This is a genomic window from Kineococcus sp. AC630, from assembly GCF_979255925.1.
Genome location: NZ_CEEDMJ010000025.1, coordinates 1 through 57,671, shown reverse-complemented (window position 1 = coordinate 57,671; position 57,671 = coordinate 1). Strand labels below are relative to the sequence as shown.

At 72.8% G+C, this 57,671-nt stretch carries 57 protein-coding genes (1 of these 57 running past the window's edge); 5 read left to right on the top strand and 52 right to left on the bottom strand.

Features of this window, described 5'->3' with window-relative positions; all coding sequences use genetic code 11:
* The 17 genes from tyrS to infC all read right to left on the bottom strand — a co-directional run.
* Positions 1-221, bottom strand: partial view of a tyrosine--tRNA ligase gene (gene tyrS, locus AC0I8G_RS21895; RefSeq protein WP_471731815.1) — the beginning only. Its footprint begins 1,048 nt before the window's first position; 221 of the gene's 1,269 nt are visible here — the first part of the coding sequence; the start codon lies at positions 219-221; the stop codon falls past the left edge of the window.
* Between the two features lie 14 nt (positions 222-235).
* The gene (locus AC0I8G_RS21890; RefSeq protein WP_471731814.1) at positions 236-883 is read right to left on the bottom strand and encodes a DNA-3-methyladenine glycosylase; all 648 of its coding nucleotides are present in this window, start codon (positions 881-883) and stop codon (positions 236-238) included.
* Positions 868-2,310, bottom strand: coding sequence for an argininosuccinate lyase (gene argH / locus AC0I8G_RS21885; protein WP_471731813.1), 1,443 nt, complete (start codon positions 2,308-2,310; stop codon positions 868-870). Before argH ends, AC0I8G_RS21890 begins: the two co-directional genes overlap by 16 nt.
* The gene (locus AC0I8G_RS21880; RefSeq protein ID WP_471731812.1) at positions 2,310-2,864 is read right to left on the bottom strand and encodes an arginine repressor; all 555 of its coding nucleotides are present in this window, start codon (positions 2,862-2,864) and stop codon (positions 2,310-2,312) included. The genes argH and AC0I8G_RS21880 overlap by 1 nt, the downstream gene beginning before the upstream one ends.
* Positions 2,861-3,781: an ornithine carbamoyltransferase gene (gene argF / locus AC0I8G_RS21875; RefSeq protein WP_471731811.1), complete on the bottom strand. Its 921-nt coding sequence runs from the start codon at positions 3,779-3,781 to the stop codon at positions 2,861-2,863. The genes AC0I8G_RS21880 and argF overlap by 4 nt, the downstream gene beginning before the upstream one ends.
* On the bottom strand, positions 3,778-5,028 hold the full coding sequence (locus AC0I8G_RS21870) for an acetylornithine transaminase (RefSeq protein WP_471731810.1): 1,251 nt from the start codon (positions 5,026-5,028) through the stop codon (positions 3,778-3,780). Before AC0I8G_RS21870 ends, argF begins: the two co-directional genes overlap by 4 nt.
* A gap of 17 nt (positions 5,029-5,045) precedes the next feature.
* Positions 5,046-5,957, bottom strand: a complete 912-nt coding sequence (gene argB / locus AC0I8G_RS21865) for an acetylglutamate kinase (protein ID WP_471731809.1) — start codon at positions 5,955-5,957, stop codon at positions 5,046-5,048.
* Complete coding sequence (gene argJ / locus AC0I8G_RS21860; RefSeq protein WP_471731808.1) at positions 5,954-7,120, bottom strand: bifunctional glutamate N-acetyltransferase/amino-acid acetyltransferase ArgJ; 1,167 nt, start codon at positions 7,118-7,120, stop codon at positions 5,954-5,956. Before argJ ends, argB begins: the two co-directional genes overlap by 4 nt.
* On the bottom strand, positions 7,117-8,175 hold the full coding sequence (gene argC, locus AC0I8G_RS21855) for an N-acetyl-gamma-glutamyl-phosphate reductase (protein ID WP_471731807.1): 1,059 nt from the start codon (positions 8,173-8,175) through the stop codon (positions 7,117-7,119). The genes argJ and argC overlap by 4 nt, the downstream gene beginning before the upstream one ends.
* 48 nt (positions 8,176-8,223) lie before the next feature.
* A complete protein-coding gene (locus AC0I8G_RS21850; protein WP_471731806.1) occupies positions 8,224-9,033 on the bottom strand; it encodes an SDR family NAD(P)-dependent oxidoreductase in 810 nt (269 codons plus the stop codon).
* A complete protein-coding gene (gene pheT / locus AC0I8G_RS21845; RefSeq protein WP_471731805.1) occupies positions 9,026-11,599 on the bottom strand; it encodes a phenylalanine--tRNA ligase subunit beta in 2,574 nt (857 codons plus the stop codon). Before pheT ends, AC0I8G_RS21850 begins: the two co-directional genes overlap by 8 nt.
* The gene (gene pheS / locus AC0I8G_RS21840; protein ID WP_471731804.1) at positions 11,599-12,771 is read right to left on the bottom strand and encodes a phenylalanine--tRNA ligase subunit alpha; all 1,173 of its coding nucleotides are present in this window, start codon (positions 12,769-12,771) and stop codon (positions 11,599-11,601) included. Before pheS ends, pheT begins: the two co-directional genes overlap by 1 nt.
* A gap of 99 nt (positions 12,772-12,870) precedes the next feature.
* Positions 12,871-14,010 (bottom strand): ATP-binding protein, encoded by a 1,140-nt coding sequence (locus AC0I8G_RS21835; protein ID WP_380260014.1) that lies wholly within the window; start codon positions 14,008-14,010, stop codon positions 12,871-12,873.
* Positions 14,011-14,065: 55 nt separating this feature from the next.
* On the bottom strand, positions 14,066-14,911 hold the full coding sequence (locus tag AC0I8G_RS21830) for a TrmH family RNA methyltransferase (RefSeq protein WP_471731820.1): 846 nt from the start codon (positions 14,909-14,911) through the stop codon (positions 14,066-14,068).
* A gap of 55 nt (positions 14,912-14,966) precedes the next feature.
* Positions 14,967-15,356, bottom strand: a complete 390-nt coding sequence (rplT, locus tag AC0I8G_RS21825; RefSeq protein ID WP_328295726.1) for a 50S ribosomal protein L20 — start codon at positions 15,354-15,356, stop codon at positions 14,967-14,969.
* 134 nt (positions 15,357-15,490) lie between these two features.
* A complete protein-coding gene (gene rpmI / locus AC0I8G_RS21820; protein ID WP_328295725.1) occupies positions 15,491-15,685 on the bottom strand; it encodes a 50S ribosomal protein L35 in 195 nt (64 codons plus the stop codon).
* A gap of 84 nt (positions 15,686-15,769) precedes the next feature.
* Positions 15,770-16,495 carry a translation initiation factor IF-3 gene (gene infC, locus AC0I8G_RS21815; RefSeq protein ID WP_380260015.1) on the bottom strand — a complete coding sequence of 242 codons (726 nt, stop codon included), beginning with the start codon at positions 16,493-16,495 and terminating at the stop codon, positions 15,770-15,772.
* A gap of 308 nt (positions 16,496-16,803) precedes the next feature.
* On the opposite strand from infC, the gene AC0I8G_RS21810 reads away from it, so the two are divergent.
* Entirely contained in the window at positions 16,804-17,175 is a 372-nt protein-coding gene (locus tag AC0I8G_RS21810) for a DUF1844 domain-containing protein (protein ID WP_380260016.1), read from the top strand.
* On the opposite strand, the gene AC0I8G_RS21805 is transcribed toward AC0I8G_RS21810, so the two are convergent.
* Positions 17,156-18,388 carry an MFS transporter gene (locus tag AC0I8G_RS21805; RefSeq protein WP_471731803.1) on the bottom strand — a complete coding sequence of 411 codons (1,233 nt, stop codon included), beginning with the start codon at positions 18,386-18,388 and terminating at the stop codon, positions 17,156-17,158. The genes AC0I8G_RS21810 and AC0I8G_RS21805 overlap by 20 nt on opposite strands.
* 127 nt (positions 18,389-18,515) lie before the next feature.
* Here AC0I8G_RS21805 and AC0I8G_RS21800 point away from each other — a divergent pair, with 127 nt between their 5' ends.
* On the top strand, positions 18,516-19,079 hold the full coding sequence (locus AC0I8G_RS21800; protein ID WP_471731802.1) for a DoxX family protein: 564 nt from the start codon (positions 18,516-18,518) through the stop codon (positions 19,077-19,079).
* 51 nt (positions 19,080-19,130) lie between these two features.
* On the opposite strand, the gene AC0I8G_RS21795 is transcribed toward AC0I8G_RS21800, so the two are convergent.
* The 9 genes from AC0I8G_RS21795 to AC0I8G_RS21755 form a co-directional block, all read right to left on the bottom strand.
* The gene (locus AC0I8G_RS21795) at positions 19,131-19,826 is read right to left on the bottom strand and encodes an SseB family protein (protein ID WP_471731801.1); all 696 of its coding nucleotides are present in this window, start codon (positions 19,824-19,826) and stop codon (positions 19,131-19,133) included.
* Between the two features lie 59 nt (positions 19,827-19,885).
* Positions 19,886-20,641, bottom strand: coding sequence for a bifunctional 1-(5-phosphoribosyl)-5-((5-phosphoribosylamino)methylideneamino)imidazole-4-carboxamide isomerase/phosphoribosylanthranilate isomerase PriA (gene priA, locus AC0I8G_RS21790; RefSeq protein ID WP_471731800.1), 756 nt, complete (start codon positions 20,639-20,641; stop codon positions 19,886-19,888).
* 11 nt (positions 20,642-20,652) lie between these two features.
* Positions 20,653-21,201, bottom strand: coding sequence for a hypothetical protein (locus AC0I8G_RS21785; protein WP_471731799.1), 549 nt, complete (start codon positions 21,199-21,201; stop codon positions 20,653-20,655).
* Positions 21,202-21,228: 27 nt separating this feature from the next.
* Entirely contained in the window at positions 21,229-21,870 is a 642-nt protein-coding gene (gene hisH / locus AC0I8G_RS21780) for an imidazole glycerol phosphate synthase subunit HisH (RefSeq protein ID WP_471731798.1), read from the bottom strand.
* Entirely contained in the window at positions 21,867-22,466 is a 600-nt protein-coding gene (gene hisB, locus AC0I8G_RS21775) for an imidazoleglycerol-phosphate dehydratase HisB (protein ID WP_328295717.1), read from the bottom strand. The genes hisH and hisB overlap by 4 nt, the downstream gene beginning before the upstream one ends.
* On the bottom strand, positions 22,463-23,599 hold the full coding sequence (locus tag AC0I8G_RS21770; RefSeq protein ID WP_471731797.1) for a histidinol-phosphate transaminase: 1,137 nt from the start codon (positions 23,597-23,599) through the stop codon (positions 22,463-22,465). The genes hisB and AC0I8G_RS21770 overlap by 4 nt, the downstream gene beginning before the upstream one ends.
* 114 nt (positions 23,600-23,713) lie before the next feature.
* Positions 23,714-24,715, bottom strand: a complete 1,002-nt coding sequence (locus AC0I8G_RS21765; protein WP_471731796.1) for a Gfo/Idh/MocA family protein — start codon at positions 24,713-24,715, stop codon at positions 23,714-23,716.
* Positions 24,712-25,692 (bottom strand): Gfo/Idh/MocA family protein, encoded by a 981-nt coding sequence (locus AC0I8G_RS21760; protein ID WP_471731819.1) that lies wholly within the window; start codon positions 25,690-25,692, stop codon positions 24,712-24,714. The genes AC0I8G_RS21765 and AC0I8G_RS21760 overlap by 4 nt, the downstream gene beginning before the upstream one ends.
* A 136-nt stretch (positions 25,693-25,828) precedes the next feature.
* Positions 25,829-26,392, bottom strand: coding sequence for a TetR-like C-terminal domain-containing protein (locus tag AC0I8G_RS21755; protein ID WP_471731795.1), 564 nt, complete (start codon positions 26,390-26,392; stop codon positions 25,829-25,831).
* Positions 26,393-26,440: 48 nt separating this feature from the next.
* Here AC0I8G_RS21755 and poxB point away from each other — a divergent pair, with 48 nt between their 5' ends.
* On the top strand, positions 26,441-28,159 hold the full coding sequence (poxB, locus tag AC0I8G_RS21750; protein ID WP_471731794.1) for a ubiquinone-dependent pyruvate dehydrogenase: 1,719 nt from the start codon (positions 26,441-26,443) through the stop codon (positions 28,157-28,159).
* A gap of 13 nt (positions 28,160-28,172) precedes the next feature.
* On the opposite strand, the gene AC0I8G_RS21745 is transcribed toward poxB, so the two are convergent.
* Positions 28,173-28,688, bottom strand: coding sequence for a hypothetical protein (locus AC0I8G_RS21745; protein WP_471731793.1), 516 nt, complete (start codon positions 28,686-28,688; stop codon positions 28,173-28,175).
* Positions 28,685-30,004, bottom strand: a complete 1,320-nt coding sequence (hisD, locus tag AC0I8G_RS21740; RefSeq protein ID WP_471731818.1) for a histidinol dehydrogenase — start codon at positions 30,002-30,004, stop codon at positions 28,685-28,687. Before hisD ends, AC0I8G_RS21745 begins: the two co-directional genes overlap by 4 nt.
* Before the next feature lie 52 nt (positions 30,005-30,056).
* Here hisD and AC0I8G_RS21735 point away from each other — a divergent pair, with 52 nt between their 5' ends.
* A complete protein-coding gene (locus AC0I8G_RS21735; RefSeq protein ID WP_328295709.1) occupies positions 30,057-30,737 on the top strand; it encodes an LON peptidase substrate-binding domain-containing protein in 681 nt (226 codons plus the stop codon).
* A gap of 10 nt (positions 30,738-30,747) precedes the next feature.
* Entirely contained in the window at positions 30,748-31,248 is a 501-nt protein-coding gene (gene ybaK, locus AC0I8G_RS21730; protein ID WP_471731792.1) for a Cys-tRNA(Pro) deacylase, read from the top strand.
* 68 nt (positions 31,249-31,316) lie between these two features.
* Here ybaK and AC0I8G_RS21725 read toward each other — a convergent pair whose 3' ends face one another.
* The 23 genes from AC0I8G_RS21725 to mraZ form a co-directional block, all read right to left on the bottom strand.
* Positions 31,317-31,796, bottom strand: a complete 480-nt coding sequence (locus tag AC0I8G_RS21725; RefSeq protein ID WP_471731791.1) for a hypothetical protein — start codon at positions 31,794-31,796, stop codon at positions 31,317-31,319.
* Entirely contained in the window at positions 31,793-35,344 is a 3,552-nt protein-coding gene (gene dnaE, locus AC0I8G_RS21720; RefSeq protein ID WP_471731790.1) for a DNA polymerase III subunit alpha, read from the bottom strand. The genes AC0I8G_RS21725 and dnaE overlap by 4 nt, the downstream gene beginning before the upstream one ends.
* 107 nt (positions 35,345-35,451) lie before the next feature.
* On the bottom strand, positions 35,452-36,375 hold the full coding sequence (locus AC0I8G_RS21715; RefSeq protein ID WP_471731789.1) for an RluA family pseudouridine synthase: 924 nt from the start codon (positions 36,373-36,375) through the stop codon (positions 35,452-35,454).
* Entirely contained in the window at positions 36,368-36,931 is a 564-nt protein-coding gene (gene lspA, locus AC0I8G_RS21710; protein ID WP_471731788.1) for a signal peptidase II, read from the bottom strand. Before lspA ends, AC0I8G_RS21715 begins: the two co-directional genes overlap by 8 nt.
* Positions 36,932-37,015: 84 nt before the next feature.
* Positions 37,016-37,489 carry a TraR/DksA family transcriptional regulator gene (locus tag AC0I8G_RS21705; RefSeq protein ID WP_471731787.1) on the bottom strand — a complete coding sequence of 158 codons (474 nt, stop codon included), beginning with the start codon at positions 37,487-37,489 and terminating at the stop codon, positions 37,016-37,018.
* Between the two features lie 227 nt (positions 37,490-37,716).
* The gene (locus AC0I8G_RS21700) at positions 37,717-38,391 is read right to left on the bottom strand and encodes a DivIVA domain-containing protein (RefSeq protein WP_471731786.1); all 675 of its coding nucleotides are present in this window, start codon (positions 38,389-38,391) and stop codon (positions 37,717-37,719) included.
* A gap of 134 nt (positions 38,392-38,525) precedes the next feature.
* Complete coding sequence (locus AC0I8G_RS21695; RefSeq protein ID WP_328295701.1) at positions 38,526-38,831, bottom strand: YggT family protein; 306 nt, start codon at positions 38,829-38,831, stop codon at positions 38,526-38,528.
* A 41-nt stretch (positions 38,832-38,872) separates the two neighbouring features.
* Positions 38,873-39,448, bottom strand: coding sequence for a cell division protein SepF (locus tag AC0I8G_RS21690; protein WP_328295700.1), 576 nt, complete (start codon positions 39,446-39,448; stop codon positions 38,873-38,875).
* A 73-nt stretch (positions 39,449-39,521) separates the two neighbouring features.
* Positions 39,522-40,238 carry a YggS family pyridoxal phosphate-dependent enzyme gene (locus tag AC0I8G_RS21685; RefSeq protein WP_471731785.1) on the bottom strand — a complete coding sequence of 239 codons (717 nt, stop codon included), beginning with the start codon at positions 40,236-40,238 and terminating at the stop codon, positions 39,522-39,524.
* Entirely contained in the window at positions 40,235-40,963 is a 729-nt protein-coding gene (pgeF, locus tag AC0I8G_RS21680) for a peptidoglycan editing factor PgeF (protein ID WP_471731784.1), read from the bottom strand. The genes AC0I8G_RS21685 and pgeF overlap by 4 nt, the downstream gene beginning before the upstream one ends.
* A 15-nt stretch (positions 40,964-40,978) precedes the next feature.
* A complete protein-coding gene (gene ftsZ, locus AC0I8G_RS21675) occupies positions 40,979-42,418 on the bottom strand; it encodes a cell division protein FtsZ (protein ID WP_471731783.1) in 1,440 nt (479 codons plus the stop codon).
* Positions 42,419-42,668: 250 nt separating this feature from the next.
* Positions 42,669-43,622 carry a cell division protein FtsQ/DivIB gene (locus tag AC0I8G_RS21670; protein ID WP_471731782.1) on the bottom strand — a complete coding sequence of 318 codons (954 nt, stop codon included), beginning with the start codon at positions 43,620-43,622 and terminating at the stop codon, positions 42,669-42,671.
* A complete protein-coding gene (gene murC / locus AC0I8G_RS21665; protein WP_471731817.1) occupies positions 43,622-44,956 on the bottom strand; it encodes a UDP-N-acetylmuramate--L-alanine ligase in 1,335 nt (444 codons plus the stop codon). The genes AC0I8G_RS21670 and murC overlap by 1 nt, the downstream gene beginning before the upstream one ends.
* A 53-nt stretch (positions 44,957-45,009) precedes the next feature.
* On the bottom strand, positions 45,010-46,098 hold the full coding sequence (gene murG / locus AC0I8G_RS21660) for an undecaprenyldiphospho-muramoylpentapeptide beta-N-acetylglucosaminyltransferase (protein ID WP_471731781.1): 1,089 nt from the start codon (positions 46,096-46,098) through the stop codon (positions 45,010-45,012).
* Positions 46,099-47,424, bottom strand: a complete 1,326-nt coding sequence (ftsW, locus tag AC0I8G_RS21655) for a putative lipid II flippase FtsW (RefSeq protein WP_471731780.1) — start codon at positions 47,422-47,424, stop codon at positions 46,099-46,101.
* Position 47,425: 1 nt separating this feature from the next.
* The gene (murD, locus tag AC0I8G_RS21650; protein WP_471731779.1) at positions 47,426-48,994 is read right to left on the bottom strand and encodes a UDP-N-acetylmuramoyl-L-alanine--D-glutamate ligase; all 1,569 of its coding nucleotides are present in this window, start codon (positions 48,992-48,994) and stop codon (positions 47,426-47,428) included.
* Positions 48,991-50,082 (bottom strand): phospho-N-acetylmuramoyl-pentapeptide-transferase, encoded by a 1,092-nt coding sequence (gene mraY / locus AC0I8G_RS21645; RefSeq protein WP_380260044.1) that lies wholly within the window; start codon positions 50,080-50,082, stop codon positions 48,991-48,993. Before mraY ends, murD begins: the two co-directional genes overlap by 4 nt.
* Positions 50,079-51,566, bottom strand: coding sequence for a UDP-N-acetylmuramoyl-tripeptide--D-alanyl-D-alanine ligase (locus tag AC0I8G_RS21640; RefSeq protein WP_471731778.1), 1,488 nt, complete (start codon positions 51,564-51,566; stop codon positions 50,079-50,081). The genes mraY and AC0I8G_RS21640 overlap by 4 nt, the downstream gene beginning before the upstream one ends.
* A complete protein-coding gene (locus AC0I8G_RS21635) occupies positions 51,563-53,131 on the bottom strand; it encodes a UDP-N-acetylmuramoyl-L-alanyl-D-glutamate--2,6-diaminopimelate ligase (protein ID WP_471731777.1) in 1,569 nt (522 codons plus the stop codon). The genes AC0I8G_RS21640 and AC0I8G_RS21635 overlap by 4 nt, the downstream gene beginning before the upstream one ends.
* Before the next feature lie 82 nt (positions 53,132-53,213).
* The gene (locus AC0I8G_RS21630; protein ID WP_471731776.1) at positions 53,214-55,121 is read right to left on the bottom strand and encodes a peptidoglycan D,D-transpeptidase FtsI family protein; all 1,908 of its coding nucleotides are present in this window, start codon (positions 55,119-55,121) and stop codon (positions 53,214-53,216) included.
* 55 nt (positions 55,122-55,176) lie between these two features.
* Entirely contained in the window at positions 55,177-55,623 is a 447-nt protein-coding gene (gene ftsL / locus AC0I8G_RS21625; RefSeq protein WP_471731775.1) for a cell division protein FtsL, read from the bottom strand.
* Entirely contained in the window at positions 55,623-56,780 is a 1,158-nt protein-coding gene (gene rsmH, locus AC0I8G_RS21620; RefSeq protein ID WP_471731816.1) for a 16S rRNA (cytosine(1402)-N(4))-methyltransferase RsmH, read from the bottom strand. Before rsmH ends, ftsL begins: the two co-directional genes overlap by 1 nt.
* Before the next feature lie 196 nt (positions 56,781-56,976).
* Positions 56,977-57,408 (bottom strand): division/cell wall cluster transcriptional repressor MraZ, encoded by a 432-nt coding sequence (gene mraZ, locus AC0I8G_RS21615; protein WP_328295686.1) that lies wholly within the window; start codon positions 57,406-57,408, stop codon positions 56,977-56,979.
* Between the last annotated feature and the right edge of the window lie 263 nt (positions 57,409-57,671).

Sequence of the window (57,671 nt, the reverse complement as noted above, 5' to 3'; positions counted from 1 at the left end):
GTGGCCCCGCCCACCAGGATCAGCGGGTGGTGCCCCGCCTGCTGCAGACGCCTCGCCGTCAGCACCTGCACGAGGTGGCCGACGTGCAGGCTCGCCGCCGTCGGGTCGAAGCCCACGTAGTAGGTGAGCGGTCCCGTCCGCAGCGCTTCCTGCAGCGCGGCCTCGTCGGTGGACTGCGCCACCAGGCCCCGCCACTGCAGTTCGTCCCAGACGTCGCTCACGACTCGTCGGCTCCTCAGGTCCTGCGCCCCGACTTCCGGGGCCCGGGCGACCGTCGCCCGCCGACACGGTAGTCGGAGACGGTGCGGTCGTTCGAGAGAGAAACGCGCCAGGGGGTCGGGGCCCCCGCACCGGCCACCCCGACGCGGGGTCCCCACACGACGTCGGCGTCGTCGACCGCAGCGCCGCGGAGGACCTCCAGCTCCCCCGCACCGCAGACGTCGAGGCCGTTCTGGGCGCGGTCCACACCGAGCGCCTGGGTGAGCCGGGCCGGTCCGCGGGCCAGGTCGACGTCGCGCTTGGCGCTCACCCGGCGCGAGCGGGCCAGCTCCAGACCCGCTACGACCTCGCCGCCCCGCAGCAGCACCGCGGACGCCGTGCCCTCCCCCGCGCAGACCAGGTTCATGCACCAGTGCATGCCGTAGGAGAAGTAGACGTAGGCGTGCCCGGGCGGCCCGAACATGACCTCCGTGCGGGGGGTGCGACCGCGGAAGGCGTGCGATCCGGGGTCGGACTCCCCCGCGTAGGCCTCGACCTCCGACAACCGGACACCGACGACGCCGGCGGGCGTCGAATGGCGCACGACGCAGCCCAGCAGGTCGCGCGCGACCTCGGTGACGGCACGGTCGTAGAACTCCCGCGGGAGCCTCAGGGACGCGCCCACGCCAGGTGTCCCGCGAGTGCGTCCTGCGCGGCCTCGAGCTGCTCCGCGACGCGGATCGGCGCCGTGCCACCGATCCCGTCCCGGGAGGACAAGGACCCCTCCGTCGAGAGGACGTCCTTGACCTCGGGGGTCAGGTGGGCGGAGATCGCCGCGAGGTCCTCCACCGAGAGGTCCCAGAGCTCGACGCTGCGACCGAGTTCCGCGGACAGCTCCTCGCAGCGGCGCACGCACGCCCCCGAGATCTGGTGCGCGTCGCGGAAGGGCACCCCCTGGCGGACCAGCCACTCGGCGATGTCCGTCGCGAGCGCGAATCCCTGCGGCGCCAGCGACGCCATCCGCTCGGTGTGGAAGTGCAGGGTGGCGATCATCCCGGCGACGGCGGGCAGCAGGACCTCGAGGGTGTCGACCGCGTCGAAGACGGGTTCCTTGTCCTCCTGCAGGTCCCGGTTGTAGGCCAGCGGCAGCCCCTTGAGGGTTGCCATCAGACCCGTCAGGTCACCGATGAGCCGCCCCGCCTTGCCGCGGGCGAGCTCGGCGACGTCGGGGTTCTTCTTCTGCGGCATGATGCTCGACCCCGTCGACCACGCGTCGTCGAGGGTGACGAAGGAGAACTCCTTGGTCGCCCACGCGATGACCTCCTCGGAGATCCGCGAGAGGTCCACGCCGATCATGGCGGCGACGAAGGCGAACTCGGCCGCGACGTCGCGCGAGGCGGTGCCGTCGATGGAGTTCTCCACGCTGCGGGTGAAGCCGAGCTCTCGGGCCACGGCCACCGGGTCCAGCCCGAGGGAGGAACCCGCGAGGGCGCCGGAACCGTAGGGCGAGACCGCGGCGCGGGCGTCCCAGTCGCGCAAGCGCTCGACGTCGCGCAACAACGGCCACGCGTGGGCCATGAGGTGGTGCCCCAGCAGGACCGGCTGCGCGTGCTGCAGGTGCGTGCGACCCGGCATCGCGGCCCCCGGGTGCGCCGCGGCCTGGGTGAGCAACGCCTCGACCACGTCGAGCACCAGACCCGCGATGAGCTTCGCGTGGTCGCGCAGGAACATGCGCAGCAACGTGGCGATCTGGTCGTTGCGGGACCGTCCCGCACGCAGTCGGCCACCGACGTCGCCACCGACCCGTTCCACGAGGGCGCGTTCCAGGGCGGAGTGCACGTCCTCGTCCTCCTCGGCGGGGACGAACGCGCCGGAGACGACGTCGGCCTCCAACGCGTCGAGCCCCGCGAGCAACGCCGTGAGGACGTCGTCGTCGAGGAGGCCTGCCGTGTGCAGGACGCGGGCGTGGGCCCGCGACCCCGCGAGGTCGTAGCGGGCCAGGCGGAAGTCGAAGTGGGTGGACTTCGACAGCGCCGCCATCGCCGCGGCGGGACCGCTGGCGAAGCGAGCGCCCCACAGACCCTTCTCGCCCTGCTGGTTCTCGTCCGACATCACACGTCCACTTCGCTCTCGGGGTCTTCGGGGGTGGAACTGTCCCGGCGGGCCAGCGCCAGGAAGCGGGCGGCGACGGCGTCGCCCCCGAGCGGGTCACGGGAGATGACCAGCACCGTGTCGTCCCCGGCGATCGTGCCCAGCACGGTCGGCATCACCGAGTGGTCGATCGCACTCGCCAGGAACTGCGCGGCCCCCGGCGGGGTCCGTAGGACGACGAGGTTCGCGGAGGCCTCCGCGCTCACCAGGAGTTCCTCGCACCAGCGGGCGAGCCGGGCGTCCAGGACCTCCTGGCCGATGCCGCTGCGGGGGGTCCGGTCACCGCCCTCGGCGGGCAGGGCGTAGACGAGTCCGCGGTCACCGTCGCGCACCTTGACCGCACCGAGTTCGACGAGGTCGCGGGACAGGGTGGCCTGGGTGACGGCCACCCCCTCCTCGGCGAGGTGGGTCGCCAGCTCGGTCTGGGAGCGCACGGGCAGCCGACCGAGCAGGGAGGCGATCCGGTCGTGCCGAAAGGCCTTCGTCCCCGCGCCGGCGCCGGTGGGAGAGGTCATCGGGAGTTCGCGAGCAGCCAGACGAGCAGTGCCTTCTGGGCGTGGAGGCGGTTCTCGGCCTCGTCCCAGACGACCGACTGCGGACCGTCGATGACCGCGGCGTCGATCTCCTTCCCGCGGTAGGCGGGCAGGCAGTGCAGCACGATCGCGTCGTCCTGCGCCCCGCTCAGCAGGTCCGAGGTCAGGGAGAAGGGCCGGAACCGTTCGAACTCCTGCCCCTCCTGACCCATCGAGATCCAGGTGTCGGTGGCGACGACGTCGGCGGCGGCGACGGCCTCCTCGGCCGAGGTCGTCACGGTGACGGAGCCGCCCGTGGTCGCGGCGACGGCCTGGGCCCGGGCGATGATCTCGGGGTTCGGCAGGTCCGAGCCGGGCGTACCGATCCGGACGTGCATCCCGGCGGTGGCCCCACCCAGGGCGTAGGAGTGAGCCATGTTGTTGGCCCCGTCCCCCACGTAGGCCAGGGTCAGCCCCGCGAGGGCGCCCTTGTGCTCGATCACCGTTTGTAGGTCGGCCAGGATCTGGCAGGGGTGGTAGTCGTCGGTGAGGGAGTTCACGACCGGTACCCCGGAGTGCGCGGCCATCTCCTCGAGGTCCGCCTGCGAGAACGTCCGCCACACGATCGCGGCGACCTGGCGTTCCAGGACCCTGGCCGTGTCCGCGACCGGTTCACCGCGACCGAGCTGCGACCCCGCGGCGTCGACGACGAGCGGGACGCCGCCGAGGTCGGCGACGCCGACGCTGAAGGAGACGCGCGTCCGGGTCGAGGGCTTGTCGAAGAGCAACGCGACGGTCTGCGGGCCCGCGAGGGGCTTCTCCGCGAACCGGTCGGCCTTCAGCCGGGCGGCGAGGGCCAGGACCTCGGCCTGTTCGGCGGGACTGAGGTCGTCGTCGGCGAGGAAGTGCCGCACGCTCACGAGGAGGCTCCGTTCTGGACTGCGGTGTCGAGGATCTCGGGCAGGGCGGCCACGAACGTGTCGGCCTGCGCCGTGGTGAGGACGAGCGGGGGTGCGAGGCGGATCGTGTCCGGTCGGGCGGAGTTCACGATGAACCCGCGGGCCAGCGCGGCCTCCACGACGTGGGCACCGAGGGGTTGCGTCAGGGCGATGCCCAGCAGCAGGCCCTCACCGCGCACTCCCTCGACCAGGGGATGACCGAGGGCGGTGACGGCCTCCCGCAGGTGGCGACCGACGGCGTCGGCGTTCTCGAGCAGCCCGTCGCGTTCGACGGCGTGCAGGACGGCGAGACCGGCGGCCGAGGCGACCGGGTTCCCGCCGAACGTCGAACCGTGCTGGCCGGCGCCGAGGAGTGCGGCGTTCGCCGGGCCGAACGCGACGACGGCCCCGATCGGGATCCCACCGCCGAGTCCCTTGGCCAGCGTCATGACGTCGGGGACGACGCCCTCGTGGCGGGGGTTCTGGTGCGCGAACCAGCGACCGGTGCGGGCGATGCCCGTCTGCACCTCGTCGAGGACGAGGAGGGCCCCGTGCTCGGCGGTGATGCGCCGCGCAGCCGCCAGGTACCCGTCCGGCGCGGGGACGACACCGTTCTCGCCTTGCAGGGGTTCGAGGAACACCGCGGCCGTGGCGCCGTCGACGGCGCGACCGAGCGCGCCGACGTCGCCGTAGGGGACGAACTCGACGCCGCCGGGCAGCGGTTCGAAGGGCGCCCGGTAGGACTCCTTGGCGGTGAGGGCCAACGCGCCCATGGTGCGGCCGTGGAACGCACCCAGGGTCGAGACGATCTTCGTGCGGCCGGTGCGGCGGGCCATCTTGAAGGCGGCCTCGTTGGCCTCGGTCCCCGAGTTCGCGAAGAACACCGCGGAACCCTGCGGGGCCCGTGAGACCTCCAGGAGGCGTTCGGCCAGGACCACCTGCGGTGCGCTGGCGAAGAAGTTCGAGACGTGCCCCAGCGTGGTCAGCTGCGCCGTGACCGCCGCGACCAGCAGCGGGTGCGCGTGTCCGAGGACGTTCGTCGCGATGCCCCCGAGGAGGTCGAGGTACTTGTTCCCGTCGGCGTCCCAGACGTGGCAGCCCTCGCCGCGGACGAGGACGCGCTGCGGGGTGCCGAACGTCTGCATGACCGACGTCGAGTAGCGCTGCAGCCACGCGTCGCCGGTGCCTTCGGTGACCGGCAGGGCTTCCGCCGCCGTCGCGAGATCCACGTCAACTCCCTGGGGGTTCACGGCACGACCATCGTGCCGTTGCCGGAGGTCGTGAAGACCTCCAGCAGGACCGAGTGCGCCGTCCGGCCGTCGATGACCGTGGCGCGGGGGACCCCGCCGCGCACCGCGCGCAGACAGGCCTCCATCTTGGGGACCATCCCCGACTCCAGGGACGGCAGCAGTTCTGCGAGTTCCGCCGCCGCGATCTCGCGGACGAGCGAGTTCCGGTCGGGCCAGTCCCGGTACAGCCCGGCCACGTCGGTCATGACGACGAACTTCTGCGCGCCCAGCGCGACGGCGATGGCGGAGGCGGCGGTGTCGGCGTTCACGTTGAGGACCTGTCCGTGCAGCAGGTTCCCCTCGTCGTCGACCTCGGGGGCGATCGTCGAGATGACCGGGATGCGACCGGCGTCGAGCAGGTCGACGACCGCGCGCGGGTCGACCCCGACGACGTCGCCGACGAGGCCGACGTCGACGGGTTCACCGTCGACGATCGCGTGCCGCCGCTTCGCGCGCAGCAGCCCCGCGTCCTCCCCGGACAACCCGACGGCCAGCGGACCGTGGGAGTTCAGCAGACCGACGAGTTCCCGCCCGACCTGACCCGTGAGGACCATCCGGACGACGTCCATCGCCTCGGGCGTGGTGACCCGCAGGCCGCCGCGGAACTCGCTGTGGATCTGCAACCGGTCGAGCATGGTCGAGATCTGCGGGCCACCGCCGTGCACGACGACGGGACGCAAGCCGGCCGTGCGCAGGAACACCACGTCCTCGGCGAAGGCGCGTTTGAGGTCGTCGTCCACCATGGCGTTGCCGCCGTACTTCAGGACGACGAGGGCGCCGTGCCACTTCTGCAGCCACGGCAGGGCTTCGACGAGGACGCTCGCCTTGTCGGAGGCGGTGAGGTCGTCGAGGTCGACGGGCTCGCTCACGAGCTGTACGCGCTGTTCTCGTGGACGTAGGCGTAGGTGAGGTCGTTCGTCCACACCGTCGCCGTCTCGGAACCCGCGTGCAGGTCGATGACGACCCGGACCTCGCGGGGTTCGAGGTCGACCGTCGCCGGGTCGGCGTGCGGGGTCCCCCCGACGCAGACCGCGACCCCGTTGAGGCTCACGTCCAGGGCCTGGGGGTCGAACTGCGCCGACGTCGTCCCGACGGCCGCCATGACGCGGCCCCAGTTCGGGTCCTTGCCGAACACCGCGGCCTTGAACAGGTTGTTCCGGGCGACGGAACGGGCGACCTCGACGGCCTCGGCCTCGGTGGCCGCGCCGACGACCTCGATGGCGATGTCGTGGTCGGCGCCCTCGGCGTCGCCGACGAGCATGCGGGCCAGGTCCGCGCAGACCCGGCGGACGACCTCGTCGAACTCCGCGGGTTCGGGGGTGACGCCGCCGGCGCCGCTGGCGAGCAGCACGACGGTGTCGTTGGTGGACATGCACCCGTCGGAGTCGACGCGGTCGAACGTCGTGCGGGTCGCCGCCCGCAGCGCCCGGTCCAGGTCGGCGGGTTCCACGGCGGCGTCGGTGGTCAGGACCACGAGCATGGTCGCCAACCCGGGGGCGAGCATGCCCGCCCCCTTGGCCATGCCGCCGACGACGAAGGAGCCGCCCTGCGGTCCGACGCCGGTCTCGATGGCCTGCTTGGACACCGTGTCCGTCGTCATGATGGCCGTCGCGGCCGCCGTCCCGCCCTCGGTGGAGAGGTCCGCGAACGCGGTGCGGACACCGTCGAGGACCTTCTCCCGCGGCAGTGCCACGCCGATCAGACCGGTCGAGCAGACGACGACGTCGCCGGCGCCGGACCCGACGAGTTCACCCACGAGTTCCGCGGTGGCGTGCGTGGTCTGGAAACCGTCCGGGCCGGTGAAGCAGTTCGCACCGCCGGAGTTGAGGACCACCGCCTTGAGGTGGCCGTCGGCGCTGGCGCGTTCGCTCCAGAGCACCGGGTGAGCCTTGCACCGGTTGGAGGTGTAGACGGCGGCACCCGCGTCGAGCGGGCCGTCGTTGACGACGAGGGCGAGGTCGGGACGGCCCGAGGTCTTCAAACCGGCGGTGACCCCGGCCGCCCGGAAACCTGCTGCGGCGGTGACGCTCACGGGGCGACTCCCACGGTGGTGAGCCCGGCGTGCTCGGGCAGGCCCAGGGCGATGTTCACCGATTGCACGGCTCCTCCGGCGGTTCCCTTGACGAGGTTGTCGATGGCCGCGACGACGAGCACACGACCCGCGTGCTCGTCGACGGCGAGTTGCAGGGCGCACGCGTTGCCCCCCAGGACCATGGCCGTGGACGGCCACCGCCCCTCGGGGAGCAGGTGCACGAAGAATTCTGCGGCGTAGGCCGCCTCCCACGCGGCACGGACGTCGGCCGCGGCGACGCCGGGGGCCAGGCGTGCGGTGCAGGTGGCCAGGATGCCCCGCGACATCGGCGCCAGCGTCGGGGTGAAGGAGACCTGCACCGCGCCACCGCCGGCGAGGCCGAGGTTCTGCTCGATCTCGGGGGTGTGGCGGTGACCGCCGCCGACGCCGTAGGGACTCATGGACCCCATGACCTCGGAGCCGAGCAGGTGGGGTTTGAGGCTCTTGCCCGCCCCCGAGGTCCCCGACGCCGCGACGACGACGACGTCGGCGGGGTCGAGCAGACCGGCGGCGAAACCCGGGGCGAGGGCCAGGGTGACCGCGGTCGGGTAGCAACCGGGCACCGCGATGCGCGTGACCCCGACCAGGTTCTCCCGCTGCCGACCACCGCCCGCGAGGGGGAGCTCCGGGAGGCCGTAGGGCCAGCTGCCGGCGTGGGTCCCACCGTAGAAGCGCTCCCACTGCGTGGCGTCGAGGAGGCGGTGGTCGGCCCCCAGGTCCACCACGACCACGTCGTCACCGAGGTCGGCGGCGACGGCGGCGGAGGTGCCGTGGGGCAGGCCGAGGAAGACGACGTCGTGGCCGGCGAGGACCTCGGGGGTCGTCGGCTGCAGGACGCGGTCGGCGAGGGGCAGCAGGTGCGGCTGCAGCTCCCCCAGTCGCGTCCCGGCGTTCGAGGCGCCGGTGAGCGCGCCGATCTCGACGTTCGGGTGGTTCAGCAGCACGCGCAGGACCTCGCCACCGGCGTAGCCGCTGGCCCCTGCGACGGCGACCGACAGTCGTTTCCCCGGTTCCATGTGCATGACCATACACCGCCTCGGGTAGGCATGCATTGCCGGACAGGCTCAGGCGAGGGGATCGTCCGGGCCGTAGGGCGCGACGGTCAGCCGACGTGCGTTCGGGGTCCGGGTCGCCTGGGCCGCCAACAACGACCCCGGGGTGTCGACACCGACGCGGAGGAAGCGTCCTGTCCACGCGTCGAGCTCGCCCCGGGCGATCGCCAGGACCATGGCGACGACGTCGGCGGGGTCGGTCCACTCCGTCCGTTCGGCGTGCTGGGCCATGCCCGTTGACATCGCGGTGCGCACCACCCCGGGCGAGAGCTCGAACGCCCGCAGCCCGTGCACCGCACCCGCCGCGGCGAGCGCTCCGCCGAGCCGGAACAGGGCGGCCTTGCTGGCCCCGTAGGCGGCGTGGGTCCCGCCGTCCTTGGAGGCCGAGCCCGAGTTCAGGTCCACGACGCGACCGCTGCGCCGCGCGACCATCCCCGGGACGACGGCCCGCACGACGTGGAAGGCGCCGAGGACGTTGGTCTCCAGGACCGCGCGGACCTGGGCGAGGTCGGCCTCCCAGGGCGGGACCTCGTCCTGCTCGATGCGGCCGTGGGACTGCACGAGCAGGTCGAACCCGCCGAGTTCGTGCTCGAGGGCGCGGACGCCGTGCGCGACCGCCGCGGCATCGCTCACGTCGAAGGCCGTCGCGACGGCCCAGCCCCCGGCCGCGGTGATCTCCTCGACCAGTTCGTCGAGCAACCGGGCGGTGCGCCCGGTCACCCCCACGACGAACCCGGCCCCGGCCAAGCCCAGGGCGATCTCGCGGCCGATGCCCTGGGTGGCACCGGTCACGAGGGCCCGGACGGGCTGGACGTCAGACACGCTGCGTCGCCCCCGTGCGGGCGGCGGCCTCCGCGACGGCGGTGTCCCGCGCGGCGCTGGCCTCCTCGGCGGTCAGCGTCCGGTCCGGGGCGCGGAACCGCAGGGCGAAGGCGAGGGACTTGCGACCCTCACCGACCTGGGCACCCGTGTAGACGTCGAAGAGGTGGACGTCCTCGAGCAGCGGACCCGCACCGGCGCGCAACGCCGCCTGCACGGCCCCGGCGGGTACCGCGGAGTCCACGACGAGGGCGACGTCCTGCGTGGCGGCCGGGTAGCCGGACAGGGACTCGACCTGCAGGCTCGCGCCGACCTGGTCGAGCAGCACGTCGAGGTCCAGTTCGAACGCGGCCACCCGGGCCGGCAGTTCCAGCGCGGCGACGACCTTCGGGTGCAACTCCCCCGCGTGGCCGACGGTGTGACCCTGCGCCGTGACGATCCGCGCGCAACGACCCGGGTGCCAGGGGGCGTGCTCGGCCGCCTCGACGCTCACGACGACCCCGATGGAGGCCGCGACGGTGCGTGCCGCGTCGACCGCGTCGGCCCACCCGGCCGGTTCCGCGGTGCGGGCGAAGCCGTCGCCCACCGCGCCGGGCCGACGACGCGACCCGGTGAGGATCCCGGCCACGTGGAGCGGTTGCGGCGGGACGGCCCGCTGGACGCGGGCCAGTTCCTCGTCGGTGGGACGTCGCTCGACCCCGAGGACCTCGGCCCGACCGGCGCCGGGTAGCGGGTGGGTGACCGAGCCGACCTCGAACAGCGCCAGGTCGCGCAGCCCACGGGACACGTTGCGGCGCACGGTCTCCGGCAGCGAGTCGAGGAGGCTCGTCCGCATCAGCGGCTGCTGCTCGGAGAGCGGGTTCGCCAGCCGGAGCGCGAGGCGGCGCGGGTCGTCGGCCGGGAGGTGCTGGGCGTCGTGGACGCCCGCCGCGACGAACGGGTACGTCAGCACCTCGACGAAGCCGTCGTCCGCGAGCGCCCGGGCCAGGGACCGCCGGGCCCGTTGGGTCGACGTCAGCCCCGTTCCGGCGGGAGCCGCGGGCAGGACGGAGGGGATGGCGTCGTAGCCGCCGAGGCGGGCGACCTCCTCGACGAGGTGGACCCGGCCGACGAGGTCGGGACGCCACGGCGGCGGCAGCACCGTCAGCGTGGAGCCGTCGACGGTGACGTCGCAGCCGATCTCGGTGAGGTGACCCACGACCTCGTCGGGGGTGTAGTGGACCCCGACGATGCGCTCGGGGAAGCCGGCGTCCATCGTGATCGGTCGCGGCGCAGCGGGTGCGCCGACGTCGGTGACGGCGACGTCCGCCGTGCCGCCGCCGTGCTCGACGAGGAGGCGGACGGCGAGCTCGGCGGCCCGGGCGCAGATCGTCGGGTCGGTCCCCCGCTCGTTGCGCTTGGCGGCCTCGGAGGGCACCCGGTGGCGGCGGGCGCTGCGCGCGATGCTGACCGCCGCGAAGTGGGCCGCCTCGAGGAGCACGTTCACGGTCTTGCCGGAGACCTCGGTGGAGGCTCCGCCCATGACGCCGGCGATGCTCAGCACGCGTGACGTCGAGGGGTCCCCGACCACCTCGTCGGTGATGAGCAGGTCCTCGGGGTCGAGGGTGCGCTCGACGTCGTCGAGGGTGGTGAGCTTCTCGCCCGCGCGGGCCCGGCGGACGACGATCTGACCCTGCAGGGCGTCGAGGTCGTAGGCGTGCAGGGGCTGACCGGTCGCGAGCATCACGTAGTTCGTGACGTCGACGGCCAGGGAGATGGGGCGCATCCCGGCCTGGCGCAGCCGGTCGCTCACGAACCGCGGTGACGGGGCGCTCGGATCGACCCCCCGGACGGTGCGGGCCACGAACCGGTCGCAGCCCTGCGCACCCCGCAGCGGGGCGTCGTCGGCCAGGCGGACGGGGTACCCGTCGGCGGTGGGGGCCGGGACCGCCACGACATCGGGGTCGACGGGGTCGCGCAGGACCTTCCCGACCGGTCGGCGGGTGCCGTGGGCGTACTCCCGGGCGATGCCGCGGATGCTGAAGCAGTACCCGCGGTCGGGCGTGACGTTGACCTCGACGGTCTCCTCGCCGAGGCCGAGCAGGGCGAGGGCGTCCTGACCGGGCGTCATCTCGACCCCGGGCAGGAGGTCCGTGAGCACGATGATGCCGTCGTGGTCGGTCCCGAGGCCGAGTTCCTTCGAGGAGCAGATCATCCCGTCGGAGACGTGGCCGTAGGTCTTGCGCGCAGCGATGGCGAAGTCGCCGGGCAGGACGGCCCCCGGCAGCGCGGCGACCACGAGGTCACCCTCGACGAAGTTGTGCGCACCGCAGACGATCCCGCGGTTGCCCTCGGGCCCGTTGTGCTCCGGGCCCACGTCGAGGTGGCACCAGTTGATCGTCTTGCCGTTCTTCTGCGGCTCCCCGACGAGGTCCAGGACGCGGCCGACGACGAGGGGACCGGTGATGCCGGCGGTGTGCAGCCCCTCCTCCTCCAACCCGACCCTGACCAGGGAGGCGGCGACGTCGACGCCCCGTGCCCCGGGTTCGAGGTCCACGTGCTCGGCGAGCCAGCTCAGCGGGATCCGCATCAGAGGTTCTCCTCCCCCGTCGCGGTGCCCGGGTCGGTGCCCCCGCCGAGGACGGAGGCCACCCCCGAGACGGACAGGTCCTCCACACCGAACGCCCGGCTGAACCGCACGTCACCCTCCACCATGTCGCGCATGTCCGTCGCTCCGCTGCGGAACATCAACGTCCTTTCGATGCCCATCCCGAAGGCGAAACCCTGGTAGCGGTCGGGGTCGATCCCCGCGGCCCGCAGCACGTTCGGGTTGACCATGCCGCAGCCGCCCCACTCGATCCAGCCCCGTTCGGCGTCGCGGCCGAGGGAGAAGCGCAGGTCCAGTTCGGCGCTGGGTTCGGTGAACGGGAAGAACGCCGGCCGCCAGCGGGTCTCCACGGCGTCACCGAACATCGCGCGGGCGAAGGTGTCGAGGGTGCCCTTGAGGTTGGCCATGGTCAGGCCCTCGTCGATGGCGATGCCCTCGAGCTGGTGGAACACCGGGGTGTGGGTCGCGTCGAGCTCGTCGGTGCGGAACACCTTGCCCGGGCAGACGACGTAGAGCGGGACACCGCGGGTCAGCAGCGAGCGCGCCTGCACCGGTGAGGTGTGGGTGCGCAGGACGAGTCCCGACTCGGCGCCCCCCTGCTCGTCGGCGACGAAGAAGGTGTCCTGCATCTGGCGGGCGGGGTGGTCGGAGTCGAAGTTCAGGGCGTCGAAGTTGAACCACTCCGCCTCGATCTCGGGGCCTTCGGCGACCTCCCAGCCCATGGCCGTGAAGACGTCGGCGACGCGGTCCATCAGCAGGGGCAGCGGGTGACGGGCCCCACCGTCGGGACGCGGCGAGGGCAGCGTGACGTCGACGACCTCCTCGCGCAGGACGCGTTCGGTGTGCTCGGCCTCGAGCACCTCCGCCCGCGCCGCGAGGGCCTTGTTCAGCTGCCCGCGCGCCTGACCGACGCGCTTGCCGGCCGCGGCCTTCTCGGGGCCGGGCAGGACACCGATCTCGCGGTTGGCCAGGGCCAGCGGACTGCGGTCGCCCGCGTGGGCGAGCCTCGCGGCCTTCAGCTCGTCGAGGTCGGCGGCCGCGGCCACGGCGGCCAGGGCGGCGTGGAGCGCGGTCTGCACCGCCGCCTCGGACACCGGCGACGGCTCGCCGGGCTGGGAGTCGGGGTGCTGGTCGGGCGACTCGTGCTGCGCCATCGTGGAGCGTTCCTCACTCGGGTCGTGCGGTGCGTCGGGCGGGGCTGCCTCGCGGGGTGGCCCGCGCGCCCCGATCCTCCCAGATGCGCCCGCGACCGGTCACACCGTGGGCGGCTCCCCCGCGGGGAGGCGGACGGTGAAGCGCGCACCGCCGGTGGGGGCGGAGGAGACGTCGATGTCGCCGCCGTGCGCCTCGACGAGGCCCCGGGTGACGTAGAGGCCCAACCCGGTGCCGCTGCGCCCACCGCCGTGCCAGAACTTCGAGAACACGTAGGGGCGGTTCTCCACCGGGATGCCCTCGCCCGCGTCGTCGACGACGAGCACGAGGGCCTCACCCAGACCGTCGCCGGCCGCGGCGGCCTGCGCCGCGGTGAGGACCGAGACGTCGACCACGACCGTGCCGGCGCCGTGGCGGACCGCGTTGTCGACGAGGTTCGTCACGACCTGGGCCATCCGGTCGGGGTCGGCCCACAGTTCGGGCAGGTCAGCGGCCACGGTCAGGACGAACCGTTCGTCGTCGTAGCCGGCCATCCGCAACCGGTCGACGTGCTCGCGCACGAGCGTCGCGAGGTCCATCGGGCGGCGGTGCACCGTGAGGCGGCCGGCGTCGACGCGGGCGACGTCGAGGAGGTCCCCCACCAGGCGGCTGACGCGCTCGGCGTCGGCCTGGACCGTCTGCAGCATCAGCCGCTTCTGCTCGTCGCTGAAGCGGTCCCAGCGACGCAGCAGGCTGGCGGTGAACTGCTTCACCGAGGTGAGGGGCGAGCGGAGCTCGTGCGCGACGGTCGCGATGAGGCTGGTGGTGTCCGTCTCCGCGCGCCGGCGTTCGTCCGGGGTCCGCAGGGCGAGGACCGCGCGGTCGAGGGAACCGTCCTCGGCGCGGTGGAAGCGGGCCGTGACCAGCAGCTCGGTACCGCCCGGCAGCAGCAGGAGGCGTTCCCCGTGCCCACCGGCGGTGACGCCCCCAGGGAGGTCACCGCCGCGCAGGACGTCCCACCAGCGACGGCCCGAGGTGTCCTGCAGGGGCAGCGCCCGGCGCAGCGGTGTCCCGACGAGCTCGGCCCGGGAACGGCCGAGGAGCCGTTCGGCGGCGGTGTTCAGGTCGGCCGTCGCGCCGTCACCGTCGATGATCACGATGGCGTCGGGGAGGTCGTCCAGCGTCAGCGGCGGACGGTCCACGGGCAGGGTGAGGAGCGGGGCCGACTGCGCGGCCTCGGCGCTCCCCCTCGCCTCGGGCACGGTGCGACACTAGGGCATGCGGGAGCAGGCACCAGCCCAGCGCCGTCGGACCGCCTCAGCCCGGGCGGTTCGCGCCGTCGCGCCGCTGGGCCCGTGCGCTCGCGTAGAGGCAGACGACGGCGGCCGTCGCGAGGTTGAGGCTCTCGGCGCGCCCGTGCAACGGCACCCGGACGACGGCGTCGGCGAGGGCCCGCCCGGCGTCGTCGAGGCCGGCCGCCTCGTTGCCGAAGACCCACGCCGTCCGGCGCCGCAGGTCGACCGCCCCGGTGCTGCCCGTGGCCGCGGCGTCGGCCAGGTCGTCGAGGTCCGCCTCGCCCCCGCCGTCGGCGGCGAGCACGGTGGACCCGTTGCGCTGCAGAGCCGTCACGACGTCGGCGAGCGGTACGCCGACGACCACGGGGAGGTGGAAGAGGCTGCCGGCCGTCGAGCGGACGCACTTGGGGTTGAACGGGTCGACGCTGCCCTGGGTGAGGACGACGGCGTCGGCGCCGGCCGCGTCGGCGGCCCGCAGGACGGTGCCCGCGTTGCCCGGGTCCTGGACCCGGTCGAGGACGGCGACGAGCCGCGGCTGGGTCGCGAGGACCTCGTCCAGGGTGGTGGCGGTGGTGGGGCAGACGGCCACGAGGCCCTGCGGGGTGACCGTGTCGGTCATCGCGGCCAGGACCTCGTCGGTCACGAGCCAGGTCCGCGACGGGGCTCCGGCGAGGATCTCCGGGTAGCGCCGGGCGGCGTCGTCGCTGGCGTAGAGCTCGAGGGCGGCGCCTGCGGCGACGGCCTCCCGGACGGACTGCGGACCCTCGGCGAGGAACCGGCCGTGCCGTTGACGCGCCGAACGCCCGGTCAGTGCGCGCACGGCCTTCACCCGCTCCGCTCGAGGGTTCGAGAGGAGGGGGAGGTCCAGGTGCGCCACGGCCGGGCGTCCGGTGTCGTTCAGGGTGCTCAGTCGTTCGGCGTGCTCAGGCCGCGGTGCCCTCGGCGGCCACGGGGGCGACCGGGAGCGCAGCCTTGGCGGTCGTCACCAGCGCGCTGAAGGCGGCCGGGTCGGAGACGGCGAGCTCGGCCAGCATGCGACGGTCGACCTCGATCTCAGCGGCCTTGAGGCCCTGGATGAAGCGGTTGTACGTCATGCCGTCGGCGCGCGCCGCAGCGTTGATGCGCTGGATCCAGAGACGACGGAAGTCGCCCTTGCGCGCCTTGCGGTCGCGGTAGGCGTAGACGAGGGAGTGGGTGACCTGCTCCTTCGCCTTGCGGTACAGCCGCGAGCGCTGGCCGCGGTAGCCGCTGGCCTGCTCGAGGACGGTACGACGCTTCTTCTGGGCGTTGACTGCGCGCTTCACGCGTGCCACGGGGTACTCCTAGCTGGTCGGGTCGCGGGCGGCGGCGGGACCTGGTCACGTCGTGTGCTCAGGTCGCGCGCCCGCGGTGGTCGGGGTCGTCGCGGTGCCGGTCGGTGGACCGGCCTCGCGTCAGGTCTGCAGGCTCAGCGGCCGAGGAGCTTCTTGATCTTCTTCACGTCCGCGGGCGAGACGACCTGGTCGACCGAGAGGCGACGGGTCCGCTTGCTCGACTTGACCTCGAGCAGGTGGCGCTTGTTGGCCTGCTCGCGCATGACCTTCCCGGTGCCGGTGATGCGGAAACGCTTCTTGGCGCCGGAGTGGGTCTTGTTCTTGGGCACGTCTTCTCCTGTGTTCGTGCCGGGGTGTCCCCCGGCGTGTCTGGCGGGTGCCCGCGGAACCTCACGGTCCCGCGGGCCTCGACGTCAGGACGCGGTCGCGGCCGTCTCGTCCGGTGCGACCTCGGCCACCGTCTCCGGCTGCGTGGCGGTCTCCGGCTCGGCGGCGGGCTGCGACTGCTCCGTGGGAGCCTCCTCGGCGACCGCGGCGTCCTCGGAGTCCTTGCGGCGCTTCTCCTCCGCCTTGGCTTCCGCCTTGGCCTCGGCCTTCTTCTTGTGCGGCCCGATGACCATCACCATGTTGCGGCCGTCCTGGCGCGGCGAGCTCTCGACCCCGCCCAGTTCGGCGACGTCCTCCGCGAGGCGCTGCAGCAGCCGGAAGCCCATCTCGGGGCGGGACTGCTCACGTCCGCGGAACATGATCATGACCTTGACCTTGTCCCCGGCCTTGAGGAACCGCTCGACGTGCCCCTTCTTGGTGGCGTAGTCGTGCGGGTCGATCTTGAGCCGGAAACGGATCTCCTTGAGGATCGTGTTCGACTGGTTCTTGCGGGCTTCGCGGGCCTTCATGTCGGACTCGTACTTGAACTTGCCGAAGTCCATGAGCTTGCAGACCGGCGGTCGCGCCGTGGGAGCGACCTCGACCAGGTCGAGGCCTGCTTCGTCCGCCAGCCGCAGCGCGTCCTCGACGCGCACGATGCCGACCTGTTCACCGTTGGGGCCCACGAGCCGCACCTCGGGAACACGGATGCGGTCGTTGATGCGGGGCTCGCTGATGTGCTGCTCCTTCGTCGTCGTGGGGCCGCCGGACACGAGGAAGGCCCCCGTGCTCGGACGTGAGACGGAGGCCTTGCCGGTTCCGACGACACCTGGACGTCCACGGCGTGCCCACGAGGACACGACGACGACGGGCGTCGCTGCGCTCCTCCGGGGAGGAGCACGGCGCCCCTCCGGGGAGGAGCGCGGACCGGGACCCTCGGCGCGGTGAGCACCGGGGGTGGGAGGAGGCCTCCGCTTCACGTGCCGGCCCTGCGAGACCGGTCCGCAGCCTGGGAGCGTCGAAGCCCCGCAGGTCGTGGACCGGTGACGTGTGCCGGTCGGTCGCCTGTCAGGGTATCAGCATGCAAGCTGACACGACTCCAGGTGACGATCTCGGTGGTACCGGCGCGGTGGCCGCCCGCGACATCGCCGACGTCCCCGCCGCCGAGATCATCACGACCGCCGCCGTGCACCTCATGAGCGCCGCCGCCGTGAAGTGCGGACTGGCCGAGGGGCAGGACGCGGAGGACCACCTCGACCTCGCCGAGGCCCGCATCCTCATCACCGCCCTCGCCGGGCTCGTCATCACGTCCGCCCCGGACGTCGGCGGCCAGCACGCGCGGTCCCTGCGCGACGGGCTGCGCTCGTTGCAGCTCGCCTTCCGGGAGGCCTCCGCGGTCCCCGACGAGCCCGGCAAGGGCCCCGGCGAGCGGCTCACGGGAAGCGTGGTCTGAGCTGCACGCGGGCGGCGACCACGGCGGTCGCCGCCCCCGCGCAGACCCCCAGGACACCGACGACGAGGAACGGGGTGCCCGGACCGGCGGCGTCGCTGACGGTGCCCGCGAACGGGGCCCCGACCGCCGCCCCGACCGTGGTGGCCGCGGCGTGCCACCCCATCGCCCGACCGCGGACCGACTCGTGGACCCCGTGCACGACGAGGTCGACCGTCGCGCTGATCACCGGGGCGCAGAACAACCCGGCGACGAAGGTCCCGACCGCCAGGCCGACCGGCCCGTGCACGAGGACGAGCGGGGCCGTCGCCGCGCCGAGGCAGGCCACCAGCAGCCACGGAGGCACCGAGCGCGGCAGCGCCCCGTGGACCAGTCCACCCACCACCGAGCCCGCGGCCCAGACCGCCAGCACCAGTCCGGTCCAGCGGACCGCGCCCTCCTCCCGCAACTGGGCGACGACGGCGAGGTCGGTGGCCGAGAGCACCAGGTCGGCGGCGAAGGCGCAGGCCATCGCGAGCAGCAGGGCGGAGGTCCAGACCCGCCCCGACGCGGCCGTGGCTGCGCCCTCTGCCTCGACGTCGCCCCCGGGGCTGCGCAGCGGCGGGTTCAGCGCGAACATCGCCGACGCCGAGACCACCTGCGCCGCACCGATGCAGAGCATCGCCGCCGTCGTGGAGGAGGTCAGCGCGATGGCCGTGCCGGCGGCGGGGCCGACCATGAAGGAGAACTCCACCAGCACCGCGTCGAGGGAGAAGGCCGTGCGGCGGCGCTCCGGCGCCACGAGCACGGCGAGGGACTGGCGGACCACGGTGAACACCGGCGGTCCCAGCGCGCCCGAGACGAAGGCGGCCACCAGCAGCCCCTGGTAGGGCAGGAACGGCGCCACCGACCAGCAGGCGGCCTGGGCCACGACCGTCGGCAGCAGGGCCCGCCGCAGGCCGTAGCGGTCCACCACCCAGCCCCGCCACGGCGAGCTGACGGCCGTGCCGATGGTCGCTGTCGCCCCCACCAGCCCGGCCGGGCCGTAGCCGAGGCCCAGGGTCTGCACGACGTGCAGGACGCAGACGATCCCCGCCGCGAGCGCCGGGACCCGACCGAGGGACCCGACGAGTTCGAGCGGGAGGACACCGCGGGTCCGCAGGACCTCGCCGTAGGGCGAGAACGCGCGGAGCAGCGCCGGGACGCGGGATGAGCCGGTGGGTGGAGCGGAGGACACGTCCTGCACTGTGCCAGCCGGTCACGACCCGGTCCCGACGGTTCCACCGCACCCGCCGTCGCCCGTCCGACCCGGCGGTGGTCGAATGGCCACGACCTTGAACCGGCAAGAACCTGGAGGATCCCTCGTGGCATCGAACGACCTCGGCCTGCTGGCCCTGCGACTCGGAATCGGCGGCACGCTGGTCGCCCACGGCGCCCAGAAGCTGTTCGGCGCGTTCGGCGGCGGCGGCATCGAAGGCACCGCGGGCGCCATGCACGCCATGGGCTTCCGCCCCGGCAAGCGCAACGCCGTCCTGGCCGGCGCGTCCGAAGCCGGTGGCGGAGCGCTGCTCGCGCTCGGCCTGGCCACCCCCGTCGGCGGCGCCGCCGCGGCGGCCGCGATGGCCGCAGCGGTCTTCGTGCACAAGCCCAACGGGTTCTTCGCCACCTCCGGCGGCTTCGAGTACCCGGCGGTGCTCGGGCTGGCCTCCGTCGCGCTGGCCGTGGGCGGGCCCGGCCGGTTCAGCGTCGACGGGGCCTCGGGTCACGTCTTCAACAAGGGGTGGACGACCGTCCTGGCCCTGGGGGCGGCCGGTGTCGGCGCCTACAGCACGATCAAGGCGCGCCAGGCCACCGTCGCCGCGGACGCCCAGGCGCAGGAGGCGGCCGACGCCCCCGCTGACGGCCCCGGGACGCCCGTCGCCTCCTGAACCCCCGCGGTGGTCCCGTCGCGGGCGACGGGACCACCGCTTCGGGCTGCCTCACGCAGGCAGGACCTGGAACTCCACGGACTCCGCGCGGTCGGCGACGACGCCGGTCGCGAGCCGCTCCCCCACGATGTGCAGGAGCTCGTCGAGAGCGTCCCGGCCGAGCCCGGGCCGGACCCCGAGGACCACCCGCAGCTCCGCGCCGGCACCGGGTTCGCAGCGGGTCGCGCGGATCGCGTCCAGACCCTGCGCCGCGTCGGCGACCGCCGCCCCGACCTCGGGGTCCAACGGCGCCGGAACCCACGCCGACCCCCGGGCCAGCGCCCAGAACGCGCTGCGGCGCACCACGAAGCGGACCGGACCCGCCGGGTCGAGGACGAGCACGTCACACTCCTCCTGGACCCCCGACAACGCGGCCTGCTCGGCGGGCACCGGCACCGGACGCGCGTCGGCACGCCAGGTCGTCAGGGCCGTGAGGTCGGTGAACAGCGGCAGCCCGCGGCGGCCGTCGGGCTGGGTCAGCAACGCCAGCGCCATGTCCGCGCTCTTGTCCCCACCGTGGGCGTCGAGTTCCCCGAGCTGGGCGACGACGGGGGCGAAGACCCGGCTGCCGGACAGCGCGGCGACCACGTCGCGTTCGGCGCGCACCCGGGCCGACGGGTCCTCGCCCAGCGCGGACCAGGCCGCCAGCGCGGCAGCCAGGTCCGGGGCACGACTGCCGTCGTCGGCGGCGAAGGCGTTGGGTAGCAACGTCCGTCCCGCCCACGGGACTCCCGCGGAGTCCGTGGCGCCGGGGTCGGGCGATGTGCTCAGGGTCGACCCGCCACGTCGAGCGCCTCGGGCAGGGTGAAGTTCCCGGCGTAGAGCGCCTTGCCGACGATGGCCCCCTCGACGCCGAGGCCGACGAGGTCGCGCAGCACCCGCAGGTCCTCGAGGCTCGAGACGCCCCCGGAGGCCACGACGGGGGCCTGGGTCCGGCCGCAGAACTCGCGCAGGAGCTCGACGTTCGGGCCGCGCAACGTCCCGTCCTTGGTGACGTCGGTGAGCACGTAGCGGGCGCACCCGTCGGCGTCCAGGCGGGCCAGGACCTCCCAGAGGTCGCCGCCCTCGCGGGTCCAGCCCCGGGCGGCGAGCGTCGTGCCCCGGACGTCGAGGCCGACGGCGATCCGGTCGCCGTGGCGGGCGATGGCGCCGCGGGTCCAGTCGGGGTTCTCCAGCGCCGCGGTGCCGAGGTTCACCCGCCGGCAGCCGGTGGCCAGCGCGGCCTCGAGGGAGGCGTCGTCGCGGATGCCCCCGGAGAGTTCGACGGCGACGTCGAGACGGCCGACGACCTCGGCGAGGAGTTCCCGGTTCGAACCGCGCCCGAAGGCGGCGTCCAGGTCGACCAGGTGGACCCACTCGGCGCCGGCCTGCTGCCACGCGAGCGCGGCGTCGAGCGGTGCGCCGTAGAAGGTCTCGCTGCCCGCCTCCCCCTGCACGAGGCGGACGGCCTGACCGTCGGCGACGTCGACGGCGGGCAGGAGTTCCAGCCGGGCGCTGGAGGGGAGGGTGTTCTCGCTGGTCACGGGGGGCGAGTCTACGAGGCGCTCGGGGTGCGGGGAGCGCGGACGGCCGTGGCCGCGTCCACCGGGGCCCCCTTGGCCAGCCGGCCCGCCACGACGTCACGCCGGCGCAGCGCGGCCCGCCACCCGAGCACGGTGGTGACGACGGCCCGCTCGCCGCCGGGGTGCCCCGCGACGATCTCCCAGGGTCGACGCAGGACGACCCGGGCCAGCACCCCCGCGATCAGGAGCGCCACGACCACGACGACATCCACCACGAGCAGCAGCAGCGGGATCACCAGCAGCCAGCACAGCAGGACGGCCAGCACGAGCCCCACGACGACGAGCACGATGGCCACGCCCTCGTCGAACCCGTCGAGGTCCAGGCCACCGGAGTTCCCCGAACCGCCCTGCCCAGCGCCGTCCGGCACGAGGTCGCCCAGGCCGCTGACGTCCAGGTCGGGAGACCTGCGGCGCCACCGCCGGCGGGCGATGCGTCGGGACAGGAACCGCCAGCGCGGCAGGAAGCGCACCTGCACCGTCCAGACCACCCCGTCGGGGGTGGTGACGGTGCGGGTGCGCATGCCGCCAGCGTAGGTCGGGGGACGACCTCAGGTCAGGGAGTCCACCCAGTTGCGCAGCAGCTGCGCGCCGGCGTCCCCGGACTTCTCCGGGTGGAACTGCGTGGCAGCCAGGACGCCGTTCTCGACCGCGGCGACGAACCGCGCGCCGTGCTCGGCCCAGGTGATCTGCGGCAGCGGAACCCGGCCCGCCGTGGTGTCGAGCATCTCGAAGCGCTGCACGGCGTAGGAGTGCACGAAGTAGAACCGCTCGTCCTCGACCCCCGCGAAGAGCCGGGAACCCGCCGGGGGTTCCACGGTGCTCCAGCCCATGTGCGGCACCACGTCGGCGGGGAGGCGTTCGACGGTGCCGGGCCACTGGCCCAGGCCGTCGGGGACTCCTTCACCGGGTTCGGTGGAGGTCTCGAACATGACCTGCAGACCGACGCAGATCCCCAGCACCGGGCGGCCACCGGCGAGGCGGCGGTCGACGATGGAGTCACCACCGATGGCCTGCAACCCCTGGTTCACGGCCGCGAACGCGCCGACGCCGGGGACGAGGAGGCCGTCGGCCTCCAACGCCGCCTTCCGGTCGGAGGTCAGTTCGACGTCGGCACCGACCCGTTCCAGCGCACGGACGGCGGAGCGGACGTTGCCGAACCCGTAGTCGAGGACGACGACCTTCTGCGTCACAGGGCGCCCTTCGTCGACGGGACGCCCTGGACCCGGGGATCGGGTTCGACGGCGTAGCGCAGAGCGCGGGCCAGGGCCTTGAACTGGGCCTCGACGACGTGGTGCGGGTCGCGACCGGCGAGGACGCGGACGTGCAGGCAGATCTGGGCGTGGAACGCGAAGCTCTCCAGCACGTGCCGGGTCAGGGACCCCGTGAAGTGCCCGCCGATGAGGTGGTACTCCTGTCCCTCGGGTTCCCCGGTGTGCACGCAGTACGGGCGGCCGGAGACGTCGACGACCACGTGGGCGAGCGCCTCGTCGAGGGGCACCGTGGCGTCGGCGAAGCGGCGGATCCCGGCCTTGTCCCCCAGCGCCTGCCGGAACGCCTGCCCCAGCACGATGGCGGTGTCCTCGACGGTGTGGTGGACGTCGATGTGGGTGTCGCCCTTGGCCACCACGGTGAGGTCCATCAGCGAGTGCTTGCCCAGGGCGGTGAGCATGTGGTCGAAGAACGGCACCGTGGTGGCGATCTCCGTCCTGCCGCTGCCGTCGAGGTCGAGTTCGACCAGAACGCTGGACTCGCTGGTGCTGCGTTCGATGCGGGCCGTGCGGCTCACTGGGACACCACTTCCTGGAGGGCGGTTCGGAACTGCTGCATCTCGTCGGCCGTACCGATGCTGACCCGCAGCCAGCCGGCGGGACCGGTCTCGCGGATGAGGACCCCGTGCTCCAGCAGACCCTGCCAGACCGCGTGCCGGTCCTCGAAGCGACCGAACAGGACGAAGTTCGCGTCCGAGTCGGCGACGTCGAAACCGCGCTCGCGCAACCACTGCACGGTCTCGTCCCGGCGCTGCCGGAGCTCGTCCACCGTCGACAGCAACCGCTGCGAGTGCTTGAGCGCCGCCCGGGCGGTCGCCTGGGTGATCGCCGAGAGGTGGTAGGGCAACCGGACGATCCGGAGCGCGTCGACGAACGCGACCGAGGACGCGAGGTACCCGACGCGAGCCCCCGCCAGGGAGAACGCCTTGCTCATCGTCCGGCTCACGGCGAGGTTCCCGTGGCGGGGCAACAGGTCCAGCGCGCTCGGGGTGCCGGCGCGGCGGAACTCGCCGTAGGCCTCGTCCACGACGACGACAGCGCCCTGGGACAACCGGGAGCACTCCTCGAGCACGGCCTCGATCGTCGACAGCGGCAACGCCGTGCCCGTCGGGTTGTTGGGGCTGGCGAGCAGCACGACGGAGGGGCGGTGTTCCCGGACCATCGCCCGCGCGTGCTCGACGTCGACGGTGAAGGCGTCCGTGCGCTGCCCCACGACCCAGGTGGTCTGGGTGTCGCGCGCGTACTCGGGGTACATCGAGTACGTCGGCGCGAAGCTCAGCGCGCGCCGGCCCGGACCGCCGAAGGCCTGCAGGACGTGCAGCATCACCTCGTTGGAACCGTTCGCGGCCCAGACCTGCTCGGGTTCCAGCTCCGCGCCCGACTCCGTCCGCAGGAACGCGGCGAGGTCGGCGCGCAGGTCGAGGAACTCGCGGTCCGGGTAGCGGTTCAGCCCCACAGCGGCCTGCGCGACGGCCGCCGCGATGTCGGCGACGATCTCCGGCGCGACCGGGTAGGGGTTCTCGTTGACGTTGAGCACGACCGGCACGTCCAGCTGCGGCGCACCGTAGGGGTGCTCGTCGCGGAGGTCCTCGCGCAGCGGGAGGTCGGCCAGGGTGGTCGCCCGGCTGGTGCGGTCGGTCGTGTCGGTCACGCGCGCCAGTCTCCCAGACCGGGAGGGCAGGTCGTCGCCCCCCGTCGGCGACGCGCACCCACCGACGACCCGCGATCTTGCCGGGAGTCCCAGCGAGATCGCGGGTCGGAGGGGTCAGATGGTCATGACCTTGGCGATGGTGCCGGTGCGGGCGCCCTCGTAGGCCGCGAGCAGGACGCCGAGCACGGCGATGCCCTCGACCTCGGTGTGGATGGGGCGCCGGCCCTCGCGCAGGCAGTCGGCGAAGTCGCCGATCTCGGTGACGAACGCGTCGATCTCGGGAAACTCGAAGGTCTCCTCCTCGCCCGAGCGCAGCCGGTAGGTGACGGAGTTCGAGGTGCCGGTGAGGGAGCCGAGCTCACCGACGACGGAGAACTTCTCGGTGCCGGGGGCCGGGTCGTAGGCCCAGCTGGTGACCATCTGGCCGACGACGCCGTTCTCGAAGCGGACCAGCACCTGGGCGGAGTCCTCGCCCTCCATGAACTTCAGCCGGTGCGTCGAGAGGAACGCGGTGGCCTCGACCGGCTGGGCGTTGGCCAGGTGCAGCAGCAGGTACGTCGGGTGGTAGCCGGTGTCGATGAGCTCGCCGCCCCCGCTGGTCTTGGCCGAGGCGCGCCACCCCATGTTGGAGGGGTCGAAGTCGTTGTGGAAGCTGTCGGTCGTACGGACCTCGTAGACCGTGCCGAGCGTCCCTGCGTCCAGGAGTTCCCTCGCCTTCGCGACGGAGGGGAAGAACAGCTGGTTGTGCGCGCACATCAACGTGACCTGGTTGGCCTGGATCGCCTCGGCGACCCGCTTCGCCTCCTCGACGGTGAGGCACAGCGGCTTCTCGCACAGGACGTGCTTGCCGGCCTCGGCCGCGGCGACGATCGCGTCCGCGTGCAGGTGGTGCGGGAGGCAGATGTCGACGGCGTCGATGTCGGCGCTCGCGAGCATCTCGCGGTAGTCGGTGTAGGGCTGCGCGGACAGTTCCGCGGCGCGGGTGGTGGCGGCCTCCTCGACGACGTCGGCGACCGCGGTCACGACGATCTTGTCGGCGTGCGCGCGGTAGCCCTTGACGTGGGCGCGGGTGATGCCGCCGCCACCGATCAGGCCGACCTTGACGACGTCGCTCACAGTGCTTCTCCCTGGGGTGCGGATGCTGCTTCGTTGGACCGCACGACGAGCCGGGTGAGTTCCACGGCACGGTGCAGGTTCTCCTGCGCCACCGTCGCGTCGCTCGCATGGGAGACCCACTGCGAGAACGGTTCCGGGGCGTCGGCGGGAACGGTCAGTTCCTCGGTGGCACCGTCGGGGCGGCGGCGCCACAGTCGGCCGCCGCCGTCGTCGGTGTAGTGGACGCTGCCCTCGGTGCCGTGCACGTCGATGGTGAACGCGTCGTTGCTCACGAAACCGGCCTCGATGACGCCGAGGGCTCCGGTGTCGTAGCCGAGGGTCACCACGGCGTGGTCCTCGACCTGGCGGCCGGTGACGTTGCCGTACACGGCGCGGACGATCTCCGGGTCCTCGCCGAGGAGGAGCTGGGTGAGGTAGACCGGGTGGCACCCGAGGTCGGTGAGCGCGCCGCCGACGCTGGGGACCGGGTCGAAGAACCGGTCCGGCAACCAGCCGGGGTTCCCGCCGTGCACCGCGCCGTCGTGCGAGAGTCGCACCCGGGCGTAGGTCACCTCCCCGAGCTCGCCGGAGGCGACGACGTCACGCACGGCGAGGGTGTAGCCCTGCGAGAGCCGGGGCAGCGAGACGACGAGGGCGAGACCGGCCTCGGCGGCCTGCGCGACCAGCTGTTCGCACTCCTGCACCGTGGGGGCGAGCAGCTTCTCGGTGAACACGTGCTTGCCGGCGGCGAGCGCCTTGCCGATCACCTCGGTGTGCCGGGTGGTCTCGGTGGTGACCGTCACCGCGTGGACGTCGTCACGGGCGAGCAGGGCGTCGAGGTCGCCGGTGTACTCGATCCCGAAGTCGGTGGCGAGGGCCTGGCCGAGTTCGGGGTCGTGGTCCCACGCGGCGATCAGCGTGGTGTCGGGGTGGGCCGCTGCGGAGCGGGCGTAGTCCTTGGCGTGGACGTGCCAGCAACCGAGCACGGCCACGTTCATGTGGGGCACGGGGGTGTTTCCTCCGGGGACGCTTCATCGGGTCGTGACGGGGAAACGCTAGGTCACCCGCGCCCTCACGCGGAAGGGCCCGCGCCGAGCAATCTGGGAACGTTCGCATCCGCGCGCGGACGGGACGTCAGCAGAACCCGCCGAAGAGGTCGAGGACGTCGTCGACCAGTGCGTCGTCGACGGGCCCGTGCCCGAAGAGGAGCCGGTGGTAGAGCGGTGCGAAGAGGACGTCGACGGCGGCCTCGACGTCGATCCCGGGACGTACCTCCCCCGCGGCCTGGCCTCGACGCAGCAGGGCGGCGGCGACCGCCCGGCGCGGACCCAGCCAGTGCTCGACGAGGTCGCGGCGCAGTCCGGGCTCCGCCGCGACCTGGGCCGTGACGGCGCGCAGCGCGGCGCCGGTCCGGCCGTCGTCGGTCAGCAGCGCGACCAGTCCGTGCATCTGGTGGGCCAGCGCATCGCGCACGCTCGGCTCACCGGAGTGCTCGAAGGAGTGGGCCGTCCCCTCCAGCAGGGCGTCGAGGACGAGCGCCGCCGGGGAGTCCCACCACTTGTAGACCGTCACGCGGCTGACGCCGGCCCGGGCGGCGATGGCCGAGAACGTCGCGGCCGCGAGCCCCCCTTCGGCGACCAGGTCGACAGCCGCTTCGAGAGCGGCCCGTCGGGTCTCCTCGCTGCGCGGTCTGGCCACGTGGTCCTCCCTCAGCACCATTGGTGAACAAGTCGTACAGTAACGGACATGGCTACCGTCGCACAGCACCTCGTCGCCACCCTCAAGGCCCACGGCGTCCGCCGCGTCTACGGACTGCCGGGAGACTCCCTCAACGGCCTCACCGACGCGCTGCGCCGCGACGGGACGCTGGACTGGGTCCACGTCCGCCACGAGGAGGCCGCCGCCTTCGCCGCCGCGGCCGACGCGCACACCACGGGCGAGCTCGCCGTCTGCGCGGGCAGTTGCGGTCCGGGGAACCTGCACCTCATCAACGGCCTGTTCGACGCCCAGCGCAGCCGGGTCCCGGTGCTGGCCATCGCCGCCCACATCCCGGGCATGGAGATCGGCAGCGGGTACTTCCAGGAGACCCACCCGCAGGAACTGTTCCGCGAGTGCAGCGTCTACTCCGAGCTCGTCTCCTCCGCCGAGCAGCTCCCCCGCGTCCTCGAGATCGCGATGCGGCAGGCCGTCGAGAAGCGCGGTGTGGCCGTCGTGGTCGTCCCCGGCGAGATCCTGCTGGCGCGTTCCACCCAGGAGCGCATCGCGACGATCCGCCGCACCGACCCCGTGGTGCGCCCCAGCGACGCCGAGCTCACCGAGGCCGCGACCCTGCTGAACGCTGCCGGGAAGGTGACCGTCCTGGCCGGAGCGGGCGCCGAAGGAGCGCACGCGGAACTGCTGGCCCTGGCCGACGCCCTGGGCGCGCCGATCGTGCACTCCTTCCGCGGCAAGGAGTTCGTCGAGCACGACAACCCCTACGACGTCGGCATGACCGGGTTGCTGGGCTACGCCTCGGGGTACCGGGCGATGGAGGACTGCGACACCCTGCTGATGCTGGGGACCGACTTCCCCTACCAGCAGTTCTTCCCCCAGCACGCCACGGTGATCCAGGTCGACGTCCGCGGGGAGCAGCTCGGCAAGCGGGTCCCCCTCGACCTCGCCCTGGTCGGGACCGTCCGCGACACCGCGGCCGCCTTGCTGCCCCGGATCGTGCGCAAGAGCGACCGCGGCCACCTCAACGAGGCCCGCAAGCACTACGCGGCCACCCGGGACAAGCTCGATGAGCTCGCCACGCCCGGACGCGGACCGATCCACCCGCAGTACCTCGCCCGCCTCGTCGACGAGCTCGCCACCGACGACGCCGTCTTCATCCCCGACGTCGGCTCCCCCGTCGTGTGGGCCGCCCGCTACCTCACGATGAACGGCCGGCGCCGGCTCATCGGGTCCTTCAACCACGGCACGATGGCCAACGCCCTGCCGCACGCCATCGGCGTGCAGTCCGCGTTCCCGGACCGCCAGGTCGTCGCGCTGGCCGGTGACGGCGGGCTGACCATGCTGCTCGGCGAGCTCATCACCCTGGTCCAGAACCGGCTGCCGGTGAAGGTCGTCGTCCTGAACAACTCCTCGCTGAACTTCGTCGAGCTCGAGATGAAGGCGGCCGGGTTCGTCACCTACGGCACGGGCCTGGAGAACCCGAACCTCGCCGACGTGGCCCGCGCGATCGGGCTGCACGCCCAGCGGGTCGAGAAGGCCGACGACCTCGCCGGCGCGCTGGAAGCCGCCTTCGCCCACGACGGGCCCGCGCTCGTCGACGTCGTGACCGAGCGGCAGGAGCTGTCGATGCCGCCGAGCGTCACCGCCGAACAGGCGAAGGGCTTCACGCTCTACGCCATCCGGACGGTCCTCTCCGGCCGCGGCGACGAGCTGTTCGACCTGGCGAAGGCGAACCTGCGTCAGCTGCTCTGACCGGGCCGCCGGGTCAGCCGGGGGCGTCGGGAGTGTCGGCGTCAGGGGTCTGGTCGTCGTTCCTGCCGCGGAACAGCTTCCAGAACGCACCGATCCGGCTGCCCTCACCCCCGGCGGCGGCACCCGCCGCCTCGGCGGGGTCGAGGCGGCCGAGCACGAGCTGCTGCACGACGTCTGGCCAGATCGACAGCAGCAGACCGGGTTTCGGGTCGTCACCGCGCTGACCACCGACCCAGGTCTGTCCCTCGATGGAGTCCTCGCCGACGGTGAGGAGCACGATCTCGGCCCCCTGGAGCACACCGGACAACGTCTGCGCGTCGGCCTCCCCCGTACCCGGGTCCTCGGTCACGAGGACGCACCCGAGTCCCTTCACGGGGACGACGAAGGCGTTGACCTTCGCGATCGTGCAGACCTCGGCGAGCTTCCTGGCGTTGGCCACCGGGGCCACCAGGACGGAACGGACCGGCTCCTTCGGGCCGAAGGCCTTCTCGAACTCCGCGTCGAAGTCGAAACCGCTGTCCTCGCTCATGCGCCGAACCGGGCCGTCACCGCTTCGCCGTGGGCGGGCAGGTCCTCGGACTCCGCGAGTGCCACGACGTGGGGGGCGACCTCGCGCAACGCCGCCTCGTCGTAGTCGATGACGTGGACGGCGCGCAGGAAGGTCTGCACGCTCAGGCCCCCGGCGTGCATCGCCGTGCCCCCGGTCGGCAGGACGTGGTTGGAGCCGGCGCAGTAGTCGCCCAGCGACACCGGCGAGTGGGCCCCCACGAAGACGGCCCCGGCGTTGCGGACCCGGGCCGCGACCGCGCGGGAGTCGGCGGTCTGGATCTCGAGGTGCTCGGCGGCGTAGCCGTCGACGACGGCGAGGCCGTCGTCGAGGGAGTCGACCAGGACGATCCCGGACTGCCTGCCCCGCAGGGCCTCCTCGATGCGGCCGGAGTGCTTGGTCGCGGCGACCCGCTTCTCCAGCTCGACGTCGACGGCGTCCGCGAGCGCCACCGAGGGGGTGATGAGGACGGCGGCGGCCATCGGGTCGTGCTCGGCCTGGCTGACCAGGTCGGCGGCGACGTGCACGGGGTCGGCGGTGTCGTCGGCGAGGACGGCGATCTCGGTCGGGCCGGCCTCGGAGTCGATGCCGACGACGCCCTGGACGTAGCGCTTGGCGGAGGCGACGTAGATGTTGCCCGGGCCGGTGACGACGTCCACGGGCCGGACGACGACGGTCCCGTCGGCGTCGCGGGCGCCGTAGGCGAACATCGCGATGGCCTGCGCCCCGCCCACGGTGTAGACCTCCTCGACGCCCAGCAGCGCGCAGGCGGCCAGGATCGTCGGGTGCGCGGAGCCGCCGAACTCCTTCTGCGCCGGGGTGGTGACGGCGATGGAGGCGACCCCGGCGGCCTGGGCCGGGACGACGTTCATGACCACGCTGGAGGGGTAGACCGCGCGGCCGCCGGGGACGTAGAGCCCGACCCGCCCAACGGGGATCCAGCGTTCGGTGACGGTGCCGCCGGGCGCGACCTGCGTCGTGGTGTCGGTGCGGCGCTGGTCGTCGTGCACGAGCCGCGCCCGCCGGATCGACTCCTCCAGCCCGGCCCGCACCTGCGGGTCGAGGGCCGCCAGCGCGTCGGTCAGGGCCTGGGCCGGGACCCGGACGTCGGTGATGGCGACGCCGTCGAAGCGTTCGGTGAGCTCCAGGAGGGCGAGGACACCGCGGGTGCGCACGTCCTCGCAGATCGGGGCGACGGTCGCGATGGCGGCGGCCACGTCGACGTCGGCGCGCGGGACGATCGACCGCAGCGCCATGGCGTCGAGGGTCGTTCCACGCAGGTCGGTGCGGGCCAGCAGGGGGGGCGTCACGGTGGGTCAGTCTAGAGCGCGTGGGCCGTAGGGTGGCCGCGTGCCGCAACGTCTTCCGCTGTTCCCGCTGGGCAGCGTCCTCTTCCCCGGGCTCGTGCTGCCCCTGAACGTCTTCGAACCGCGCTACCGGCTGCTCGTGCAGGACCTGGTGGCGGGCGCCGAGGACGAGGACGCCGTCCGCGGCTTCGGGGTCGTGGCGATCAAGGCGGGGCACGAGGTCGGCGAGGGCAACGCGCAGGCCCTGCACGAGGTGGGCTGCGTGGCCCTGCTGCGCGAGGTCACCGAGACCGAGGACGGCCGCTACGAGCTGGTCACCGTCGGCGCCAGCCGGTTCAAGGTCGTCGGGATCGACGAGTCCGCGGGGACGCCGTACCTGACGGGGCTCGTCGAGCCGTTCGGGGACGACGACACCGAGGACGACGAGGACGAGGGCGGTCTGCAGCTGCTCTCGGCGGCCGTCGCCCGCCGCTTCGAGGAGTACCGCGAGGTCCTGGACATCGGCGGCGCCGAGGCGCCAGAGGACCCGCGGGTCATGTCCTACCTGGTGGCGGCCGCGATGGTCCTGTCCCTGGACCAGCGCCAGGCGCTCCTCGAGGCACCCGACACCGCGACTCGGCTGCGCACCGAACTCGCCGTGCTGAAGCAGGAGATCGCGTTGGTCGAGACCTTCGGCGCGGTTCCCGCGACGGAACTCCCGGACCTCCCCGCGAACCCGAACTGACGCCCGTCCCGTGGCCAGGAAGAACGCGGACACCGGCACACCGGCGCTCAGGCTGCTGACCGAGCGCGGAGTCGTGCACACCCTGCACCCCTACGACCACGAGGCGCACGACGGTTTTGGGGACGAGGCCGTCCGCGCCCTGCAGGCCGCCGGAGTCGACGTCGACGAGCACCGGGTCTTCAAGACGCTGCTCGCCGACGTCGACGGCCGACTGGTCTGCGCCGTGGTGCCCGTCGCCCGGATGCTGGACCTCAAGGCGCTCGCGAGCGCGGCCGACGGCAAGAAGGCCGTCATGGCCGATCCGGGCCGGGCGCAGCGCAGCAGCGGCTACGTCGTCGGCGGGATCAGCCCGCTGGGGCAGAAGACCGCTCTGGCCACGTTCGTGGACGAGAGCGCGGAGTCGTACGAGACGGTCCTCGTGAGCGCCGGACGGCGTGGGCTGCAGGTGGAGCTGGCTCCTGCGGACCTGGTGGCCGCGACGGCGGCGACGGTGGCCGCGATCAGCCGGTGAACCACGTCGACCCCCGCACGGGGTGTCGAGGACCCCGTGGGCGAGCGGGACACCGGTGAGGCTCCTCGTCAGGGTGTCCTGGTCCAGTCGAGCAGGGACTGGACCAACGTGGTGAGCGCCACGACGGCGGCGACGACGAAGGGCTGCACGAGCAGCGCGACCCACGCCTGCAGGGTGACGTGCGCGGCGTTCTCGGCGTTCGTGGGGGGCAGCGAGGTGGCGAGGCCGGCGGCCAGCAGGGCACCGGCGACGGCCCCGGCCAGCGCCGTCGCGAAGAGGACGAGGGGTTTCTCCCCGGCGCGGCGGACGACGACGATCCCGGCGGCCAGGCCGACGAGGCCGGTGAGGACGGAGAACACCCCGTCCCGGGCGATCGGGTACACCGACGTCGAGGTGACGACGGGTTCCCCCACCATCCACGTCGCCGGGTGGCGGGTGACGGCCCACCACACCACGCCGATCACGAGACCGAGCACCGCCTGCCCGAAGAGCAGCACCAGCGGGAGGCGGCCCGACCGCTGCGCAGCACCGGGGAGGGTCGTGCTCACACCAGGCACGCCGGGCCGAGGAGTTGCTTGAGGTCACCGAACAACGCCGGGCTGGGCGTCACCCGCAGCGAGTCGTCGAGACGCATGAGCGTGCCGGCGCCGCCGCCGCTCCGGGTGAGGCGCAACCGGACCTCGGTGGACCCCTTGTGGGTCTCGAGGACCGTCTTGAGCTGCTCCACGACGGGCGCGGTGCACTTCGCGGTGGGCAGGGTGACCGTCACCGGAACCCCGTCGGTGCTGGAGATGTCGGGCACGGTGAGGCCGGAGGCGTAGATCGTGGGGACCTCGTCCCGACGGTTCAACCGGCCCTTCACGACGACGACGAGGTCCTCGGCGAGCAACTGCGCGACGTCCATGTAGGACTGGGGGAAGAACAGGCACTCGATGGCCCCGGCGAGGTCCTCGACGGTGACGATGGCCCAGTAGTTGCCCTGCTTGGTCGTCTTGCGCTGCAGGCCGGTGATCATCCCCGCGATGGTGATCTGCGACCCGTCGGGACGGGACTCGTCCTCCAGCAGGGACGAGATGGACATGTCGGAGGCGTTGGCCAGCAACCGCTCCAGCCCGAAGAGGGGGTGGTCGGAGACGTAGAGGCCGAGCATCTGCCGTTCGTGGGCGAGGAGTTCGGCCTTCTCCCACTCGGGGATGTCGGGGATCTCGACCTGGAACCCGCTGGCCCCGTCGTCGTCACCGCCGAGCCCGGCGAAGAGGTCGAACTGGCCGATGGCCTCGTTGCGCTTGACTCCGACGACGGCGTCCACCGCGTCCTCGTGCGTGGCGACCAGCGCGCGACGGACGTGGCCGAGGGAGTCGAAGGACCCGGCCTTGATGAGGGACTCGATGGTCCGCTTGTTGCAGACGACCGCGGGGACCTTGGTGAGGAAGTCGGTGAACGACTCGAAGCGGCCCTTCGCCTGGCGGGCCTCGACGATCCCGTCGACGACGTTGGCGCCGACGTTGCGGATGGCGGTGAGCCCGAAGCGGATGTCGGTGCCGACCGCGGTGAAGTTCGCGCTCGACTCGTTGACGTCCGGCGGGAGCACCTGGATGCCCATGCGACGGCACTCGTTGAGGTACAGCGCCGACTTGTCCTTGTCGTCGCGCACCGAGGTGAGGACGGCGGCCATGTACTCCGCCGGGTAGTTGGCCTTGAGGTAGCCCGTCCAGTAGGAGACCAGGCCGTAGGCCGCCGAGTGCGCCTTGTTGAAGGCGTAGTCGGAGAACGGGACCAGGATGTCCCAGAGCGCCTTGACGCACTCCTTGGAGAAGCCGTTGTCCAGCATCCCCTTCTCGAAGCCGACGTACTCGGCGTCGAGGACCTCGCGCTTCTTCTTGCCCATCGCGCGGCGCAGCAGGTCGGCGCTGCCGAGGGAGTACCCGGCGACCTTCTGCGCGATCGACATGACCTGCTCCTGGTACACGATCAGGCCGTAGGTCGTGCCGAGGATCTCCTTGAGGGGTTCCTCGAGCTCGGGGTGGATCGGGGTGATCGGCTCCTGGCCGTTCTTGCGCCGGGCGTAGGCGGTGTGCGAGCCCGCCCCCATCGGCCCCGGGCGGTACAGCGCACCGACGGCGGAGATGTCCTCGAAGTTGTCGGGGCGCATGAGGCGCAGCAGCGAGCGCATCGGGCCGCCGTCGAACTGGAACACCCCGAGCGTGTCGCCGCGGCCGAGCAGTTCGAACGTCGCCGGGTCGTCGAGCTCGAGGGCGTCGAGGTCGACGGGGTCCTTGCCGTTGGCGATGACGTTCTTCAACGCGTCGTCGAGGATCGTGAGGTTGCGCAGGCCGAGGAAGTCCATCTTGACCAGCCCGAGCGTCTCGCACGTCGGGTAGTCGAACTGGGTGATGATCGCGCCGTCGGCTTCGCGCTTCATGATCGGGATCAGGTCGATCAGGGGGTCCGAGGACATGATGACGCCGGCCGCGTGCACGCCCCACTGGCGCTTCAGGCCCTCGAGACCACGCGCGGTGTCGACGACCTTCACGACCTCGGGGTCGGACTTGTAGAGCTCGCGGAACTCCCCCGCCTCGGAGTACCGCTTGTGGTTCGGGTCGAAGATCCCGGCCAGCGGGATGTCCTTGCCCATCACGGCCGGCGGCATCGTCTTGGTGATCCGGTCGCCCATGGAGAAGGGGAACCCGAGGACGCGCGAGGAGTCCTTGACGGCCTGCTTGGCCTTGATCGTGCCGTAGGTGACGATCTGCGCGACGCGATCGGTGCCGTACTTCTCGACCACGTACTGGATGACCTCACCGCGGCGACGTTCGTCGAAGTCGACGTCGAAGTCGGGCATGGACATGCGCTCGGGGTTGAGGAAGCGCTCGAAGAACAGACCGTGGCGCAACGGGTCCAGGTCGGTGATCCCCATGGCGTAGGCGGCCATCGACCCCGCGCCCGAGCCACGGCCCGGCCCGACCCGGATGCCGTTCTCCTTGGACCAGTTGATGAAGTCGGCGACGACGAGGAAGTACCCGGGGTACCCCTTGGAGACGATGACCTCGATCTCGTACTCCGCCTGCGCGCGGACGTCGTCGGGGATGCCGCCCGGGTAGCGGTGCGCCAGCCCGGTCCAGACCTCCTTGATGAACCAGCTCTCCTCGTTCTCCCCCTCGGGGCAGGGGAAGCGCGGCATGTAGGCGCCGGTCGACTCGGTGAAGGAGACGTCGCAGCGCTCGGCGATGAGGAGGGTGTTGTCGCAGGCCTCGGGGTGGTCGCGCCACACGTGGCGCATCTCGGCGGGGCTCTTGAGGTAGAACTCGTCGGCGTCGAACTTGAAGCGCTTCGGGTCGGCCAGCGTCGAGCCGGACTGCACGCAGAGCAGGGCCTCGTGCGCCTTGAAGTCCTCGGCCTTGGTGTAGTGCAGGTCGTTGGTGGCCAGCAGCGGGAGGTCGAGGTCCTTCGCGAGCTTCAGCAGGTCGTCCTGGACGCGGCGCTCGATGTCGAGGCCGTGGTCCATCAGCTCGCAGAAGAAGTTGTCCTTGCCGAAGATGTCGCGGTACTCCGCGGCGGCCTTGCGGGCCTCGTCGTACTGGCCGAGCCGCAACCGGGTCTGGACCTCGCCCGAGGGGCAGCCCGTCGTGGCGATGAGCCCAGAGGAGTACTTCGAGAGCAGTTCGCGGTCCATGCGGGGCTTGTAGAGGAAGCCCTCCAGGCTGGCCAGGCTGCTCATCTTGAAGAGGTTGTGCATGCCGGCGGTGTTCTCGGCCAGCATCGTCATGTGGGTGTAGGACCCGGCCCCGGAGACGTCGTCGCCCGAGCGGCCGTTGGGGTCGCCCCACTTCACGCGGGTCTTGTCCTGGCGGGCGGTGCCCGGCGTGAGGTAGGCCTCGACCCCGATGATCGCCTTGACCCCGTGCTTCTTGGCGGTCTTCCAGAAGTCGTAGGCGCCGAAGACGAAGCCGTGGTCGGTCGTCGCGACCGCCGGCATCCCCATCTCCGCGGCGGTGCGGAACAGGTCGTCCACCTTGGCCGCACCGTCCAGCATCGAGTACTCGGTGTGGACGTGCAGGTGGGCGAAGGAGTCGCCGCTGGACGAACCGGATGCCATGGGGGTGCGCCTCCAGGTGGGTCGGCCGGCCGGGTGGGCGCCTGGCCGTGCCTGTCGATGGTAAGTGCCGGCCCGGACACGGACCCGACCCGACACACGTCCGCGCCTCAGTCGGCGAGGCGCTCCAGGGCGGTGGTCAGGTCGAGCGGGTAGCTGCTCGTGAACTCGACGGGCCGGCCCGTCCCGGGGTGCTCGAAACCGAGCCGGACGGCGTGCAGCCACTGGCGCTGCAGGCCGAGACGGGCGGCGAGCGTGGGGTCGGCGCCGTAGCTCATGTCCCCGACGCAGGGGTGGCGCAGCGCGGAGAAGTGGACGCGGATCTGGTGGGTGCGCCCCGTCTCCAGGTGCACCTCGCAGAGCGCGGCGGAGCGGAAGGCCTCCATCACCTCGTAGTGGGTGACGGACGGTTTGCCCTCGGCCATGACCGCGAACTTGTAGGTCCCCCCGGGGTGGCGGCCGATGGGGGCGTCGATGGTGCCCCGCAAGGGATCGGGGTGGCCCTGGACGAGCGCGTGGTAGACCTTCTCGACCGTCCGCTCCTTGAAGGCGCGCTTCAGGGCGGAGTAGGCGTGCTCGCTCTTGGCGACCACCATCAGACCCGACGTGCCGACGTCGAGGCGGTGCACGACCCCTTGGCGTTCCGCCGATCCCGACGTGGCGATGGTGTACCCCGCGCCCATCAGCCCGCCGACGACGGTCGGGCCGGTCCAGCCGGGGCTGGGGTGGGCCGCCACCCCGACGGGCTTGTCGACGACGACGAGGTCGTCGTCGTCGTGCACGATGGTCAGCCCGTCGATCACCTCGGCCACGGCGGTCGGTGCGCCGACCGGGTCGGGCACCTCGACCTCGAGCCAGGACCCGGCGGTGAGGCGGTCGGACTTGCCGACGGCGCGGCCGTCGAGCAGGACCCCACCGGTGGCCGCGATCTCGGCGGCCCGGGTGCGGGAGAACCCGAGGAGTCGGGACAGGCCCGCGTCGACGCGTTCCCCCTCGAGACCGTCGGGGACCGGGAGACTGCGCTGTTCAGGCATCGTTCGCCGCTTTCTCGGGGCGCGTCTCGCGGGTGCCGTCGAGGCCCACCCCGCGGATCGCGAGGATGGCGATGAGGACGGCCGCGACGCAGATGCTCGAGTCCGCGACGTTGAAGATCGGCCAGTGCGGCAGCTGCAGGAAGTCCACGACGTGGCCGCGGGCGAACCCGGGTTCGCGCAGCAGCCGGTCGGCGAGGTTGCCGGTGGCACCGGCGAGCAGGAAGCCGAAGGCCAGGGCCCAGGCGGTGCTGCGCAGCCTGCGGGACAACCGCACGACCACGACGACGACGGCCGCGGCGAGGACGGTGAAGATCCAGGTGCTGCCGGTGGCGAAGCTGAACGCCGCTCCGGGGTTGCGGATCAGGTGGAACTGCAACGCCGTGCCGACGAAGGGCTGCACCACACCGGGTTCGAGGTTCGCGACGGCGAGGACCTTGGTGACCTGGTCGAGGGCGAAGACGACCACCCAGACGAGGAAGGTCCACAGCGTGCGGCGTGGGTGCCGGGCGTCGGTCCCCGGGGGGGACGGCTCCGGGGACTGAGAGGCATCGGTCATGGCGGCCCCAGTCTCCCACGCCCCGCTCCCCCTCCCGGTCCGCGATCCCGCCGGTCGCCCGGCGGGCTCACGGACCGGGGAGGCTCAGCGGCGCTCGGCGCGGGACTTGCAGGTCATGCACTGGGTGACGCGCGGGAAGGCCTGCAGGCGTGCCTTGCCCACGGGGCCGCTGCAGGACTCGCACACGCCGAAGACCCCTGACCCCATGCGGACCAGTGCGCGCTGGGTCTGCTCGAGCAGTTCGCGGGCGTTGTTGGCGATCGTCATCTCGTGCTCGCGACCGGCCGTGGTGGCACCGTGGTCGACCTGGTCGTCGCCGGCCCCCTCGCCGCCGGAACGGACCAGCGCGGAGAAGGACGAGTTGGCGTCGTCGAGCTGGTGGGTGAGGCGGTCGACCTCGCTCTGGAGTTCCGCGCGGACCTCGTCGAGCTCGGCCGGGGTCCAGGCCTCCTCGGAGTCCTTGACCGGCAGCTCACGCACCGCAGCGGCGCGGACGGCCCGTCCGGTGATCCCCGTGGACGCTCCCGCGGTCGCGGTTCCTGCAGACACCCCGTGCATGGTGGTCCCCCCTCGTCGAGCGCGGCGGCCGTTGCCGCGTGCGGGAGACACTAGGGACTATCACCCTCTGTAAGCAACCGGAAACGGAAAGTCGCCGAAATTCGACTGTTCGGCTGGCCTGGATAGTGGTCACGGAGTGTCACGACAGCGGAACGACACCGGAACGACGACAGCCGCCGACCCCCGGGTCACGGGGAGCGGCGGCTGTCGGGTCGGTGCGGCTGGGGTCAGCGGATGACCGCGTCGTCGGGAACGACGCGCGCGACACGACGCAGGTCCTCGAGCTGGGTCGCGATGAACTGCTCGAGCTGCTCGCGGTAGGTCGTCTCCCGGCCGTGCAGCTCGTGGATGACGCCCTCGAGGGCGTGCTTGCGGCCCTCGAGCTCACCCAGCGTGCGGTCGCGGCGGGCTTCCGCCTCGGACACGACCTGCTGGGCCTGCTCCTGGGCCGAGGCGACGAGCGCGTCGCGCTGCGACTCGCCCTCACGGACGTACTCGTCGTGCAGGCGCTGCGCGAGCGCGATGACCCCGGCGGCACGCGCGGTGGGATCGTCACCCGGGGCGCCCGGCTGGACGGTGGCCGCAGGGGTCTCCTGGACGGGCTCGGGCTCCGGGAGCGGTTCGGGCTCCGGGGCCGCAACGGGCTCCGGCTCCTTCTCGAACACGACCTCGGAGGCCGGCGCGGGGACCTCCGCGGCCTGGGCACCCGCGCGCGTCAGCTCGGAGACCCGGGCCTGGCACTGGTTGAGCTGACCGCGCAGCTCGGCGTTCTCGCCGTTGAGACGGCGCAGCTCGGCGACGACCTCGTCGAGGAAGTCGTCGACCTCGTCCTGGGCGTAGCCCTCGCGTACCCGCGTGGGGTTGAAACGCTTCTCGACGACTTCTTCGGGAGTGAGCGGCATCTCCACACCTCTGCTGATGGACCGCCCCGGACGGACGGCTGACCTCGGTCAACGGTAGCCCACGTGATCGTCGGGACCCTGCGGGTGGTGCGGCCGGGCCCGCGTACGGCCCCAACCCTCGCCTGCGCGGGAGGTCAGGACAACGCGGCGGTCCTCGCCAGACCCTCGAAGGTGGGCATCAGGATCGAGCACAGGATGGCCAGCACCAGGAAGGCCAGGTCCAGCTGCACGGCACCGAGACGCAGCGGCGGCAGGATCCGCCGCAGCAGCTTCAGCGGCGGGTCGGTCACCGTGTACACGGCCTCCGCCCCCACCAGCACCGGACCCCGCGGCCGCCACTCGCGCGAGAGCGCCTGGACCCAGTCGAGGACCAACCTGCCGATGAGGCAGATGAAGAAGATCAGGACGATGAACTCGGCGAGCTTGAAGACCACGGCCACGGATTCATCCTGCCTGATGGCGCTGTGTGGTCACGACCAGTTCAGGACTGGTTGAAGAAGGTTCGCTCGGTCGGGCGTTCCTCCTCCTGGGAGGCGACCTCGACGTTGGCCGGCGAGAGCAGGAAGACCTTGTTGGTCACACGCTCTATCGCGCCGTGGAGGCCGAAGACCAGACCGGCCGAGAAGTCGACCAGACGCTTGGCGTCGGAGTCGTCCATGTCGGTGAGGTTCATGATCACGGGGACGCCCTCGCGGAACGACTCGCCGATGGTCTTGGCCTCGTTGTAGGTCCGCGGGTGGATCGTGGTGATCCGGTGCAGCTCGGCGACGGACGAGGACGACGTCTGGGGAACCACGTGGGCCACCTGCTTCCTGATCGGGGTCACCTGGGCCGTGGTCGTCGAAGGGCTGGGCCGACGTTCGACGGACAGGTCCGGTCGCGGCTCGTGCCGGACCTCGGGTCGGGCTTCCTGCCGCGACTCGTGCCGGGACTCGGTGCGCACCTCACGGGCGGGCTCGGTCCGGGGACGCGACTGTTCCACCTCGCCGTCCTCGGCGTAGCGGTCGTCCTCCGCGAGGCCGAGGTAGACCATCGCATTGCGCAGCGCGCCGGCCATCGCAGGCTCCTCGGGATGTGCTCGATCTCGTCCTGTGTCGTGCGTCCGGCCAAGGGACCGGACATGAGGGACGCTACCGCGCAGGAGGGCGCGATCCCAGGATGGCACTGCCGACACGCAGGTGTGTCGCGCCGGCGGCCACGGCCTGCTCGAGGTCACCGCTCATCCCCGCCGAGAGCTCGACCGCCCCGGGGTGGTGCCCGCGCAGGCGCTGCGCGGTCCGGGCCAGCACCTCGAAGGCGGCACCCGGGTCCACCCCCAGCGGCGCCACGGCCATCAACCCGCGCAGACGGAGGGCGTCGTGCCCGGCCACCGCGTCGGCGACGCGGAACACGTCCTCCCCCGCGGCGCCCCCGCGACCGGTGTCCCCGGTGAGCCCGAGAGCGGTGGCGAGGTCCACCTGCACGAAGCAACCAAGTTCCCGGCCCTCCTGCGCCGCAGCGTGTCCGAGCGCCTCAGCGAGCTTGATCCGGTCCACCGAGTGCACGGAGTCGGCGTAGCGGGCGACCGAACGCGCTTTGTTGCTCTGCAGTTGACCGACGAAGTGCCAGTGCAGGTCGGGGAACTCCGACGCCAGTTCACCAGCCTTCGCCGACGCCTCCTGGTCGCGGTTCTCCCCCACGTCGCGCACCCCGAGGTGGGCCAGCACGCGGACGTCCACGGCCGGGAAGAACTTCGTGACGACGACGAGGGTGAGTCCGGCGGGAGCACGTCCGGCGGAGCGCGCCGCGGCGGCGATCCGGTCCCGGACCGCGGCGAGGTTCGAGGAGAGTTCCTGGTCGCGGTTCACCGGAGCACCACGACGCCCCCGCTGCGGCCGGTCCGGCCGTCGCGCCGGTAGGAGAACAGGTCGTCATGCTCGTAGGTGCAGCGCCCGACCGATGTCGCCACGACCCCGAGGTCGTGCAGTTGCGCGAGCACGCCGGCGGCCACGTCGACGGCGGGGGTCCCCCACCGGGTCCGCGCGCGGGCGGCCGGGACCCGCTCCGCGACGTCGTCGGCCATCTGCTGCGGGACCTCGTAGCAGCCGCCGCAGATGGAGGGGCCGAGGACCGCGGTGATGTCGGTGGCTCCGCGTGCGCGCAGAGCGGCGACGACGGCGGGGACGACCCCGGCGAGCAGGCCCGGGCGGCCGGCGTGCGCGACGCCCACGAGTCCCGCCGCGGGGTCGGCCAGCAGGACGGGGACGCAGTCGGCGACGACGACGGTCAGGGCGAGACCGCGGACGGAGGTCACGAGGGCGTCGGCACGGGGGGTCCCCGTCGCCGGGGCGCTCGTCACCTCGACGACGTCGGCCCCGTGGACCTGCTCACCCACGACGAGACGGGTGGCGCCCACGGCGCGGCGCACCGCGTCCCGGTGCGCGGCGACCGCGTCGGGATCGTCACCGACGTGGTCCCCGAGGTTCAGACCGTCGTAGGGCGCACGGCCGGAGCCGCCCGCACGGGTGGTGAACCCACCGTGGACGCCGACCGGGAGGCCGGCGTCCACGAGGGGGACGTGCTGTTCAACCACGGGGACGCCCGGACCTCACTTGAGGAAGTCGGGCACGTCCAGGTCGTCCTCCTCGGGACGCGGACGTCCCGGACGCCGCACGGACGCGGTGTCCTGGGGCAGCTCGATGATCCGCGGGACCTGGACCGGGTCCTCACCGGGCACGACCTGAGGCGCCTGCTGGGCCGCGGGCTGCTGCTGGGGCGCGTGCTGCGCCGGCTGCTGGCCGTACTGCGAGGGGGCGTACTGCGGCTGGGAGTACTGCGAGGGGGCGTACTCCTGCTGACCGTAGGGACGCGACGGAGCCTGCGCGTAGGCGGGCTGCGCCGGGGCCTGCGGCTGCTGGGCGGGCGGCTGCTGGGCCGGCTGCTGCTGGGCCGGGGGCTGCTGCTCGGAGTACTGCGGCTGGGCCGGGGCCACCGGTGCACCCCAGGTGTCCGGACGCGTGGTGCGCGGCGGAACGGCGCTGCCCTGCTGCGGACGACCCGAGACCTGGCCGAGCGCACGCTCGTCGCGGCGACGGACGGGGGTGCCGGAGTCGAAGCCCGCGGCGATGACCGTGACGCGCACCTCGTCACCGAGGGCGTCGTCGATGACCGCACCGAAGATGATGTTGGCCTCGGGGTGCGCGGCCTCCTGGACGAGGCGGGCGGCCTCGTTGATCTCGTAGAGACCGAGGTCGGAACCACCCTGGATGGACAGCAGGACGCCGTGCGCGCCGTCGATGCTCGCCTCGAGCAGCGGGGAGGAGATCGCCGACTCCGCGGCCTGGATGGCGCGGTCGTCGCCCCGGGCCGAACCGATTCCCATGAGGGCCGAACCGGCCCCCTGCATGACCGACTTCACGTCGGCGAAGTCGAGGTTGATGAGACCCGGCGTGGTGATGAGGTCGGTGATGCCCTGGACACCGGAGAGCAGCACCTGGTCGGCCGAGCGGAAGGCGTCGAGGATGCTGACCTGCTTGTCGGAGATCGACAGCAGCCGGTCGTTCGGGATGACGATCAGGGTGTCGACCTCGTCGCGGAGTTCCGCGATGCCGCTCTCGGCCGAGTTCGCGCGGCGGCGACCCTCGAACGTGAACGGGCGGGTGACGACACCGATGGTCAGGGCGCCGAGCGAGCGCGCGATGCGGGCCACGACGGGTGCGCCACCGGTACCGGTGCCACCGCCCTCGCCCGCGGTGACGAAGACCATGTCGGCGCCCTTGAGCACCTCTTCGATCTCCTCCGCGTGGTCCTCGGCGGCCTTGCGGCCGACCTCGGGGTCGGCGCCGGCGCCGAGCCCGCGCGTGAGTTCACGACCGACGTCGAGCTTGACGTCGGCGTCGGACATGAGGAGCGCCTGCGCATCGGTGTTGACGGCGATGAACTCGACGCCCTTGAGGCCGACCTCGATCATCCGGTTGACCGCGTTCACACCGCCGCCGCCGACGCCGACGACCTTGATGACCGCTAGGTAGTTCTGCGGAGCTGCCACGGTGAGTGCCTCTCGCCTCTTTCGCCTGGGTTCTTGCTTCTCGGGGCTGTGGTGCCAACCCTGACCCTCAAGTAGAGGGTCAACGTTATGTCACTTCTGCTGGGTGGTGACCGTAGGGAGCGAAGCGGGTGAACTGCAACAGCTGGCACGGCGTGTCGCGACAACACCCTGGACGGATCTGGGATCAGGGGCACATATGACTCAGTGTGATCAGCGAACTACACCTGGTGGAGGGGTGGCGGAGTCCGCGTCAGGGAGTGACGGCCGGCGCGTCGGGCGCCGAGACGTCGAGGACCTTCGCCCCGGCCGCCGTCGGGTCCTGCAGCAGCCGGAGCAGGACCTCGGCCTTGCGCTCGGGCCGGCTGTCGTCACCCCAGACGACCTCCGGGCCGTCGATCAGCCGGAACCTGACCGCGTCCGGTGTCGTCGCCGAGATCGACGCCACCTTCGAACGGACCGCGGTGGACAGCGTCGAGTTCACCGTGATGGCGGCCTGCAGGGAGTCGTTGCCGGCGCTCGCCACGTCGACGTCCACCGTCGGGACACCGGTCGGCGCGGCGTCCTCGTGGACGAGGACGGTGCCCCCACCGTCGACGAGGTCGACTCCCCCACCGGTCGAGGGGACGGCCGCGACGGCCTGCCGCTCGTGCACCGTGACGAGCAGCGTGGAGGGCCACGAACGGGTCACGTCGGTGCTCTCCACCAGCGGCAGGGAGGACACGTCGGACGCGAGCGCCCGGGTGTTCACCCGGGCCAGAGCCCGCCCCTGCTGGCCGTCCACGACGGCCTGCACCGCGGCCAGGTCGGTCCGCTCGGTCCCGGTGATGCGGACCTGGTCCACGCGCAACCACGGAGAACCGAACAACGCCCACAGACCGGCGGCGAGGACCACGACGAGACCGACCAGGACACCGATCGCGCGTCGACCGGGACGGCGGCGGCGGGCACGACGGGCCCCGGCGAGGTCGGCCACCCGCGGTCGTTGCTGACCGGCGGGGCGTCCGGGGGCCGCAGCGCCCCCCTCCACCGGACGCGGACGGGCCACCGCGGGCTTCCGCGGGGCGTGCGCCGGGGCCTGGGCGGCCGCGCGCACCGCGCGACGTCGCTGCGGGGCGCCGCTCGTCCGGGGCGCCTCGACGTCGCGCGGTGCCGGGGCGGGCGGGGACGACGGGGGCCGGCGGGGACGGGTCGGACGCGCGGGCATCAGCGGGCCGCCAGCAGGGCGAGGACCTCGGGTCCGAGCGTGGTGACGTCGCCGGCGCCGACGGTCAGGAGCAGGTCGCCGGCGCGGACGGTGCCGGCCAGGACCTCGGCCGCGGCGGAGCGGTCCGGCAGGAACCGCACGTGCCCGGGCGGCAGCGGGACGGCGTCGGCCACCGACGCGCCCGTGACGTCGGGATCGGGGTCCTCCCGCGCGACGTAGACGTCGAGGACGACGACCTCGTCGGCCAGGCCGAGGGCGCGGCCGAACTCCGTCGCGAAGGTGCGCGTGCGGCTCACCAGGTGCGGCTGGAAGACCACGACGACCCGCCCGTCCCCGGCCACCGGACGCGCGGCGCGCAGCAGCGCCTCGACCTCGGTGGGGTGGTGGGAGTAGTCGTCGACCACGCGCACGCCCGCGGCCTCGCCCTTGAGCTCGAAGCGGCGCCGGGCCCCGCCGAAGCGGGCCAGCCCCTCGAGGACGGGCACCGGGTCGGCGCCGAGCTCGACGGCCGCGCAGTAGGCGGCGGCCGCGTTGAGCAGGTTGTGGTGGCCGGGCACGACGAGGCGCAGCTCGCGCCGGTCCTCCCCGTCGAGCAGGACCGCCGAGGGCGCGACGCCCGGGCGGACGTCCTCGAGCCGCACGTCGGCGGTGCCGGCCGTCCCGTAGGTCCGGACCCGGACCCCCCGGGCCCGGGCGTGCTCGACGAGCGCGGCGGACCCGGCGTCGTCGGCGCAGGCGACGAGCAGGCCACCGGGCAGCAGCCGGGCCACGAACTCCTCGAAGGCCGCGGCGTAGGCCTCCGCGGTGCCGTAGTGGTCCAGGTGGTCGGGTTCGACGTTCGTCACGACGTCGACGACGGGGGCGTAGGCGCGGAACGACCCGTCGGACTCGTCGGCCTCGGCGACGAAGGGACCCGAACCGTCCCGGGCGCCGCCGTCGCTGCCCCCGGTGAGTTCGCCCCCGATGGCGTAGGACGGGTCCAACCCGGCGGCGGAGAGGGCGACGCCGAGCATCGAGGAGGTCGTCGTCTTGCCGTGGGTCCCCGCGACGGCGACCCCGGCCCGACCGACCATCAGGGCCGCCAGCGCCTCGGAGCGGTGCAGCACCCGCAGGCCCCGTTCCCGGGCCGCCACGAGTTCGGGGTTGCCCGCCCGGACCGCGGAGCTGACCACGAGGGTGTCCCCGGCGCCGAGGTCGCCCAGGTTCGCCGGGTCGTGCCCGACGAAGGTCGCGATCCCCAGCTCCCGCAACCGCTCCAGCGTCTCCGAGGCGGCCGAGTCGGTCCCGGAGACCTCGGCCCCGCGACCGCGCAGCAACCGGGCGATCCCGGACATGCCGACCCCGCCGATCCCCAGCAGGTGGACCCGCCCCAGGTCCTCGAGCCCGTTCACCGGGCCACCGCCTCGATGAGGTCGGCGAGCTTCTCGTCACCGTCGTGGATCCCGAACCCCGCCGCCGCCGCGGCCGCCGCGGCCAGCGCCTGCGGGTCGGTGACCAGCGGGAGGACGCGCTCGCGCACGAACGCCGCGTCGAGGTCGGCGTCGGCCACGAGGACGCCGCCGCCGGCCGCGACGACGGACTCGGCGTTGCGGCGCTGTTCGCCGTTGCCGATGGGCAGGGGGACGTACACGCCCGGCAACCCGACCGCGGTGAGTTCGCTGACGGTTCCGGCGCCGCTGCGGCAGGCGACGAGGTCCGCCGCCGCGTAGGCCGTGTCCATGCCGTCGAGGTAGTCGCGGACGACGTAGCGGCCCTCGTCGGCGCCGACGGCCAGCGGGACCTGCTTGCCCCGCCCGGAGGCGTGCAGCACCTGGACGCCGGCCGCGGTGAGCTCCGCGGCGCAGGCCCCGAAGACCTCGTTGAGCCGCTGCGCGCCCAGTGAACCGCCCGTGACCAGCAGCGTCGGCGCGTCGGGGTCGAGGCCGAGCTCGACGCGGGCCGCCCGCTTCAGCGCCGCCCGGTCGCTCGCCCGGGCCAGGGCGGTGATCTCCGAGCGCAGCGGCATCCCGGTGTGCACGGCGTGCGGCAACGGCGTGCCGGGGAACGTCACGGCGACGCTCTTCGCCCAGCGGGCGCCGAGGCGGTTCGCGATGCCCGGCAGGGCGTTCTGCTCGTGGACCACGACGGGGATCCCCGCCCGGCGGGCCGCGAGGTAGGCCGGCGTCGCGACGTAGCCGCCGAACCCGACGACGACGTCGGCCTCGACGTCCTCGAGGGCCGTCCGCGCCGCCGCGACGGCGGCGCGCAACCTGCCGGGCAACCGCAGCAGGTCGGCGGAGGGCTTGCGGGGCAACGGCACCCGGGGGACGACGGCGAGCGCGTACCCGCGTTGCGGGACGAGGCGGGCCTCGATCCCCTCGGCGGTGCCGAGCACCAGCAGACGCGAGGACGCGTCCCGGGCGCGCAGGCGGTCGGCGGTGGCGAGCAACGGGGCCACGTGGCCCGTCGTCCCCCCGCCGGCGAGCAGGACGTTCACTCAGGAACCCTTCGTCGTGCGCGTGCGCTGGGTCGGGGTCCGGCGCGGCAGCACGGCCAGCGAACGGGCGACCACCGACTCCCGGGTCCGGATGGCTTCGGGCGCACCGGGTTCGGCCCGCGCGAAGGAGAGCAGGATGCCCATCCCGAGGAGGGTCAGCACCAGGGCCGAACCACCCGCCGAGATGAAGGGCAGCGGAACGCCGATGACCGGCAGCAGGCTGAGCACCACGGCCACGTTCAACGTCGCCTGACCCAGGATCCAGGCGGCGAAACCGGCGACGGCGAGCTTGGCGTAGAAGTTCCCCGAACGCCGGACCAGGCGGAGGGTGACCAGGGCGAGCACGCCGAAGAGCGCGAGGATCGTGAGCGTCCCGGGCAGGCCGAGTTCCTCGCCGATGATCGCGAAGATGAAGTCGTTGTGGGCCTCGGGCAGCCAGGACCACTTCTCGCGGCTGGCCCCCAGGCCGAGACCCCACCACCCGCCGGAAGCGAGGGCGTACTTGCCCTGCACGGGCTGCCAGGACAGTCCCTGGGTGTCGGCCGTGCCGACGAGCCAATCCTTGACGCGACCGACCCGGTTCTCGCTCGTCACGACCAGCAACGTCGCCAGCAGGGCCCCACCCGCACCGGCGAGGGCGAACCACTTCGCCGGGACGCCGGCGACCCAGAGCATGACGGCCACGATGACCATCATGATCAACGCGGTCCCGAGGTCCTTGGTGAGCAGCACGATCCCGACCGTGAGCCCGACGGGGAGCAGCATGGCGCCGAGCAGCTTCCCCGGCTCGCCCAGCTGTTCCCGCCGTCGGGAGAGGGCGAGGGCGAGGGCGAGCACCAGCGCGACCTTGGCGGCCTCCGAGGGCTGGGCGGTGAAGGACCCGACGTGGATCCAGTTCCGGTTGCCGCCCACGGACTTGCCCAGACCGGGGACGAAGACCAGCAGCTGGAGGAACGCGGACGCGAACAGGGCGGGCAGCGCGAGCCGCTGCCAGAGTCGGGCCGGGACCCGGCTCGCGATCATCAGGACCACGGCCCCGAGGACGGCGAACGTCGCCTGGTTGCGGAAGTAGTAGTACGGGGTGCCCTTCTCGGTCAGCGACTCGACGCTGGAACTCGAGAGCACCATGACGAGTCCGATGACGACGAGCATCGCCGTGGTCCCGAGCAGCACGTGGTGGGTCGCCAACGGCGACTCCAGCAACCGGACCCGGTCGCGGACCCACTCCCCCGTCGCGTCCAGCCAGACGGGACGACGCCAGTTCGGCGCGCGCTTCCCGGCCGCCGGCGGTTTCGGGCGGGTGCGTTCCTGTCCCGTGACCGCCACGTCAGGAACCCCGGGGGAACCGTCGGGTCACGGCGGCGGCGAACTCGTCGCCGCGGTGGCCGTAGGAGCGGAACTGGTCCCAGGAGGCGCATGCCGGGGCGAGCAGCACGGTGTCGCCGGGCTGCGCGAGTTCGGCGGCGCGGGCCACCACGGCATCCATCAGGTCGCTCACCTCGCCAGTCTGCGGGAGGTCCACCTCGACCACCGGGACCTCGGGCGCGTGTCGTCGCAGCGCGTCGGCCACCAGCGCACGGTCCGCTCCCAGCAGGACCGCGCCCCGCATCCGGGGCCCGTGGGTCGTCACCAGGTCGTCGAAGGACCCGCCCTTGGCGTCCCCGCCGGCGATCCAGACGACGCTCTCGAAGGTCCCCAGCGAGGCGTTCGCGGCGTGGGGGTTGGTGGCCTTGGAGTCGTCGACCCAGCGGACCTCACCCGTCGCGGCGCTCGGCGCCGCGACGGTCGCGACCCGGTGCGGCGCAGGGCGGAACGCCCGGACCCCGTCGCGGACGGCGATCTGCGGGACGCCCGCCGCCCGGACCAGCGCGGCGGCGGCCAGGACGTTCTCGACCGTGTGCGGGGGGACGGGTTCGCTCGAGCCCTCCGGCCGCAGGTCGGCGAGGGAGCAGAGTTCCGCGGCGTTGTCCCGGCGCTGCTCGACGAACGCGCGGTCGCAGAGGACGTCCTCGACCAGCCCGAGCATCGACAGCCCCGGCACGGTGCGGGTGAACCCGATGGCCCGCGCGCCCTCGACGACGTCGGCCTCGCGGACCAGGTCCTCGGTCACCGGGTCGGCGACGTTGTAGACGCAGGCGACCTCGGTGTTCTGGTAGATCCGGCCCTTGGCGAGCGTGTAGGCCTCCATCGACCCGTGCCAGTCGAGGTGGTCCGGCGCGACGTTGAGGACGGCGGCCGCCAGCGGGCGGACGGAGTTCTCCACGTCGGTGGACAGCCAGTGCAGCTGGTAGCTGGAGAGCTCCACGGCGAGGAACTCGAAACCGTGCGGGTGGCGCAGGGCCTCGACCAGCGGGGTCCCGACGTTGCCCGCGCTGGTGGCCCGCAACCCGGCGGCGCGGAGCATCTCCGCGGCCATCTCGACCACGGTCGTCTTGCCGTTCGTGCCCGTCAGCGTCAGCCACGGCGCGGCGCCCGTCTCGGGACGCATCCGCCAGGCGAGTTCGACGTCGCCCCAGACGGGGACCCCGGCCCGGGCGGCCCCCACGAGGAGTTCGGCGTCGGGGTGCCAGCCGGGCGAGGTCACGACGAGGTCGTAGGCGTCCCACGGCTGCGGCGGGGTGGCGACGTGCTCGGGTCCCAGCAGCACGGTCGCGCCGAGGACCTCGAGCAGGCGGGCCTTCTCCTGCTGGGTCTCCCCGGTCGCGGAGTCCACCACGGCGACCTCGGCCCCCACCTCGAGCAGCGCGTCGGCCGCGGCGAAACCGGAGACCCCGATCCCGGTGACCAGGGTGCGCAGGCCGGACCAGCGGGAGGTCAGGTGGCGCAGTTCGCGCACGCGGTCGGTGTCGTCGGCGCGCGGGTTGGGGTTGCCCAGCCAGCTCTCGAACACGGTCATCCGCCCGTCACCCACTGCGCGTAGAAGACCCCGAGGCCGAGGGAGACGAACAACCCGGCGATGATCCAGAACCGGATGACGATGGTGACCTCACCCCAGCCCGCCAACTCGAAGTGGTGCTGCAACGGGGCCATCCGGAAGATGCGTTTCCTGGTCAGCTTGAACCCCCCGACCTGCAGGATCACCGACAGCGTGATGATGACGAACAACCCGCCCAGCAGGATCAGCAGGATCTGGGTGCGGGACAGGATCGCCAGCCCGGCCAGGGCACCGCCGAGGGCCAGGGACCCGGTGTCGCCCATGAAGATCTTCGCGGGGCTGGCGTTCCACCAGAGGAACCCGAAGCAGGCACCCATCACCGCGGCCGCGACGACGGCGAGGTCGCGCGGGTCGCGCACCTCGTAGCAGCGGGCCTCGACCTCGCGCAGCGTGTAGCAGCTCTGGTTGGACTGGAAGGTGCAGATCAGGACGTAGGCGGCGAGCACCATCGTCGTCGCCCCGGTCGCGAGACCGTCGAGACCGTCGGTGAGGTTCACGCCGTTGCTCACCGCCGAGGTGATGACCAGCGCCCAGACGACGAACAGGATCGTCCCACCGACGGCCCCGAACACCGCGAGGTCCAGGGAGGTGTCGCGCAGGATCGAGATGTGCGTCGACGCCGGGGTGGCGCCGCCGCGCGAGGCCGCCGGGAACTGCAGGGCCAGGACGGCGAAGACGATCCCGACGATCCCCTGACCGGCGAGCTTCGCCCGGGCCGTCAGCCCGAGGCTGCGCTGCTTGGAGATCTTGAGGAAGTCGTCGAGGAAACCGACGATCCCCAGCCCGGTCATGAGCAGGAGCACGAGCAGCCCCGACGCCGTCGGGGTCCACCCCGTGAACAGGTGCGCCGCCCCGTAGGCCAGCAGCGCGGCCAGGATGATGACGGCACCGCCCATGGTGGGGGTACCGCGTTTGGTGTGGTGGCTCGTCGGGCCGTCGTCACGGACGAACTGCCCGTACCCGCGCTTGACGAGCCAGCGGATGTAGAGCGGCGTCCCGAAGAGGGAGACGACGAGCGAGAACGCTCCCGCGATGAGGACGGTCCTCACGAGTTCGACGCCTCCGTAGCTTGCGTGCTGTCCGTGGTGCTGGTGGGGGTGCTGGTGGGGGTGCTGATGAGGGTGGTCGCGAGCCGGGCGAGGCCGGCTCCGTTCGAGGACTTCACGAGGACGACGTCGCCGGGACGCAGCCGTGGCCGCAGGAACTCCAGCGCGTCGTCGACGTCGGTGGCGAACGCCGCCTCCTCACCCCAGGAGCCCTCCATGACGGCTCCCGTGTAGATCGGGCGGGCACCGGCCCCCACGACCAGCAGCTGGTCGACGTCGAGGCGGACGACGAGTCGCCCGATCACGTCGTGCTCGTCGCGCGAGGCCGGGCCGAGTTCGAGCATCTCGCCCAGGACGGCCCAGGTGCGTCGCGTCCCCGAGGGGGTCGTGGCCATGCCGACCAGCGCCTTCAGCGCGGCCCGCACCGAGTCGGGGTTGGCGTTGTAGGCGTCGTGGACGACGGTGACCCCGTCGGCCCGTTCGACGACCTGCATGCGGCCCGGGCTGAGGTCCTCCGCGGTGGACAGCGAGGCCGCCACCTCGGCCAGGGCCCGGCCCGTCCCGAGGGCCACGGCCGCCGCGGCCAGGGCGTTGGTGACCTGGTGCTCGCCGTGCAACCGGAGCGTGACGGGGGCAGTGGCGCCGGCGTGCTGCAGGGTGAACCGCGCCCGTGCGCGGTCGTCGAGCTCGACGTCCACCGCGCGGACGTCGGCGCCCGGGCTGCGACCGAAGGTGAGGACGCGGGCCCGGGTCCGGGACGCCATCGCGGCGACGCGGTCGTCGTCGGCGTTCAGCACCGCGAGACCGTCGGCGGTCAGCGCCTCGACGAGTTCGCCCTTGGCGAGCGCCGTCGCCTCGAGGGAGCCGAACTCCCCTGCGTGCGCGGACCCGACGACCAGTTCGACGCCGACGTCGGGCGGGGCGATGGCGCAGAGGGTCGCGATGTGACCGATCCCGCGGGCGCCCATCTCGACCACCAGCGACGCCGTCGCCTCGTCGGCGCGGAGCACGGTCAGGGGCGCACCGATCTCGTTGTTGAAGCTGCCGACGGGGGCCACGACGGGACCGCCGGGCGCGAGGACGTGCGCGAGCAGGTCCTTGGTCGTGGTCTTGCCCTGGCTGCCGGTGACGCCGACGACGAGCGGGCCGGCCACTCCGGCGTGCGATGGTCTGGCGCGCAGCCGGTCGAGCACGCCCCGGGCGAGCCTCCCCAGCGCCGCGACCGCGTCGTCGACGACGACCAGGGCGGCGGCCGGGTCGAGGTCGACCACGCGTTCGCCCAGCACCACGCCCGCCCCGGCGGCCACGGCCGCAGCGGCGAAGTCGTGACCGTCGACCCGTTCCCCGGGCAGCGCGACGAACAGGGACCCGGGGACGGCGGCCCGGGAGTCGATGACGACCGGTCCGGTCACCTCGGTGGACCCGGTCCCGGCGAGGAGGCGGCCTCCGGTGAGTTCCGCCACCTCCGCCGCGGTCAGCGCGATCACGACACACCCCCTGGTAGGGCCGCGGACCTGCTCCGCTGCCACTGCTGCAACGCCGCCCCGGCGACCGCCCGGTCGTCGAAGGGCGTCACGACGCCCGCGCTCTCCTGACCCGTCTCGTGGCCCTTGCCCGCCAGCAGCACGGTGTCCCCCGGTCCGGTGCAGCGCTCGAGGGCGGCCGCGATGGCGTCGGCGCGGTCGGCGACCTCGACGACCTCGGCGTGCCCGGACCCCGCCCCGGCGAGCACGGCGGCGCGGATCGCCGCGGCGTCCTCGGAACGGGGGTTGTCGTCGGTGACCACGGCGACGTCGGCGAGGGCGGCGACGGCGGCCCCCATCAACGGCCGCTTGCCGCGGTCGCGGTCCCCGCCGGCACCGAAGACGGCGACGAGGCGACCCGGGGTGATCTCCCGCAACGCCCGGAGCACCCGCTCGAGCGCGTCGGGGGTGTGGGCGTAGTCGACGACGACGAGCGGGGCGTCCTCGGCGGCCGGGACGGGCTGCATCCGACCGGGGACGCCGTCCGCCGCGGCCAGCCCGGCCACGACCTCGGCGGGGGCCAGCCCGAGCTGCAGCGCGGCCACGACGGCCAGCGCCGCGTTCGCGACGTTGAAGTCCCCCGGCAGCGGGCAGACCAGGTCCAGGACGACGTCGCCCCGGCTCAGTCGGAACGAGCTGGAGGCCCGGCCGACGTCGACCAGGGAGACCAGCCAGTCGGTCCCGGCCGTCCCGACCGTCGTGACGGGGACGCTCGCGCGTGCGGCCAGCTGCAGACCCCACCGGTCCTCGTCCGCGGCGTCGACCCAGACGACCCCGGCCCGGGCGTGGGCGGGGGTGAAGAGCAGGGCCTTGGCGGCGAAGTAGTCGGCCATCGACCCGTGGAAGTCCAGGTGGTCCTGGGACAGGTTGGTGAACAGTGCGACGTCCACGACGAGTCCGTCGACGCGGTGCTGGGCCAGGGCGTGGCTGGAGACCTCCAGCGCGCAGCCCTGCACCCCCGCCGCGACCATCCGGGCGAGCAGCGCGTGCAGGTCGGGCGCCTCGGGGGTGGTGCGCACGCTCTCGACGCGTTCACCGGCGATGCGGGTCTCCACCGTCCCCAGCAGGCCCGTGGTCCAGCCCACCGAGCGCAGCAGCGACTCGAGCAGGTAGGCGGTGGTGGTCTTGCCGTTCGTGCCGGTGACGCCGACGGTGCGCAGGCGGTCGCCGGGGCGGCCGAAGATGCGGGCCGCGAGGTCACCGAGGACTGCGCGGGGCTCGTCCACGACGAGGACCGGCAGACCGGCGGCGGTGACGAGGCCGGCCCCGTCGGGATCGGTGAGGGCGGCGACGGCCCCCGCGGCGGCGGCCTGCGCGGCGAAGGCGGCACCGTGGACGTTGGCGCCGGGCAGGGCCGCGTAGAGGTCACCCGCGCCGACCCGACGGGAGTCGAGGGTCACCCCGGTCACCGGGGGGCCAGGAGGGGTCGTGGGACCGCCGACGAGCGAGGTACCGAGGACCTGCGCGACGTCCGAGAGGTTCAGCGGGCCGCGGGCGCCGAGAGCGTCCGGGCCGTCGTTCAACGGCACGGTGGGAGGCTACCCGTCCTCGTGGGGGCGCCCGTACCGCTCGCCCTGCGTGTCACGTCCTCGGTGCGTTCCGGTCGGCGGATCACTGCGCCCCCGTGCTGTCCGCGACGGCACCCTGGCTGATCTCGGCCTCGGCACCCTGGTCACCGCCCCAGGTCAGCGGGAGACCGGCGGCCGGTTCGGCGGACGGCGTCACCCCGCGCTGCAACAGGGCGTAGGACATGACGTCCTTGAAGACGGGGCCCGCGGCCGAACCACCGAAGTAGTTGGTCTTCGGACCTTGCAGGATCACCGCGACGACCAGTTCCGGGTCGTCGGCCGGGGCCAGTCCGATGAACGACGCGGTGTAGCCGGAGTACCGGCCGAGGTCCTGGTCGTAGCGCGAGGCGGTACCGGTCTTGCCCGCGACGAGGTAACCCGGGATCGCCGCGGCGGCAGCGGTCCCCTCCTCGCTGACCACGGCTTGCATCATGTCCCGCAACGTCTTCGCCGTCGCGGGGCTCACCACCACGGAGGAATCGCCGGCCGCTCCGGCCACGTAGTTCCCGTTCGGGTCCGACGTCCCGGCGATCAGCGTCGGTTCGATGCGGACCCCGTCGTTGGCGATGGTCGCGAAGACCGAGGCGGCCTGGACCGCGTTGACCGACAGCCCCTGGCCGAACATGACGGTGAAGCGCTGGGTTCCCGAGTAGTCATCGGGTTTGGCCACGATGCCCGCGGTCTCCCCCGGGAAGTTCAGCGTGGTCTTGCTGCCGAAACCGAAGGCCCGCTGGTACTCGTAGAGCTTCTCCGCTTCGAGCTTCTCGCCGGCCATGATCGTGCCGATGTTGCTCGACTGGGCGAGGATCCCGGCCAGAGTGAGCTTCTCGTCCCCGTGGGGGTGGGAGTCGTGGAAGACCTTGTCGAACTTCTTCAGTTCACCGGGGACCGTGAACGGCGAGTTCGCCGTGAACTCGCCCTCTTCCAGGACCGCCGCCAGGGTGACGACCTTCGCCGTCGAGCCGGGCTCGAACGCCTCGGTCAGCGCCGTGTTCAGCAGCTGGTTGTTGGTCAGGTTCGTCATGTTGGCGGGGTCGATGCTCGGGGCGCTGGCCAGGGCGAGCAGCCGCTGCTGCTTGTCCATGATGACGACGGTTCCGGAGATGGCACCGGTCTCCGCGACCTTGGCCACGATCGCCGACTGCGCCTTCCACTGCAGGTCGGAGTCGATGGTCAGGTGCAGCGAGGTGCCGTCGACGGGTTCGACGGTCTCCCTGTCTCCCAACGGGATCTCCTGACCACCGAGGCTCCGCTCGTACTTCATCGAGCCGTCCGTACCGGTGAGCAGAGTGTTCTTCGCCAGCTCCAGACCGCCGATGGGGTAGTCGCTGACGACCCCCGTCTTCTCGTCCGTGACGGGCGTGCCGAGCACCCCGACCAGGGTGGAGGAGGCCGACCCCGTCGGGTAGATCCGCTGGGTCTGGCGCTTGGAGGTGATGCCGCTGACCCCCGCGTCCGCGACCTGCTGCCACAACTCGGGGGTGATGCCGACGGCGACGACGGCGTACCGGTCCTTGGGGCGCTTCTTGGTGAGCTTCGTGGTGAGGGTCTGCTCGTCGATCCCCAGGATCGGCGCCAGCAGCGCGGCCGCGCCGGCGGGTCCCTGGCCGAGGGAGTCCTTGTACTTCGACCCGTCGGCCTGGTCGGTGTTGAACGTCTCGATCGTCGAGGGGTCGGCGATGACGTCCCGCCGTTCGACCGAGGTCGCGAGGACCACGCCCTTGTCGTCGAGGATGTCCCCGCGCTTGGCGTAGAGCTTCGTCTTCGACGTCCGCTGCTTGAGGGCGTCCTCGGCCAGGGACGACGCGTCGGCCCCCTGCAGCTGGACGAGGCGACCACCGAGGACCGTCAGCCCGAACAGGACGCCGACGCTGTAGACGCGCATCCGCATGTCGGGACGTGGCGCGCCGTCGCCGGAGCCGTGGGAGCGGTTGCGACGGAGTCGGGACACGCGGTGACCTCTCGGGACTTCGGGGCGGGCTTGTGACGCGTCGGTGGGTCGACCGTCAGTTGCTCGGGGTCTCACCCTGGGCCGGAGGGTTCGACGCCTTCGGCGCCGGTGTCGGGTCGCCGACGGCGGAGCTCCCGGTGAGGTGCACCGCGTCGGGCGCCGGGACCATGCCGAGCGTCTGCGCCTTCGCCGCGAGCTGCCCGGGCGAGGACGCGGCGGCCAGCGACTCCGCGGCCGCCTGCTGCTGGTCGGCGAGACGCTGGGACGTGACCTGCAGGTCGGTGATCTGGTAGGCGTCACCGGCGATGGCGATGTTCGTCATGAGCAGCCCGAACAGACCGAGCGTCAGCATGAGCACGCACGCGACGGGGAGCGGGATGCGCAGCCGACGGATGGCGGGCGGGGTGATGACCTGCAGTTCGGGACGGGCGGCGGCCGCGTCCTGACGCGACTTGAGCTGGCGGACCGGAGCGTTCCGGGCCGCGATCAGGGGCTGGCTCATCACGGCGTCCTTCCGTCGGTCGTGCCGGGCTCGTCCGGCTCGAGGTGGTCTGCGGTCTCGAACTGCTGGTCTTCGCGGGGGGAACCGGAGTTCCCGGGGGTTCGGCCACCGGCGCGTTTCCGGCGCCTCGACGCCGGGTCCGTTCCGGTTGAACTGTCACGATCTTCGCGGGGCAGGCGACGCACGGCGCGGAGGCGCGCCGACGCGGCGCGCGGATTCTCCGCCAGTTCCTGCTCGTCGGCGGTTTCCCCCCCGCGGGTCAGGAGTTCCGCTCGCGGGCCGGAACCCGCTGGCACGAAAGGCAGGTCGGGCGGGGCGGAACTCGTCGAGAGTTCCCGCAGCACGTTCTTGGCGATGCGGTCCTCGAGGGAGTGGAACGTCAGCACCGCGAGCCGACCGTTCGGCGCGAGCCGTTCGAACGCCGCCGGCAGCGACCGCTCCACGACGCCGAGTTCGTCGTTGACCTCGATGCGCAACGCCTGGAAAGTGCGTTTGGCCGGATTGCCGCCGGTGCGCCGGGTGGCGGCAGGAACGTTGGCGCGCACCAGGTCCACCAGTCGCGCAGAGGTGGTGAAGGGTTCCAGCTCACGTTCGCGGACGATCGCCGAGGCGATGCGCGGGGCGAAGCGCTCCTCGCCGTAGATCCGGAGGATCCGCGTCAACTGGCTGTGCGAGTAAGAGTTGAGGGCGTCGGCCGCCGTGGTGGGCGCGCCGCGGTCCATGCGCATGTCCAGGGCCGCGTCGCGGGAGTAGGAGAAACCCCGCTCGACCTCGTCGAGCTGCAGCGAGGAGACACCGAGGTCGAAGAACACCGCGTCGACGGTTTCGATCCCCAGGTCGTCCAGGGCGTCGTCGAGACCGTCGGAGACGCTGTGCACCAGGGTGACCCGGTCGGCGAACTCGTGCAGGCGGGCGGCGGCGAGTTCCAGGGCCTGCGGGTCACGGTCCATCCCGACGAGGCGGAGGTCCGGGTGGCGGCGCAGGAGTTCGTGGGCGTGCCCGCCCATGCCGAGGGTGACGTCGACGCTCACCGCGCCGGGGTGCCCCAGGGCCGGGGACAGCACCTGCGTGCAGCGCTCCAGCATCACGGAGGCGTGACGACGGGCGGCGTCGTCCGCCCTGCCCTGCGCGTCGCCCCGCGGGTCGTCCTCGTCCATCGTCGTCACCCCCCGGGTTCCTGCGTGCCACTGCTTCCTGCTGCCCCTGCGGAGCGGCGGCCGTCGGCCGCGGTCCCCATCCGCTCGTGCTCCGATGGCCCTGGCGCCGGGGAAGTGGCGTCAGGACCGGCGGGACAGAGCGGCTGGAGGCCGCGGCCGACGGTCGGTGTCTCGACCTCGATCCGGAGGTCGGGGATCACAGGATCCCCGGGAGGACCTCCTCGCGCTGGCCCGCGAAGGCGGGTTCCACCTCGTCGAGGTAGGTCTCCCAGGTCGGCAGGTCCCAGAGCTCGACGCGGGCGCCGGCACCGATGACGGCGACGTCACGTTCGAGTCCGGCGTAGGTGCGCAGCAGCGGCGGGACCGTGACCCTCCCCTGCTTGTCCGGCAGCTCGCTCGAGGCACCCGACAGGAAGACGCGCTGGTAGTCGCGCGCCTCCTTGTTGGTGAGCGGCGCCTGCCGCATCTCCTCGTGCATCTGCTGGAACTCCTGCATGGGGAAGATGTAGAGGCAGCGTTCCTGCCCCCTGGTGATGACCAGCCCGTCGAGCAACTGGTCCCGAAAACGAGCCGGGAGGATCAGTCGACCCTTGTCGTCCAGACGCGGTGTGTGGGTTCCGAGGAACACCGCGCACCCCCACCCGGACGGGTCGTCGTCCGGTCCTGGCGGACCGGACTCCTCCACCGTACTCCACTTTCCTCCACGGTCAACGTGCATCGACCCGGAGTGACGGTCTGATCGCGCCGTCGACGCAGGTCAGAGGCGTGGGGCGCCGGGGAGGGCCGGTGGAGGGCCGTGGGCTCGCCACGCAGCGCGCACGGCTCGCCAGGCCGTCCGGGAGCCCTCCGGGGAGCGGTCCGGGCGGGTCGTGGAGCGGTGTGGAGGAGCGG

Coding starts and splice junctions, on each gene's coding strand:
- argH (WP_471731813.1), bottom strand. CDS start 2,310: ATGTCGGACGAGAACCAGCAGGGCGAGAAGGGTCTGTGGGGCGCTCGC.
- AC0I8G_RS21880 (WP_471731812.1), bottom strand. CDS start 2,864: ATGACCTCTCCCACCGGCGCCGGCGCGGGGACGAAGGCCTTTCGGCAC.
- argC (WP_471731807.1), bottom strand. CDS start 8,175: ATGGAACCGGGGAAACGACTGTCGGTCGCCGTCGCAGGGGCCAGCGGC.
- pheT (WP_471731805.1), bottom strand. CDS start 11,599: ATGCGGATCCCGCTGAGCTGGCTCGCCGAGCACGTGGACCTCGAACCC.
- pheS (WP_471731804.1), bottom strand. CDS start 12,771: ATGGCGCAGCACGAGTCGCCCGACCAGCACCCCGACTCCCAGCCCGGC.
- AC0I8G_RS21810 (WP_380260016.1), top strand. CDS start 16,804: ATGCAAGCTGACACGACTCCAGGTGACGATCTCGGTGGTACCGGCGCG.
- AC0I8G_RS21785 (WP_471731799.1), bottom strand. CDS start 21,201: ATGCGCACCCGCACCGTCACCACCCCCGACGGGGTGGTCTGGACGGTG.
- AC0I8G_RS21760 (WP_471731819.1), bottom strand. CDS start 25,692: ATGAACGTGGCCGTGCTCGGTTGCTGGCACGTCCACGCCAAGGACTAC.
- poxB (WP_471731794.1), top strand. CDS start 26,441: ATGGCTACCGTCGCACAGCACCTCGTCGCCACCCTCAAGGCCCACGGC.
- AC0I8G_RS21745 (WP_471731793.1), bottom strand. CDS start 28,688: ATGAGCGAGGACAGCGGTTTCGACTTCGACGCGGAGTTCGAGAAGGCC.
- dnaE (WP_471731790.1), bottom strand. CDS start 35,344: ATGGCATCCGGTTCGTCCAGCGGCGACTCCTTCGCCCACCTGCACGTC.
- AC0I8G_RS21715 (WP_471731789.1), bottom strand. CDS start 36,375: ATGCCTGAACAGCGCAGTCTCCCGGTCCCCGACGGTCTCGAGGGGGAA.
- lspA (WP_471731788.1), bottom strand. CDS start 36,931: ATGACCGATGCCTCTCAGTCCCCGGAGCCGTCCCCCCCGGGGACCGAC.
- AC0I8G_RS21705 (WP_471731787.1), bottom strand. CDS start 37,489: ATGCACGGGGTGTCTGCAGGAACCGCGACCGCGGGAGCGTCCACGGGG.
- AC0I8G_RS21700 (WP_471731786.1), bottom strand. CDS start 38,391: ATGCCGCTCACTCCCGAAGAAGTCGTCGAGAAGCGTTTCAACCCCACG.
- AC0I8G_RS21690 (WP_328295700.1), bottom strand. CDS start 39,448: ATGGCCGGCGCGCTGCGCAATGCGATGGTCTACCTCGGCCTCGCGGAG.
- AC0I8G_RS21670 (WP_471731782.1), bottom strand. CDS start 43,622: ATGCCCGCGCGTCCGACCCGTCCCCGCCGGCCCCCGTCGTCCCCGCCC.
- murC (WP_471731817.1), bottom strand. CDS start 44,956: ATGTCCGGGATCGCCCGGTTGCTGCGCGGTCGCGGGGCCGAGGTCTCC.
- murD (WP_471731779.1), bottom strand. CDS start 48,994: ATGACCGTGTTCGAGAGCTGGCTGGGCAACCCCAACCCGCGCGCCGAC.
- ftsL (WP_471731775.1), bottom strand. CDS start 55,623: ATGAGCCAGCCCCTGATCGCGGCCCGGAACGCTCCGGTCCGCCAGCTC.
- rsmH (WP_471731816.1), bottom strand. CDS start 56,780: ATGGACGAGGACGACCCGCGGGGCGACGCGCAGGGCAGGGCGGACGAC.